At 39.8% G+C, this 57,671-nt stretch carries 49 protein-coding genes and 3 pseudogenes (1 of these 52 running past the window's edge); 27 read left to right on the top strand and 25 right to left on the bottom strand.

Annotation, left to right across the window (positions count from 1 at the left end; genetic code table 11):
- Positions 1 to 112 carry the start of a hypothetical protein gene (locus I6F44_RS07555; RefSeq protein ID WP_121954991.1) on the bottom strand. The gene continues 299 nt to the left of window position 1, outside the view, so the window shows 112 of its 411 coding nt (coding positions 1–112); it begins with the start codon at positions 110 to 112; its stop codon lies beyond the left edge, outside the window.
- 293 nt (positions 113 to 405) lie between these two features.
- Here I6F44_RS07555 and I6F44_RS07550 point away from each other — a divergent pair.
- Together I6F44_RS07550 and I6F44_RS07545 are read left to right on the top strand one after the other, a co-directional pair.
- Positions 406 to 878, top strand: a pseudogene (locus I6F44_RS07550) (hypothetical protein).
- 60 nt (positions 879 to 938) lie between these two features.
- On the top strand, positions 939 to 1,493 hold the full coding sequence (locus I6F44_RS07545) for a DUF1287 domain-containing protein (RefSeq protein ID WP_374703127.1): 555 nt from the start codon (positions 939 to 941) through the stop codon (positions 1,491 to 1,493).
- Between the two features lie 34 nt (positions 1,494 to 1,527).
- On the opposite strand, the gene yfaE is transcribed toward I6F44_RS07545, so the two are convergent.
- The 5 genes from yfaE to ubiG form a co-directional block, all read right to left on the bottom strand.
- Positions 1,528 to 1,800: a class I ribonucleotide reductase maintenance protein YfaE gene (gene yfaE / locus I6F44_RS07540; protein WP_121954987.1), complete on the bottom strand. Its 273-nt coding sequence runs from the start codon at positions 1,798 to 1,800 to the stop codon at positions 1,528 to 1,530.
- Positions 1,800 to 2,930, bottom strand: a complete 1,131-nt coding sequence (nrdB, locus tag I6F44_RS07535) for a class Ia ribonucleoside-diphosphate reductase subunit beta (protein ID WP_007583038.1) — start codon at positions 2,928 to 2,930, stop codon at positions 1,800 to 1,802. The genes yfaE and nrdB overlap by 1 nt, the downstream gene beginning before the upstream one ends.
- A gap of 65 nt (positions 2,931 to 2,995) precedes the next feature.
- A complete protein-coding gene (gene nrdA, locus I6F44_RS07530) occupies positions 2,996 to 5,278 on the bottom strand; it encodes a class 1a ribonucleoside-diphosphate reductase subunit alpha (protein ID WP_010552863.1) in 2,283 nt (760 codons plus the stop codon).
- A 408-nt stretch (positions 5,279 to 5,686) separates the two neighbouring features.
- Positions 5,687 to 6,367 carry an HAD family hydrolase gene (locus I6F44_RS07525; RefSeq protein ID WP_121954986.1) on the bottom strand — a complete coding sequence of 227 codons (681 nt, stop codon included), beginning with the start codon at positions 6,365 to 6,367 and terminating at the stop codon, positions 5,687 to 5,689.
- The gene (gene ubiG / locus I6F44_RS07520; RefSeq protein ID WP_008171708.1) at positions 6,367 to 7,077 is read right to left on the bottom strand and encodes a bifunctional 2-polyprenyl-6-hydroxyphenol methylase/3-demethylubiquinol 3-O-methyltransferase UbiG; all 711 of its coding nucleotides are present in this window, start codon (positions 7,075 to 7,077) and stop codon (positions 6,367 to 6,369) included. The genes I6F44_RS07525 and ubiG overlap by 1 nt, the downstream gene beginning before the upstream one ends.
- Before the next feature lie 176 nt (positions 7,078 to 7,253).
- On the opposite strand from ubiG, the gene gyrA reads away from it, so the two are divergent.
- The 10 genes from gyrA to I6F44_RS07470 all read left to right on the top strand — a co-directional run bounded on the left by gyrA (position 7,254) and on the right by I6F44_RS07470 (position 18,535).
- A complete protein-coding gene (gene gyrA, locus I6F44_RS07515) occupies positions 7,254 to 9,953 on the top strand; it encodes a DNA topoisomerase (ATP-hydrolyzing) subunit A (RefSeq protein ID WP_197173542.1) in 2,700 nt (899 codons plus the stop codon).
- 321 nt (positions 9,954 to 10,274) lie between these two features.
- Positions 10,275 to 11,357 (top strand): 3-phosphoserine/phosphohydroxythreonine transaminase, encoded by a 1,083-nt coding sequence (gene serC / locus I6F44_RS07510; protein WP_121954984.1) that lies wholly within the window; start codon positions 10,275 to 10,277, stop codon positions 11,355 to 11,357.
- Positions 11,357 to 12,634, top strand: coding sequence for a 3-phosphoshikimate 1-carboxyvinyltransferase (aroA, locus tag I6F44_RS07505; protein WP_121954983.1), 1,278 nt, complete (start codon positions 11,357 to 11,359; stop codon positions 12,632 to 12,634). Before serC ends, aroA begins: the two co-directional genes overlap by 1 nt.
- Positions 12,635 to 12,740: 106 nt before the next feature.
- A complete protein-coding gene (gene cmk, locus I6F44_RS07500) occupies positions 12,741 to 13,451 on the top strand; it encodes a (d)CMP kinase (RefSeq protein ID WP_007583052.1) in 711 nt (236 codons plus the stop codon).
- Positions 13,452 to 13,546: 95 nt separating this feature from the next.
- Complete coding sequence (gene rpsA / locus I6F44_RS07495) at positions 13,547 to 15,214, top strand: 30S ribosomal protein S1 (protein WP_002961176.1); 1,668 nt, start codon at positions 13,547 to 13,549, stop codon at positions 15,212 to 15,214.
- Positions 15,215 to 15,281: 67 nt separating this feature from the next.
- Positions 15,282 to 15,569, top strand: a complete 288-nt coding sequence (gene ihfB, locus I6F44_RS07490; RefSeq protein ID WP_007583054.1) for an integration host factor subunit beta — start codon at positions 15,282 to 15,284, stop codon at positions 15,567 to 15,569.
- 21 nt (positions 15,570 to 15,590) lie between these two features.
- The gene (locus I6F44_RS07485) at positions 15,591 to 15,872 is read left to right on the top strand and encodes a lipopolysaccharide assembly protein LapA domain-containing protein (RefSeq protein WP_007583056.1); all 282 of its coding nucleotides are present in this window, start codon (positions 15,591 to 15,593) and stop codon (positions 15,870 to 15,872) included.
- A 2-nt stretch (positions 15,873 to 15,874) separates the two neighbouring features.
- Positions 15,875 to 17,011, top strand: coding sequence for a lipopolysaccharide assembly protein LapB (gene lapB / locus I6F44_RS07480; protein ID WP_010552858.1), 1,137 nt, complete (start codon positions 15,875 to 15,877; stop codon positions 17,009 to 17,011).
- A 351-nt stretch (positions 17,012 to 17,362) separates the two neighbouring features.
- Positions 17,363 to 18,067 (top strand): orotidine-5'-phosphate decarboxylase, encoded by a 705-nt coding sequence (gene pyrF / locus I6F44_RS07475; protein WP_010552857.1) that lies wholly within the window; start codon positions 17,363 to 17,365, stop codon positions 18,065 to 18,067.
- Between the two features lie 93 nt (positions 18,068 to 18,160).
- Positions 18,161 to 18,535 (top strand): hypothetical protein, encoded by a 375-nt coding sequence (locus tag I6F44_RS07470; RefSeq protein WP_007583062.1) that lies wholly within the window; start codon positions 18,161 to 18,163, stop codon positions 18,533 to 18,535.
- Between the two features lie 43 nt (positions 18,536 to 18,578).
- On the opposite strand, the gene I6F44_RS07465 is transcribed toward I6F44_RS07470, so the two are convergent.
- Together I6F44_RS07465 and I6F44_RS07460 are read right to left on the bottom strand one after the other, a co-directional pair.
- Positions 18,579 to 19,412 carry a CvfB family protein gene (locus tag I6F44_RS07465; RefSeq protein WP_024590152.1) on the bottom strand — a complete coding sequence of 278 codons (834 nt, stop codon included), beginning with the start codon at positions 19,410 to 19,412 and terminating at the stop codon, positions 18,579 to 18,581.
- Positions 19,413 to 19,414: 2 nt separating this feature from the next.
- A complete protein-coding gene (locus I6F44_RS07460; protein ID WP_007583068.1) occupies positions 19,415 to 20,743 on the bottom strand; it encodes a DEAD/DEAH box helicase in 1,329 nt (442 codons plus the stop codon).
- Between the two features lie 208 nt (positions 20,744 to 20,951).
- Here I6F44_RS07460 and trhO point away from each other — a divergent pair, with 208 nt between their 5' ends.
- From trhO to I6F44_RS07445, 3 genes are all read left to right on the top strand, one after another.
- Positions 20,952 to 21,959 (top strand): oxygen-dependent tRNA uridine(34) hydroxylase TrhO, encoded by a 1,008-nt coding sequence (gene trhO / locus I6F44_RS07455; RefSeq protein ID WP_024590153.1) that lies wholly within the window; start codon positions 20,952 to 20,954, stop codon positions 21,957 to 21,959.
- 148 nt (positions 21,960 to 22,107) lie between these two features.
- Positions 22,108 to 24,003: a DUF294 nucleotidyltransferase-like domain-containing protein gene (locus I6F44_RS07450; protein WP_024590154.1), complete on the top strand. Its 1,896-nt coding sequence runs from the start codon at positions 22,108 to 22,110 to the stop codon at positions 24,001 to 24,003.
- A 3-nt stretch (positions 24,004 to 24,006) separates the two neighbouring features.
- Entirely contained in the window at positions 24,007 to 24,717 is a 711-nt protein-coding gene (locus tag I6F44_RS07445) for a 3'-5' exonuclease (RefSeq protein WP_024590155.1), read from the top strand.
- A 242-nt stretch (positions 24,718 to 24,959) separates the two neighbouring features.
- Here I6F44_RS07445 and I6F44_RS07440 read toward each other — a convergent pair whose 3' ends face one another.
- Complete coding sequence (locus I6F44_RS07440) at positions 24,960 to 26,540, bottom strand: BCCT family transporter (RefSeq protein WP_024590156.1); 1,581 nt, start codon at positions 26,538 to 26,540, stop codon at positions 24,960 to 24,962.
- Between the two features lie 629 nt (positions 26,541 to 27,169).
- Between I6F44_RS07440 and egtB the strand changes: the two genes are divergently transcribed.
- Together egtB and egtD are read left to right on the top strand one after the other, a co-directional pair.
- Positions 27,170 to 28,441, top strand: coding sequence for an ergothioneine biosynthesis protein EgtB (gene egtB / locus I6F44_RS07435; protein WP_121954414.1), 1,272 nt, complete (start codon positions 27,170 to 27,172; stop codon positions 28,439 to 28,441).
- Positions 28,438 to 29,412: an L-histidine N(alpha)-methyltransferase gene (gene egtD, locus I6F44_RS07430; protein WP_024590158.1), complete on the top strand. Its 975-nt coding sequence runs from the start codon at positions 28,438 to 28,440 to the stop codon at positions 29,410 to 29,412. Before egtB ends, egtD begins: the two co-directional genes overlap by 4 nt.
- An 18-nt stretch (positions 29,413 to 29,430) precedes the next feature.
- On the opposite strand, the gene I6F44_RS07425 is transcribed toward egtD, so the two are convergent.
- The 6 genes and pseudogenes from I6F44_RS07425 to pxpB all read right to left on the bottom strand — a co-directional run bounded on the left by I6F44_RS07425 (position 29,431) and on the right by pxpB (position 34,504).
- Positions 29,431 to 30,318 (bottom strand): PhzF family phenazine biosynthesis protein, encoded by an 888-nt coding sequence (locus I6F44_RS07425; protein ID WP_121954415.1) that lies wholly within the window; start codon positions 30,316 to 30,318, stop codon positions 29,431 to 29,433.
- Positions 30,302 to 31,975, bottom strand: a complete 1,674-nt coding sequence (gene asnB / locus I6F44_RS07420) for an asparagine synthase B (RefSeq protein ID WP_121954416.1) — start codon at positions 31,973 to 31,975, stop codon at positions 30,302 to 30,304. Before asnB ends, I6F44_RS07425 begins: the two co-directional genes overlap by 17 nt.
- A 153-nt stretch (positions 31,976 to 32,128) precedes the next feature.
- A complete protein-coding gene (gene pcp, locus I6F44_RS07415) occupies positions 32,129 to 32,797 on the bottom strand; it encodes a pyroglutamyl-peptidase I (RefSeq protein WP_121954417.1) in 669 nt (222 codons plus the stop codon).
- Positions 32,790 to 32,897 (bottom strand): annotated as a pseudogene (locus tag I6F44_RS19725) (5-oxoproline transporter, DUF979 family subunit); the annotation flags it as partial. The pseudogene I6F44_RS19725 and the gene pcp, both read right to left, overlap by 8 nt.
- Positions 32,898 to 32,919: 22 nt before the next feature.
- On the bottom strand, positions 32,920 to 33,846 hold the full coding sequence (locus I6F44_RS07405; protein ID WP_121954418.1) for a biotin-dependent carboxyltransferase family protein: 927 nt from the start codon (positions 33,844 to 33,846) through the stop codon (positions 32,920 to 32,922).
- On the bottom strand, positions 33,839 to 34,504 hold the full coding sequence (gene pxpB, locus I6F44_RS07400) for a 5-oxoprolinase subunit PxpB (protein ID WP_121954419.1): 666 nt from the start codon (positions 34,502 to 34,504) through the stop codon (positions 33,839 to 33,841). The genes I6F44_RS07405 and pxpB overlap by 8 nt, the downstream gene beginning before the upstream one ends.
- A 256-nt stretch (positions 34,505 to 34,760) precedes the next feature.
- Here pxpB and msrA point away from each other — a divergent pair, with 256 nt between their 5' ends.
- Positions 34,761 to 36,050: a peptide-methionine (S)-S-oxide reductase MsrA gene (gene msrA / locus I6F44_RS07395; RefSeq protein WP_121954420.1), complete on the top strand. Its 1,290-nt coding sequence runs from the start codon at positions 34,761 to 34,763 to the stop codon at positions 36,048 to 36,050.
- Between the two features lie 134 nt (positions 36,051 to 36,184).
- Positions 36,185 to 36,961 (top strand): amino acid ABC transporter substrate-binding protein, encoded by a 777-nt coding sequence (locus tag I6F44_RS07390; RefSeq protein WP_121954421.1) that lies wholly within the window; start codon positions 36,185 to 36,187, stop codon positions 36,959 to 36,961.
- 1,087 nt (positions 36,962 to 38,048) lie between these two features.
- Here the strand turns inward: I6F44_RS07390 and I6F44_RS07385 are convergent.
- From I6F44_RS07385 to I6F44_RS07345, 9 genes are all read right to left on the bottom strand, one after another.
- Positions 38,049 to 38,930: a LysR family transcriptional regulator gene (locus tag I6F44_RS07385; RefSeq protein WP_024590165.1), complete on the bottom strand. Its 882-nt coding sequence runs from the start codon at positions 38,928 to 38,930 to the stop codon at positions 38,049 to 38,051.
- Between the two features lie 334 nt (positions 38,931 to 39,264).
- The gene (locus I6F44_RS07380) at positions 39,265 to 39,921 is read right to left on the bottom strand and encodes a CoA transferase subunit B (RefSeq protein ID WP_007580251.1); all 657 of its coding nucleotides are present in this window, start codon (positions 39,919 to 39,921) and stop codon (positions 39,265 to 39,267) included.
- A 14-nt stretch (positions 39,922 to 39,935) separates the two neighbouring features.
- Complete coding sequence (locus tag I6F44_RS07375; RefSeq protein ID WP_121954422.1) at positions 39,936 to 40,634, bottom strand: CoA transferase subunit A; 699 nt, start codon at positions 40,632 to 40,634, stop codon at positions 39,936 to 39,938.
- A 63-nt stretch (positions 40,635 to 40,697) separates the two neighbouring features.
- Positions 40,698 to 41,594, bottom strand: coding sequence for a hydroxymethylglutaryl-CoA lyase (locus I6F44_RS07370; protein ID WP_121954423.1), 897 nt, complete (start codon positions 41,592 to 41,594; stop codon positions 40,698 to 40,700).
- A complete protein-coding gene (locus I6F44_RS07365) occupies positions 41,594 to 43,597 on the bottom strand; it encodes an acetyl/propionyl/methylcrotonyl-CoA carboxylase subunit alpha (RefSeq protein WP_197173541.1) in 2,004 nt (667 codons plus the stop codon). The genes I6F44_RS07370 and I6F44_RS07365 overlap by 1 nt, the downstream gene beginning before the upstream one ends.
- Positions 43,598 to 43,605: 8 nt before the next feature.
- Positions 43,606 to 44,376, bottom strand: coding sequence for an enoyl-CoA hydratase/isomerase family protein (locus tag I6F44_RS07360; RefSeq protein ID WP_121954425.1), 771 nt, complete (start codon positions 44,374 to 44,376; stop codon positions 43,606 to 43,608).
- Positions 44,377 to 44,388: 12 nt separating this feature from the next.
- Positions 44,389 to 45,996 (bottom strand): carboxyl transferase domain-containing protein, encoded by a 1,608-nt coding sequence (locus I6F44_RS07355; RefSeq protein ID WP_121954426.1) that lies wholly within the window; start codon positions 45,994 to 45,996, stop codon positions 44,389 to 44,391.
- A 10-nt stretch (positions 45,997 to 46,006) separates the two neighbouring features.
- Entirely contained in the window at positions 46,007 to 47,182 is a 1,176-nt protein-coding gene (locus I6F44_RS07350; RefSeq protein WP_197173540.1) for an isovaleryl-CoA dehydrogenase, read from the bottom strand.
- A 46-nt stretch (positions 47,183 to 47,228) separates the two neighbouring features.
- Positions 47,229 to 47,663: a MerR family transcriptional regulator gene (locus tag I6F44_RS07345; protein ID WP_007580242.1), complete on the bottom strand. Its 435-nt coding sequence runs from the start codon at positions 47,661 to 47,663 to the stop codon at positions 47,229 to 47,231.
- 330 nt (positions 47,664 to 47,993) lie between these two features.
- Between I6F44_RS07345 and I6F44_RS07340 the strand changes: the two genes are divergently transcribed.
- The 7 genes from I6F44_RS07340 to I6F44_RS07310 all read left to right on the top strand — a co-directional run bounded on the left by I6F44_RS07340 (position 47,994) and on the right by I6F44_RS07310 (position 55,779).
- Entirely contained in the window at positions 47,994 to 49,175 is a 1,182-nt protein-coding gene (locus tag I6F44_RS07340; RefSeq protein WP_007580239.1) for a thiolase family protein, read from the top strand.
- Positions 49,176 to 49,304: 129 nt separating this feature from the next.
- Complete coding sequence (locus I6F44_RS07335; RefSeq protein ID WP_121954428.1) at positions 49,305 to 50,795, top strand: CoA-acylating methylmalonate-semialdehyde dehydrogenase; 1,491 nt, start codon at positions 49,305 to 49,307, stop codon at positions 50,793 to 50,795.
- Positions 50,796 to 50,969: 174 nt separating this feature from the next.
- Positions 50,970 to 52,127, top strand: coding sequence for an acyl-CoA dehydrogenase family protein (locus I6F44_RS07330; RefSeq protein WP_010552837.1), 1,158 nt, complete (start codon positions 50,970 to 50,972; stop codon positions 52,125 to 52,127).
- 10 nt (positions 52,128 to 52,137) lie between these two features.
- On the top strand, positions 52,138 to 52,929 hold the full coding sequence (locus tag I6F44_RS07325; protein WP_121955658.1) for an enoyl-CoA hydratase: 792 nt from the start codon (positions 52,138 to 52,140) through the stop codon (positions 52,927 to 52,929).
- Positions 52,929 to 54,080 carry an enoyl-CoA hydratase/isomerase family protein gene (locus I6F44_RS07320; protein ID WP_197173539.1) on the top strand — a complete coding sequence of 384 codons (1,152 nt, stop codon included), beginning with the start codon at positions 52,929 to 52,931 and terminating at the stop codon, positions 54,078 to 54,080. The genes I6F44_RS07325 and I6F44_RS07320 overlap by 1 nt, the downstream gene beginning before the upstream one ends.
- A gap of 10 nt (positions 54,081 to 54,090) precedes the next feature.
- Positions 54,091 to 54,990 (top strand): 3-hydroxyisobutyrate dehydrogenase, encoded by a 900-nt coding sequence (gene mmsB, locus I6F44_RS07315; protein ID WP_121955656.1) that lies wholly within the window; start codon positions 54,091 to 54,093, stop codon positions 54,988 to 54,990.
- A gap of 9 nt (positions 54,991 to 54,999) precedes the next feature.
- On the top strand, positions 55,000 to 55,779 hold the full coding sequence (locus I6F44_RS07310) for an SDR family oxidoreductase (RefSeq protein ID WP_121955655.1): 780 nt from the start codon (positions 55,000 to 55,002) through the stop codon (positions 55,777 to 55,779).
- Positions 55,780 to 55,853: 74 nt separating this feature from the next.
- Here the strand turns inward: I6F44_RS07310 and I6F44_RS07305 are convergent.
- Positions 55,854 to 56,821 (bottom strand): annotated as a pseudogene (locus tag I6F44_RS07305) (integron integrase).
- 240 nt (positions 56,822 to 57,061) lie between these two features.
- Here I6F44_RS07305 and I6F44_RS07300 point away from each other — a divergent pair.
- Entirely contained in the window at positions 57,062 to 57,469 is a 408-nt protein-coding gene (locus tag I6F44_RS07300) for a hypothetical protein (protein WP_121955654.1), read from the top strand.
- Positions 57,470 to 57,671: the final 202 nt, after the last annotated feature.

Raw genomic sequence — 57,671 nt, 5'->3', positions numbered from 1 at the left:
TTGTCGTGCCGTCCGGAAAAGCACTACAGCCATCTGATGTGAACGGTTTTATATTTTCAGCATTTGCTGTATTACTTAATATGACAAGTAAGACAATGGGACTGAAACGCATTATTTTCATGCGAAAGAGTGTATTAGTAAAATTATATATGATTTTAAGTGTTACTGTTTTAGTTACAAATAATAACACTTTAAAAAGTATAAAAAAGGTTTTTACTGTTTATAGACTGGTTATGCTTATATGATAATTTTGATTTAGAGCTTTTTGTTTAGATACTCTATGCGTTCTATTTTCTTCGCTAGTTGCGAGGTGTTAATACTAAAAGTGCTGGTTAAAAAACTTACTACAATATTAGATTAAGGTTTACACATGGTGTGTTGCATTTGTACTTTAGGAGAGGAGCTGTGCTAGAACAAATAGAAAATTGGATTGACGCTACAAATTTAAAATACAGTAGTCAAAAAGTGAGTTGTGATAAATTCAGTAATGAATTTTATGGGTTTTATCCTACCGAGCTTTTAAAAAACGCGTATTACGTTGTTGTAGACCAAATACCAAAGCCAGACTTTGCGGGTCTGCGAGAAATGGGCCTAGGTGATTTTGTCAATATGGACGCGGCGGGTATAACGTATAAATATACTTATTATATACTTCCCCACGTCGCTACTAATTTAAGGGTCCATTTTCATGAACTTGTTCATGTTGCGCAGTGGCTTGAGCTTGGCGCTAACGCATTTATGCTTCGTTACATTAGTGAAATTCAACGAGAGGGATATCACCATGCTCCGCTCGAAAAGATGGCATACCCGCTTGATGATCAATTTGCTAGTCGTGGTAAAAAATAGATGTGCCAAAATATGTAACTCATACTCTGTAATTAGCGCAGAATTTTAAAGGAATTTATATGAACAAAACGTTAGGATGCTTTTTTACTTTAATGTGTATTGATGCACAAGCTGTAACGTTTGAAAAAGGTATAGTATCAGCCTTACTCGAGCGAACAAAACACAATATTACCTACGATGGGGCTTATCACTCAATTGCTTACCCAGGTGGTGATGTGCCTAAAAATATTGGGGTATGTACCGACGTTATAATCAGAAGTTACAGAAAGTTAGGCATCGATTTACAGAAACTCGTGCATGAAGACATGCAAAATAACTTTACACTGTATCCATCTAAACGTATTTGGGGTTTAAGTAAGCCTGATAAAAATATAGACCACCGACGTGTTCCAAATTTACAAGCTTACTTTGAGCGCCATGCAAACGTATTAAGTAAATCCAACAAAGTGAGTGATTATAAAACCGGCGATATAGTAACGTGGATGTTACCAGGTAATTTACCTCATATAGGCATGGTGATTAATGAATCATCTCAAGATACAGATAATCCGCTTATTGTGCATAATATTGGGCGTGGGCCGCAAAAAAGTGACATGCTTTTTGATTACAAAATTACAGGGCATTACCGGTTTGTTCCACAGTATTGATGCGCTTAATAAACGGTATATGTAAGTATTAATCTTATTTCAGATTAATACTTACATTGCCATTGGGTTTACAGCAGCACAACAGTATTTCGCCTTCGCGCACAAACGCAAGTGGCTCTTCGTTGTACTCAACGTTACCTGATACTAACGTTGCCCTACAAGCGCCGCAGTAGCCTTCGCGGCATTGGAATGCAACGTCTATTTTCATGGATTCTAAGCAGTGTAAAAGAGAAGGGCAGCCAGCGGTAAACTCTATACACTGGCTGTTTTCTGCAAGTGTTACACTTGCAGTAGACTTGTCACTCATTATAAATCAAAATCACCAAATTCTGATGCATCAACTTGAGAGTCTATTTGACCAACAAGGTATGAGCTAATTTCTGCTTCTTGAGGCGCTACTTGCACGTTATCAGACACTAACCATGAGTTTATCCATGGGATAGGGTTACTGTTATTTTCAAACTGTGCTGGCAAACCAATCGCAGTCATACGTGCATTGGTAATGTATTCAACGTACTGACATAAAATATGTTTATTTAAGCCAATCATTGAACCATCTTTAAATAAATACTCAGCCCACTCTTTTTCTTGCTCTGCAGCATCAACAAACATTTTAATCGCTTCGTCGCGGCACTGAGCAGCAACAATCGCCATTTCTGGGTCGTCTTTACCGTCTTGCATAATGTTTAAAATATGCTGAGTACCCGAAAGGTGAAGTGCTTCATCGCGCGCAATAAGCTTGATGATTTTAGCGTTACCTTCCATCAATTCGCGCTCAGCAAATGCAAACGAACATGCAAAACTTACGTAAAAGCGAATCGCTTCAAGAATATTTACCGACATCATTGCAAGGTAAAGTTTCTTTTTAAGCTCAAACAAATTCACGATAACGGTTTTACCATTAATCTCGTGTTTGCCTTCACCGTATAAGTTGTAAAGCGATACAGAGTTGATTAAGTCGTCGTAGTATTTAGTTACGGCATCAGCACGTTCGCTAATTTTATCGTTGCTAACAATGTCATCAAAAATAAGTTCAGGTGCTTGTGTTACGTTACGGATAATATGCGTGTATGAGCGGCTGTGAATTGTTTCACTAAATGCCCACGTTTCTATCCATGTTTCAAGCTCTGGTAGCGATACAATAGGAAGTAGGGCAACGTTTGGCGAGCGACCTTGCACACTATCAAGTAGAGTTTGGTATTTTAGGTTACTTAAAAATATATGCTTTTCGTGATCGGGTAACGCTTGAAAGTCTAAACGGTCTTTACTTACATCTACTTCCTCAGGACGCCAAAAGAAAGACAGTTGCTTCTCGATTAATTTTTCAAAAATTGGGTATTTTTGTTGGTCGTAACGAGATACGTTTACAGTTTGGCCAAAAAACATTGGCTCTTGCATTTGGTTATTATGGTTTCGGCTAAAAGTAGTATAAGACATGTTTATCACTCAAAAAACTATCAGAAAAAGCGGGCTTAATGCCCGCTTAAAATAAAAATCAGCAGTTATATTTTACACGCGCCGCCTTCACAATCATCATCTTCCACTTCTGGAGTATCTTCTTGCATATCTGAGGCACCATCACGAGTATTGTGGTAGTACAAGGTTTTAACACCTAGTTTGTACGCGCTTAATAAGTCTTTTAATAAGACTTGCATAGGTACTTTACCGCCTTCGAACTTGTTTGGATCATAATTTGTATTTGCAGAAATGGTTTGGTCTACAAATTTTTGCATTATACCAACAAGCTGCAAGTAACCATCGTTTGATGGAATGTCCCACAGTAGCTCGTATTGATCTTTTAAACGCTCATACTCAGGAACAACTTGCTTTAAAATACCGTCTTTACTTGCTTTAACGCTAATATGTCCACGTGGTGGCTCAATACCATTTGTTGCATTAGAGATTTGCGACGATGTTTCTGATGGCATTAACGCACTTAGTGTTGAGTTACGCATACCGTGCTCTTTAATATTTGCACGCAGTGTATCCCAATCAAGATGAAGTGGCTCATCACAAATTTTATCTAAATCACGTTTGTACGTATCTGTTGGCATAATGCCTTGTGAATACGTTGTTTCGTTAAACTTAGGACAGGCACCACGCTCTTTAGCAAGCTCGTTTGATGCTTTCATCAAGTAGTATTGAATCGCTTCAAATGTTTTATGAGTCAGTGCATTTGCGCTGCCATCTGAATAACGCTTACCGTTTTTAGCTAGGTAGTATGCGTAGTTAATCACGCCTATACCAAGTGTACGACGACCCATAGTTGCATTTTTAGCAGCTGGTACTGGGTAGTCTTGGAAATCAAGTAAGTTATCAAGTGCGCGTACTGCAAGTTCAGCTAGCTCTTCAAGCTCATCAAGTGATTCTATTGCACCTAAGTTAAACGCAGACAGTGTACAAAGGGCAATTTCGCCTTCTTCGTCATTTACGTTATTAAGTGGCTTAGTTGGCAATGCAATTTCTAAACATAAGTTAGATTGGCGAATAGGCGCAACTTTAGCAATGAACGGGCTATGTGTATTACAGTGATCCACATTTTGTAAATAAATACGACCTGTACTTGCACGCTCTTGCGCAAACATAGAGAAAAGCTCAATCGCTTTAATGCGTTTTTTACGAATCGATTCGTCTTGTTCGTATTTTACGTAAAGCGCGTCAAACTCAGCTTGGTCTTCAAAAAATGCATCGTAAAGACCAGGCACATCTGATGGGCTAAATAACGTAATGTAGTCGTCTTTAATTAAACGAGAGTACATTAGTTTATTAAACTGTACGCCGTAATCTAGGTGACGAACGCGGTTGTCGTCTACACCACGGTTATTTTTAAGTACAAGTAGGTTTTCTACTTCTAGGTGCCAAAGCGGGTAGAACAATGTTGCAGCGCCGCCACGTACACCACCTTGCGAACAACTTTTAACAGCTGTTTGAAAGTGCTTATAAAAAGGAATACAACCTGTGTGGTACGCTTCGCCGTTACGAATATGGCTACCTAGCGCACGAATTCGACCAGCATTAATACCAATACCTGCGCGTTGTGAAACGTATTTAACAATAGCTGACGACGTTGCATTGATTGAATCAAGGCTATCGCCACATTCAATTAATACACACGAGCTAAACTGGCGAGTAGGTGTACGTACACCCGACATAATTGGCGTTGGTAGAGATATTTTAAATAACGATACTGCGTCGTAAAAGCGCTTAATGTAAGAAACGCGTGTTTCACGTGGGTAGTCAGAGAATAAGCTCGCTGCTACTAAAATATATAAAAACTGTGCACTTTCGTAGATTTCACCCGATACACGGTTTTGAACGAGATACTTACCTTCAAGCTGTTTTACAGCCGCGTAGCTAAAGTTAAGATCGCGAGAATGATCAAGATATGCATCAAGCTCGTCTAATTCTTGCTCTGTGTAATCTACTAATAAGTGAGCATCGTAGCGTTTATCGCCAACCATTTTTGTTACGTGGTCAAATAAACGTGGTGGCTCAAATTGACCATACGCTTTTTTACGTAAATGGAATACAGCTAAACGTGCCGCTAAGTATTGATAATCAGGCGATTCTTTCGAAATCTGATCCGCTGCTGCTTTAATGATGGTTTCGTGAATGTCTTTAGTACGAATACCGTCGTAAAACTGAATGTGCGATTTTAATTCAACTTGCGAAACCGAAACGTTGCTTAAACCTTCGGCGGCCCATTCAATAACGCGATGGATCTTATCCAGATCAAGAGGCTCTTTGCGCCCGTCACGTTTGCTTACAGATAACTGTTGGTTCATTTGCCTGTATTCCTTGGGAATTATGTATTTTGACCAATGCTTTATGCCTCGCCGAAGCAAGGTACATAATCATTTATTATAGGTTTCACCGTATTGGCGAATTTAATTGAATAACATTTGGCCACAATATCTGGTGTTGTTCAATTTAGAGATCACAAGATAGTGTGGTCTGAGTTGTTTTGCAAGGGACATAATTGCCCCTGTTTGTGGATAACTTTGGGATAACGCATTTGTGTTAGTAGACACTCACCTTCGAACAATCATTTAAGTTGAAATATGCAAAAATCAACTAATGATCTGCTAAATTTACTCATTTTAAAAATAAATTTTGACTGCTTTTTTTATCAGCAAGCTTTGTGTGAAAACTAACACAATCACAATATATAGTGTTTAATAATTAACATAGCACTATATATGGTTAAAACCATCAATTGGGCTTTGCCAGTTAAAATTGGCTTCCCAACCTATCGCTTCATCTTTACTTGGGATGTAACCCCAAAGTGCCGTTGCGGTATGCATACCTGCCGCTTTGCCTGCTTGTATGTCACGTTGTGCATCACCAATGTATAAACAACGGCTTGGTTCTACCTGCATAAGCTTTGCACAATGTAGCAGTGGTAAAGGTGATGGCTTAGCTTCAGCTAATGTGTCGCCACTTATTACTACACTGGCATTTTTTAATGCGGGAATAGCTGCCACTAAAGGATCGGTTAAAAACCCTGGTTTATTAGTCATGATCCCCCATTTGATCTTTTTCTGATCAAGGGCGATAAGTAACGATTCAACTCCGCTGAAGCAACGTGTGTGATTTGCTATGTTTGTGGCGTACTCGTCAACTAATTGCTTTATAAGCTCGCTTTGGGGTTGTTTAGCCCATAATTCTTTAAAACCAGCCTCTAATAATGCGCCTGCGCCGTTAGATGCCGCAGGACGGTATATATTACTACTAACAGGTTCTATTTTATTGCTAATAAGGACTGCGTTTAAAGCGGCACCTAAATCATCAGCTGTGTCGAGTAGGGTGCCGTCTAAATCAAATAAAAATGCATCGTACTCAATAAGGGGTAGGGGGGCTTGAGAGTTAGCCATTAAGCTAACTTCTCAAAATAAAGTATGTAATTTACGCTAACGTCACTATTGAGCGTATATTGCTTTGATAGTGGGTTATAAGAAAGCCCTGTACTTGCACGAACTTTTAAACCGGCTTGCTCTGCCCATGCAATAAGCTGTGCAGGCTTTATAAACTTTTTATGGTCGTGTGTACCTTCAGGCACCATTTTTAAGAGTTTTTCAGCGCCAACAATCGCGTATAAATATGCTTTAGGTGTTTTGTTCAGGGTTGAAAAAAACACGTCCGCGCCTGGTTTGGCAAGTGCAGCTACAGCATGAATGATAGATGCTGGGTCGGGAACGTGCTCAAGCATTTCCATACACGTTATTACATCAAAGCGCTCAGGGTACTGTGTTGCAAACTCTTCTGCAGGCACTTTTATATAATCTACATTTACGCCAGTTTCTAAACTGTGCAACTTAGCAACGGTTAGAGGCTCTTGGCCCATATCGATGCCAGTTACTTTTGCACCCATACGCGCCATGCTTTGGCTTAAAATACCGCCGCCACAGCCAACGTCGAGTGTTTCTTTATCGAATAAGCCTTGCGTTTTGTTTGCTATAAAGTCTAAACGTAACGGGTTAATTTCGTGAAGAGGTTTGAATTCTCCGTCTAGGTCCCACCAACGCTCAGCGATGGCTTCAAATTTTGCTATTTCTGCGTGATCTACATTTTGATGTTCGGTCATAAAATACTTCCTCGTCAATCTGAGGCCATTATATAGGGCTAAATTGATAAATCGCAAAGTTTTGCGCCTGTAAATTAAAATTAATTGTGATAGCATGGCTGTTAGAAATAATAACAATACTCTTAATACCCAATACCGGGTTGTTGAGAGCTGATACTGAAGGAATGTGATATCAAATGACTGATCTCGCCAATGAAATTCTGCCAGTCAATATTGAAGACGAGTTAAAAAACTCCTACTTAGATTACGCAATGAGCGTAATAGTAGGACGTGCATTACCAGACGTACGTGACGGCTTAAAACCTGTTCATCGCCGCGTTTTGTTTGCAATGAACGAGCTTAGTAATGACTGGAACAAGCCTTACAAAAAATCGGCCCGTGTGGTCGGTGACGTAATCGGTAAATACCATCCACACGGCGACAGTGCAGTTTATGACACGATAGTTCGTATGGCTCAGCCATTCTCACTACGTTATATGCTTGTAGATGGCCAAGGTAACTTCGGTTCGGTTGATGGTGATTCAGCAGCGGCAATGCGTTATACAGAAGTACGTATGGCAAAAATGTCGCATGAGTTATTAGCCGATCTTGAAAAAGAAACGGTTGATTTCGTTCCTAACTACGACGGCACTGAGTTCATCCCTGACGTGTTACCTACGAAAGTCCCTAATTTATTAGTGAATGGTTCGTCGGGTATTGCAGTAGGTATGGCTACAAATATACCACCACATAACTTAACTGAAGTTGTGAACGGTTGTTTGGCACTTATTCAAAATCCTGATTTAACTATTTTAGAGTTAATGGATTATATTCCTGGTCCTGATTTCCCAACGGCTGCAATTATCAACGGTAAAAAAGGCATTGAACAAGCCTATTTAACTGGCCGTGGTAAAGTGTACATGCGTGCACGCGCCGACGTCGAAACCGATGAAAAAACAGGCCGTGAAACAATCATCGTTCACGAAATTCCTTATCAAGTTAATAAAGCCCGTTTAATTGAAAAAATTGCAGAGCTTGTTAAAGATAAGAAAATTGAAGGTATTAGTGCACTACGTGATGAATCAGATAAAGACGGTATGCGTATCGTTATTGAAATTAAACGTGGTGACGTAGGCGAAGTTATTTTAAATAACTTGTATTCACAAACTCAGTTACAAACTGTGTTTGGTATGAATATGGTTGCATTAATTAACAACCAACCTAAGTGTTTTAATCTAAAAGAAATGCTTGAAGAGTTTATTATTCACCGCCGTGAAGTAGTAACTCGTCGTACCGTGTTTGATTTACGCAAAGCGCGTGACCGTGCTCATACGCTTGAAGGTTTAGCAATTGCGCTTGCAAACATTGACCCAATTATCGAGCTTATTCGTAAATCACCTACACCTGCTGAAGCTAAAGTTGCTTTAACTGCACGTCCGTGGGAATTAGGTCATGTACAAGGTATGCTTGAAAAAGCAGGCGAAGATAATGTAGCCCGTCCAGATTGGCTTGCTGATGATTTAGGTATTCGCGACGGTCAATACTATATTTCTGAGCAACAAGCTCAAGCAATTCTAGATTTGCGTTTACACAAGCTTACTGGTCTTGAACACGAAAAAATCTTAACTGAATATCAAGCGTTATTAGAGTTAATTGCTGAGCTACTTTATATTTTGGCAACACCTGAGCGTTTAATGGAAGTTATTCGTGACGAACTAGTTGAAATTAAAGCGCAGTATGGCGACGAACGTCGTACTGAGATTAATGCAGCGGCTCACGATATCAGCCTTGAAGACTTAATTACTGAAGAAAACGTTGTTGTAACGCTTTCTCACGAAGGGTATGTGAAGTATCAGGCATTGTCTGATTACGAAGCACAACGTCGTGGTGGTAAAGGTAAGTCAGCAACGAAGATGAAAGATGAAGATTTCATTGAACGTCTGTTAGTTGCAAATACACACGATACTATTTTATGTTTCTCTACGGCCGGTCGTTTATATTGGCTTAAAGTGTATCAGTTACCACTAGCAAGTCGTGCAGCGCGCGGTAAGCCAATTGTTAACTTGTTACCACTTGAAGCTGATGAACGTATAACTGCTATATTGCCGGTACGCGAGTACGCAGAAGATAAATATATCTTTATGGCAACTGCATTCGGTACAGTTAAGAAAACACCATTAACGGCTTACAGTCGTCAACGTGCAAGCGGTATTATTGCTGTTAACTTAAATGATGGCGATAGCTTGATTGGTGTTGATATTACCGATGGTAGCAACGAAATTATGTTGTTCACTGATGCAGGTAAAGTTGTACGCTTCAAAGAAGCTGAAGAAACAACAGTTGTTGATGAAAACGGCAACCCAGTATTAGACGAAGAAGGTAACCCTGAGATTCGCTTCAAAGGTGTTCGCCCAATGGGTCGTACTGCTACAGGTGTTCGTGGTATTAAAATGCCAGACGAGCAACGCGTAGTATCGTTAATTGTACCAAAAACTGACGGTGCCATTCTAACGGTAACTGAAAATGGTTACGGTAAGCGTACACAACTTGAAGATTACCCATCTAAGAGCCGCGCAACACAAGGTGTTGTATCAATTAAGGTGAGTGAACGTAACGGTGCTGTTGTTGGTGCTGTGCAAGTTGATGACAACGATGAAATAATGATTATTTCGAATCGTGGTACCTTAGTACGAACTCGCGTTAATGAAGTTTCAACGGTTGGACGTAACACACAAGGTGTTATTTTGATCAGAACTATTGACGGAGAGCAAGTAGTTGGTTTACAACGTATAGAAGAGATTGAAGTTACAGAAAGTGACTTAATTGGTATTGAAGACGTTGAAACAGTAGATACGGTTATTGATGAAGTAGCGGATGATAATCCTCCTTCAGAATAATTGATATTGAAAAAGCGGCCTTGGCCGCTTTTTTTAATGTTGTTGAAAAAAATTAATAGGGTGTGAAATTATACTCATACCAATTCGCTTAATTAAGAGATCTATTTTGAGGGTGGAAAAACGTGTTGATAGCTAGGCAAAAAATTCACTATTTAGTTGTTCTAAATGAGAATTTTTTAACGCAAGTAGCGACACGTTTAGCCCCGCAAAATGATTAAGTATTATTGCGGATTGGTATTATTCATTAAATTTTAAAGGTTTAGCGGATTGGTATTAAATGTTCATGCTTAGTAGTTAAATTACTGGAATGAGGCAAAGGTAATGAGTAAATATAATTTTTGTGCGGGGCCAGCTATGCTTCCGCAAGCGGTTATGAAAAAAGCGCAAAAAGAGTTTCTAGATTGGCAAGACCTAGGTGTGTCTGTGATGGAGATTAGCCATCGCAGTAAAGAGTTTTTAGCGCTTACAGCTAAATGTGAAGCTAGCCTTCGTCGCCTAATGAATATTAGTGATGAATTTGAAGTGCTGTTTATGCATGGTGGTGGTCGTGGCCAGTTTAGTGCTGTGCCATTAAACTTACACCAAGAAGGCAAAACAGCGTTTTATTGTGAGAATGGCGTTTGGTCGAAAAGCGCCAGAGATGAAGCGAATAAGTTTACTCAAACGTCTTTTACGGATGTCCGTAATGATGCTGATGGTGAGTTTTCAATTAAAGACGTTGCTGACTGGGAATTACCAGAAGACGCTGCGTACATACACTATTGCCCTAATGAAACTGTCGATGGCTTAGAGATTTTTGATGTACCAAGCCACCCAACAGCTCCGATTATTGCTGATATGTCTTCAACTATTTTATCGCGTGAGATAGACGTTAATAAATTTGATTTGATTTACGCTGGTGCGCAAAAAAATATCGGTCCATCGGGCATATCAATTGTTATTGTTCGTAAAACATTACTTGAGCGCGAAGGTTTGCCAAAGCCCGGTATTTTAGATTACGCACTTGAAGCAAAGCAGGGCAGTATGTTTAATACCCCACCTACCTTTGCTTGGTATTTAGCGGCTGAAGTATTTGAATGGCTTGAAAGCAATGGTGGGGTAAAAGCCATGGAAGCACAAAATATTGCTAAAGCAAATTTACTGTATGATTTTATCGATAACTCAGATTTTTATTCCAATATAGTCGCTAAACATTGCCGCTCACGCATGAATGTTCCATTTTGGTTAAACGATGAAAGCTTAAATAGCAAATTTGTTGCTCAATCAAGCGAGGCCGGTTTACTTGCACTTGAAGGTCACCGAATTGTGGGCGGTATGCGCGCAAGTATTTATAACGCTATGCCTCTTGAAGGTGTTCAAGCACTTGTAGATTTTATGGCTGCATTTGCAAAGGAGCACAGCTAATGGAGCAGCTCCGTTTAGAACCTATTTCTAAAGTAAATGGCACGGTAACCCTACCAGGTTCAAAGAGTCTATCGAACAGAATTTTATTATTAGCAGCACTGGCAAACGGTACCACCGTTGTAGAGAACTTACTTGATAGTGACGATATACGCCATATGCTGGGTGCTTTAAAGTTATTGGGTGTAAATGTAACTTTAAATGATGAACACACTGTAGCGACCGTAGAGGGAGTTGGTGGTGTGTTTAAAACCCCGAACGAACCATTGTTTTTAGGTAATGCGGGTACTGCTTACAGACCTTTAACGGCTGTACTTGCTGCCGTTGCTGGTGAGTATGAGCTAATAGGCGAGCCACGTATGGAAGAGCGTCCGATAGGGCACTTAGTTGATGCTCTACAAGCGCTTGGTGGTGATGTTACTTATACAAAACACAAAGACTATCCACCACTTAAAATTGTAGGTGGTCAAATAAAAGGTGGTGAGGTTGAAATTGACGGTAGTATTTCAAGTCAATTTTTAACGGCTCTATTAATGGCAGCGCCATTATTTAGCGGTGATACAACGATAACGATTAAAGGTACTTTAGTATCTAAACCTTATATTGATATTACGCTTGATGTAATGGCACGTTTTGGTGTTAATGTTGAACACAGTGATTATGCAACTTTTAAAGTTAAAGGTGGTCAACAGTATCAATCACTCGAACGAATTATGGTTGAAGGCGATGCATCTTCTGCTTCTTACTTTGTTGCTGCGGCTGCAATTGCTGGCGGCGAGATTGAAATTAAAGGCGTGGGTGCTAAATCAGTTCAAGGTGATATAGGCTTTGCTAAAGTAATGGAGCAAGTAGGCGCGAAAATCGATTGGTATGATGAGCGTTTAGTTGTTCGCAAAGGCGAATTAAAAGGCGTAGATATTGACGCTAATGCAATTCCTGATGCTGCTATGACCCTTGCAACTGTTGCTCTTTTCGCTAAAGGCCCAACTGCCATTCGTAACATTTATAACTGGCGAGTAAAAGAAACAGACCGTTTATATGCGATGGCAACTGAGCTTAGAAAAGTAGGTGCAGAAGTGGTAGAAGGGCCTGACTTTATAGAAATTACACCGCCTAAACACTTCAACGATGTAGCAATAGACACTTACGACGATCACCGTATAGCCATGTGTTTTGCAATGGTTGCCGTTGGTGGAAAGCCAATAACGATTAATGATCCAAAGTGTACCTATAAAACATTTCCTACATTTTTCAATGTTTTAGCGTCAGTCAGTGAATAAGCTAATTAGAAGTAATTACAAAAGTTACACACTAATAGCAGATATATTTTAATAACTGACGTATAATGTCGCGGTTTATTTAGGTGTGCATTGCAGGAGGTTTTAAATGCAGGCGTTATTAATGCCCGTGATCACCGTTGATGGCCCAAGTGGTTCAGGTAAAGGAACTGTTTGTCGCTTGTTAGCCGACAAGTTAGGGTGGGATGTATTAGATAGCGGTGCGATTTATCGCGTTTTATCTTTAGCTGCACTTCATCACCAAATTGCATTAGACAATGAAGAAGGGCTTGTCCCTCTTGCTGCAAATTTAGATGTGCAGTTTTTGGTAGATAGCCAAACTAATGCAGGAAAAGTTATTTTAGAAGGCGAAGATGTAACTACTACTATTCGTAATGAAGAAGTAGGCGCTGCAGCATCAAAAGTTGCAGCATTACCTCGCGTTCGTGAAGCGTTATTACGTCGCCAGCGTGCATTTCGCACTGAAAACGGCTTAATTGCCGATGGCCGTGATATGGGCACTGTGGTTTTTCAAGATGCGCCGTTAAAAATATATTTAACAGCAAGTGCAGAAGAGCGTGCTCGTAGACGCTTTGTTGAGTTGAATACGCGCGGTCTTGATGTTACACTAAGTGGTCTATTACAGGACATTCAAGCTCGTGACGAGCGCGATATGAATCGTGCCGTTGCTCCGCTTGTACCTGCAGATGATGCTATTGAGCTTGATACTAGCGAGCTCAATGCACAGCAAGTGTTTGATAAGGTAATAACTTTATTGGATATTGCAATCTCTGAAGGTAAGCTTCCTAAACGAAGCTAAACACATTTTATGCGCCAGCAGGATGCCAGTGCTATTTTAACAACCCCATGCAGCATGGTTGCTTATTGGTATTAATATATGAGACGTATATTCGTATGTCAGAAAATTTTGCGCAGTTATTTGAAGAAAGCTTAAAGGGTTTTGAAGCAGAGCAAGGCTCTATCGTTAAAGGTACAGTAATCTCTATCGAGAATAACATTGTACTTGTAGATGCTGGTCTTAAATCAGAAAGTGCTATCCCTGCAGAGCAGTTCAAAAATGCTGCTGGTGAACTTGAAGTTGCTGTAGGCGACGAAGTAGATGTTGCACTAGATGCAATTGAAGACGGTTTCGGTGAAACTATTCTTTCTCGTGAGAAAGCTAAGCGTCACGAAGCATGGATCCGTCTTGAGAAAGCATGTGAAGAGCAAGAGACTGTTACTGGTGTTATCAACGGTAAAGTTAAAGGCGGTTTCACAGTTGAAGTTGATTCAATCCGTGCTTTCCTACCTGGTTCACTTGTTGATGTTCGTCCAGTACGTGACACAACTCACCTTGAAGGCAAAGAGCTTGAATTTAAAGTAATCAAGCTTGACCAAAAACGTAACAACGTTGTTGTTTCACGTCGTGCAGTTATCGAATCTGAAAACTCACAAGAACGTGAAGAGCTTCTTGCTAACCTTGTTGAAGGCCAAGAAGTTAAAGGTATCGTTAAGAACCTTACTGACTACGGTGCATTCGTTGACCTTGGTGGTGTTGATGGTCTACTACACATTACTGATATGGCTTGGAAGCGTGTTAAGCACCCTTCAGAAATCGTTAATGTTGGCGACGAAATCGCAGTTAAAGTTCTAAAATTCGACAAAGATAAAACTCGTGTATCTCTAGGCCTTAAACAGCTTGGTGAAGATCCATGGGCAGCTATCGCTGGTCGTTACCCAGAAGGTTCTAAACTTTCTGGTCGTGTTACTAACCTTACAGATTACGGCTGTTTCGTGGAAATCGAAGAAGGCGTTGAAGGTTTAGTACACGTTTCTGAAATGGATTGGACTAACAAAAACATCCATCCTTCAAAAGTTGTTAGCTTAGGCGACACTGTTGAAGTTATGGTTTTAGAAATTGACGAAGAACGTCGTCGTATTTCTCTTGGTCTTAAGCAATGTATTGCTAATCCTTGGCAGGAATTTGCTCGTCTACAAAACAAAGGCGATCAAGTTACTGGTAAGATCAAATCAATCACTGACTTCGGTATCTTTATCGGTCTTGACGGTGGTATTGACGGTCTTGTACACCTTTCAGACATTTCTTGGAATACACCTGGCGAAGAAGCTGTACGTGAATTCAAGAAAGGCGACGAAATCACTGCTATCGTATTGCAAGTTGACCCAGAGCGTGAACGTATCTCTCTAGGTGTTAAGCAAATCGAAGCTGACCCATTCAATAACTACCTTGATGCAAACAAAAAAGGTGCTATTGTTAAAGGTAAAGTGACTGAAGTTGATGCGAAAGGCGCAACTGTTGAACTTATCGAAGGCGTTGAAGGTTACATCCGTGTAGCTGATATCGCTCAAGAACGCGTTGAAGATGCAACTACTGTTGTTTCTGTAGGCGACGAGATTGAAGTTAAATACGTTGGTGTTGATCGTAAGAACCGCACTTTAAGCTTATCTGTAAAAGCTCTTTTCGAAGCAGAAGAGAAAGAAGTACTAGAGAAGCTTAAGAAAGAAGAGCCAGTGTTTGAAAACGCAATGGCAGCTGCTTTCGCAAATGCACAAAAAGACTAATATATAATTAGTTTTTAGTTGGAAGGGCATTTTTTGCCCTTCCTATATCTCTTTTTAAGGAAACGCTATGACTAAGTCAGAACTGATAGAAACACTTGCGGAACAACACGCACACGTTCCAGTGAAAGATGTTGAGAATGCTGTAAAAGAAATTCTTGAACAAATGGCCGGCTCATTATCTACTTCAGATCGTATTGAGATCAGAGGTTTTGGTAGTTTCTCTTTGCATTTCCGCGCTCCTCGCACAGGTCGTAATCCTAAGACTGGCGATACAGTTGAGCTTGAAGGAAAGCATGTACCTCATTTTAAACCAGGCAAAGAATTGCGCGACCGCGTAAATGAAAGCATTGCCTAGTTAACTTAGTGGAGTAGTTACTTGTTCAAGGTATTAAAAATTATTCTGGTTGCGCTATGCCTCATCAGTGCATTTGTATTAGGGTCACAAAACCCACAGTTAGTACAAATAAATTATATTATAGCCAGTAATACACTACCTTTAGCTGTAATAATAAGTATTTGCTTTTTATTAGGTGTTTTAGTGGGTTGTTTTATTAGCTTTAAATTGTTTTCACAATTAAAGTGGCAAAACTACCGCTTAAAAAAGCAATTAGCGCCTGAAAAAGATAAAAAAAAGCTTGCCGCGAATAAAGACACCTAACTATGATTGAGCTTTTGTTTTTACTATTACCTGTTGCCGCCGGTTACGGCTGGATTATGGGTAAAAACAGTGCTAAAAACCAAGCTCATCAACTAAATCGTCAGATCACTTCTGAATACAGCAAAGGCTTAAAGTTTCTACTCGACAGAGAAGAAGACCAAGGCTTAGAGCACTTGATTAATTTGCTTGAAGTTTCAGCTGACTCTGTTGAACACTATTCTACACTTGCCACCATGTTTCGCCGTAGAGGTGAATTAGACCGCGCAATTAAAATTCATGAACTTCTATTAAAACACCCAGGCTTAAATGAACAACAAGCTGCAACTAGCCGTTTAGAACTTGCCGAAGATTATATAATGGCTGGTCTACTAGATAGTGCAGAAGAGCACTTAGTTTGGTTAGTTAAGGCTGGCCATGTAGAAGCGCTAGACCCTATTATTACTTTATATTCGCAAACCCGTGAATGGGAAAAAGGCATCAACATGTTTGAAGCCCACAGCGAACTATTTTCAAAAGAACAACAATTTAAAGCGATTGCTAATTTTTATTGTGAATCAGCTTTAAGTGATAACACACCCCAACTAATGAGAAAAGCGATTAGCTTAAATTATAAAGCCGTACGTCCGCTTTACGAGTTAGGATTAGTTGCTTACGCGAAAGAAGATTACGTTAAAGCTATTTATTACTGGCGTGAGCTTGTATCACAATTCACTTTGTTTGCGCCGTTGTTTATTGATGAGCTAGCTCACAGCTATAAACAATTAAATTTAACGCATCAATTTCATGAATTAGTCAGTGACTTGTTAGAAAAGGGCGGTGTATTAATTAAAATAAAACATTGCCAAGCATTGCTTGAGCAAGGACACACTAAACAAGCCTTTGAATTTCTAACTGATAGCTTAAAACGTCAACCTACTATTCGTGGTTTCAGTTTTTTACTGCAATTAATGGGTGACCAAAATAAAAATACTAAAGAAGTACTTAATGAAATTGATAAGCTTGTAACCTCTTATATTGCTACAAAACCTGATTTCCAATGTCAGCATTGCGGTTTTACAAGCTACACAATATATTGGAATTGCCCTTCTTGTAAGCATTGGGAAACCATTGTTCCAAGTCGAGGCTTAGACGGATTTTAATAACCCCTTAAATAATATCGGATTTAACTATGATAATTTTAGCAAATTAAACTGAGAGTTTACTGGGTTGGAATTTTTTGATGTTGTGTCTATATAAATTTCTCTACACCTTCTCTCAAATTACCAGCTAGCACTATTGCATTAAATCTACTTATACAATTACTTTATATCAATTCGCTTAATTAAGTGGTCTGTTTTGAGGTAAGAAAATCGTGTCGATAACAAGGCAAAAAATTTCGTAATATTATTGTTCTATATAAGAAATTTTTAACGCAGTTAGCGTCAGATTTGGTCCTCAAATTGATTAAGTATTATTGCGGATTGGTATTATAGCCATACATTAGGATAGTCATGTCTTTCGAACACTCAAAAAAAATTCTTATAGCATTAGATTACGATGATCAAGAGGTTGCTTTAAACTTTGTTAAACAACTTTCTCCTGATACATGTCGCCTTAAAGTAGGCAAAGAGATGTTTACTTATTTTGGACCTGCATTTGTTAAAGAGTTAATTGATTTAGGTTTTGATGTTTTTCTAGATTTAAAATTTCATGACATCCCTAATACAGTAGCTAAAGCTGTTACTGCAGCTGCGAAAATGGGTGTGTGGATGGTAAACGTTCATGCTTCTGGTGGTTTTGAAATGATGAGCAAAGCTAAATCGGCTCTAGAACAATTTGGCGATAAAGCGCCATTACTTATCGCGGTTACTGTATTAACAAGCATGGATGAAACAGAACTAAAGCGTTTAGGCGTTGATAAATCTGCTCAAGAGCAAGTTATATATTTAGCTAAGCTTGCAAAGGAAGCAGGGCTTGATGGCGTTGTGTGTTCTGCACAAGAAGCAAAAGCTTTAAAAGCAGAGTTAGGTGAGAACTTTAAACTTGTAACACCAGGTATACGTCCTGAAGGCAGTGATGCTGGCGATCAAAAGCGTATTATGACTCCTAAGCAAGCAATAGATGCAGGAAGTGATTATTTAGTTATAGGCCGACCTATTACTCAGGCGGATGATCCCGTAAAAGTGCTTAGTGATGTTAATAGATCTATAGCATAATTTAACAAAAAGCAGCAATATAGTGCTAAAAGCCCTTACCTCATGTGTATTTTATGTTACATTATTAGGATTGAAATGTAGTAGGGGTTTGTTTTGAAGTTATTATTAGGTTTTATAATTATTATTGTTGCGGGTTTTTCAGTAAATAAAAATCTTTTTTCTAATAAAGCATATGATGATGTTACATCAGTAACAGATATAATCACGAATTACCCTGTCAATATGTTCGATTTTAAACAAACAATGCAAGATTATGCACACCACCTATGTTACAAAAATGAGGATACACTTACATCTCAGCATATAACAGTAACTGATTGCATATCTAAGCTTGATGATAAAAAAATAGAATGCGAAAAGAAGGTTTTTCGTTTGGCACCGCTTAACCTAGAGTCAAAAGGTGAAGTGCTTGATTATTCAAGGCAATATACGCAATGTACATTGCCTTATAAGTATATTTTAGGTTAATTACAAACAGATAATATTAGTAATTACAGCCTATTATTTATAATTAAGATCTTAAGCGAATGGATTTCGCTTCAATATCTATCAACTCTTGTTTGAATAATCCACCAATTGCTTTTTTATAGTTAGCTTTACTAGTAGAAAACATCTTTTTTATAGCTTCAGGTTCAGATTTATCACCTAATGGGATAACACCACCTTCATTTTTTAGTTTTTGCATAATAGTTTCACCAAGGTCACTTACTTTTCCCATACCTGGTTTTTCTAATACAACATCAATTTTTCCGTCTTCACGTACTTTCTGAATGAAGCCTTTAAGCTTTTGACCCACAAATAAGCTTTTAAATACCATATTGTAAAAAACAACACCGAAATGCGATTCTTCAATTAATACCTTGTAGCCAATATCTGTTTTGCCAGCAACAATTAAATCCACTTCTTGTAAGTGAGTATATTGTGGCTCATCTTTAGATAGGAAGCGATTAAAGTTATTTGATGCACAAATACGTTGGCTTGCATTATCAAGGTACAAACGAACTAAATATGAGTGACCTTCTTGCATGCGTGGTTTTTGTTCGTTAAACGGGGTTAGTACATCTTTTTCAAGACCCCAATCTAAAAATGCGCCAATACTATTAATTTCTTTAACGCGAAGCAGGGCATATTCACCTACTTGTGCGTGTGGCTTTTTAGTTGTGGCAGTTGCTAAGTTAGCGTTGTCTAAAAAGATAAATACACTAATGCTATCGCCCGCTTCAAGCTCATGTTTAATTTCTTGTTTTGGTAAAAACACTTCACCTAAATCATGACCGTCTAAGTAAGCACCTTCGTTACTCACTTCTTTTACAAATAATGTTTGTGTGGTTCCTAGGTAACTCATAATTATTCCTGCTCAGTCTTTTTTTTACGGCGCATTGGTGTATCGCCATCAATGTTCATTGGTGCTTTAATTGGTGCTGTTGGCTTTTTAGGTTTGGCTTTGCGTTTAAATACAGGCTTTTTAACAGCGGCGGATTTTTCTTTAGATTTATCCCACGTTGCCTCAGGCTTTTTCTCTTTTAAACCTTTAAACTTAGCTTTTAAGCCCTCTACGCTCGCAAATTTTAACTCATCATTTAAAAATGCTTTAATAGCTAAATAACTTGCCCAATCTTTTGGGCCAACTAATGAAATTGCGTTACCTTTAAAGCCTGCTCGTCCTGTACGACCTATGCGGTGTACATATTCTTCAGCGTGTTTTGGCAAATCAAAGTTAATAACATGCGTTACACTTAGTAAATCTAAACCACGAGATGCAACATCGGTTGTGATTAATATTTTAAAGTTTTCGCGACTAAACGAATCCATTATATCTAAACGTTTATTTTGTGTTAAATCACCAGCAAGCGCTACAGACTTGAAGCCTTTAGCATTAAGCGCTTCACTCAAGCGACTCGTGTCAGAACGTGTTGCTGTGAAGATAATGCATTGACCAACATCATCTTGATTCAAAAAGTGCTCTAATAGCGCTTCTTTATGGTCAAGGTGATCGGCTAGATATAAAGTTTGTTTAATATCGCTATGTTGCTCGTTCGCTGCACTTAGCGTAATTTGCTTTGGTTTTTTTAATAGGTTACGTGATAGAGCATCTACTTGTGCATGGTCAAGTGTTGCAGAAAACAATAACGTTTGACGTAAGCGGTGATTAGCTTGCTCGTTAATCATTTTTAACTGCTCGGTAAAGCCTAAATCTAAAATACGATCGGCTTCATCAAAAATAAGCAGTTCTAGTCCACTCAATTGTAATGAGCGTTTTGTAATGTGATCAGCTAAACGCCCAGGTGTAGCAACTACGAATTGTGGGTCGTTTCTAAGTGCTTTTATTTGGTCATTAAAGTTTTCGCCACCAAGTATTTTTACGGCCTTAATGGCTGTGCCTGCAATTAATAAACGCAGCTGGGTAAATACTTGCGTAGCAAGCTCACGAGTAGGAGCAACAATAAGTACACGAGGATCGCGTTTACTGAGTGCTTTTTGTTTCATAACCCTTTGTACAGCAGGTAATAAAAACGCCAAGGTTTTGCCCGACCCAGTTTTAGACTGAGCGAAAATGTCATGCCCTGCAAGTGCGGTAGGCACTGCATGCGCTTGAATATCGGTGGGCTGGGTGATCCCTTGATGTGCTAGTTGTGTTTCAAGGCGTGTATCAATCCCAAGATCAGTAAACTGCAATGTGTGTTTCTCCAAAATGAGCAAATTAAGTCTATAAATTTATCAGCGCATTATAGCTTACACAGATAGGTCGCTAACAGTAAAAACCAATCTATAGCGCTATTTTTTGCAATTAAACTAAAAAAGCGTAAAATACGCGCCCCATATGCGCCGGATTTACGATTCGGTAAACGCCAATACTGGCTAACAAGGCAAAATAGGAAATATAATGACTGTTGTTCATAAAGATAATGTAACGGGCGATCACTTTGTAGTATGTGCGCTGTATAAATTTGTTGGTTTACCTGGATTTGAAGCTATCCGTAAGCCTTTGCTTGAAGTGATGGAAGCAAATGAAGTACGCGGTACTTTACTACTCGCTGCCGAAGGTATAAACGGCACTGTTTCTGCAAAACGTGAAGGGATAGACAACTTATTAGCCTGGCTTGATGAGCAACCAAATTTAAAAAACATCGTAACAAAAGAATCTTACGATGATGAATGCCCGTTTTACCGCACTAAAGTAAAACTAAAAAAAGAAATTGTAACGATGGGCGTTGAAGGCGTAGATCCGCTTAAAGTTGTGGGTAGCTATGTAAAGCCAAATGAGTGGAACGCACTTATATCTGATCCAGAAGTAATTTTAATTGATACACGTAATGATTACGAAATTGAAATTGGTACATTTCAAAATGCAGTCGATCCAAATACTAAAACCTTTCGCGAATTTCCACAGTGGGCTAAAGAAAACTTAGACCCTGAAAAACATAAAAAAGTAGCGATGTTTTGTACAGGTGGTATCCGCTGCGAAAAATCGACGGCCTACATGAAAGAGCAAGGTTTTGACGAAGTTTATCATCTTGAAGGCGGCATTTTAAAATATCTAGAAGAAGTGCCAAAAGAAGAAACCATGTGGGAAGGCGAATGTTTTGTATTTGATAATCGCGTTGCGGTTGATCACGACTTACAAAAAGGCTCTTATGATCAATGCCACGCGTGCCGTATGCCAATTACAGAAGACGAAAAGTTAAAGCCTGAATACATGGAAGGTGTATCTTGTCATCATTGTATTGAAGAAGTGACAGACGAGCAACGGACACGTTTTGCGGAGCGCCAAAAGCAAATAGAATTAGCGCAAGCCCGTGGTGAAGGCCATATTGGTAATGAGGCACAGGCTGTTTTACAGCAACGTAAAGAAGCCAAAAAAGCCCAAAAAGACGCTCAGCGCGGTAAATAAATTTTTACAATAAGTATTACATTTAAAGGGTCTATTTAGACTCTTTTTTTGTGCCCAAAATTGTGCAGTAATTGTTTTCACACTCCGATGATAGTGTTAATCTGCAAAACATATTTAGTCATTTTAATGCGCATACAGGAAGGGATTTATGCAAGCCGAACAAGTTGAAATCGCACAATTTTTAGCACAACATCCTCCTTTTGATGACTTACCTCAAAAAGCGCTTAATGAGCTAGCTCAACAAGTAGAAGTTGCTTATTTTAGAGCAAAAACAGACATTTTAAGTTTTGGACAAGACATATCTGATTTGTATGTGATTAGAAGTGGTTCTGTAGAAATGTATCGCCGAAATGGTGAGCTATACAATCGTTTGGCCATCGCAGGAATATTTGGTCAAATGGGTTTATTGATGAACCGTAAGGTGCGTTTTCCTGCAACTGCTCTTGAAGATACGTTAGTTTATTGTATAAATGTTGAGCTATTTAATCGTTACTGTGATGAGTTTGATGCGTTTGCTGATTACTTTGAAACAGATGGTAACGTGCGTTTACATCAAGCTATTGTTGAACAAGCCGATGGCAATGACCTTACAACCGCTAAAGTAAAATCATTAATTCACAGAGATGTAGTCACCGTAGATGCAACCTCTACAATACAAGATATCGCTAAATTAATGACCGAAGAGGCGGTATCGTCAGTTTTGGTAACCGATGTAAATAAACCAATAAACGACGATCCTGAGGAAGATGATGGACAAGTCGTTGGCATTATAACCGATAGGGATTTACGATCAAAAGTAGTGGCTAAAGGGCTTAGCTTTAATACACAAGCAAAAGATATTATGTCTACTAACTTAGTGCTTTTAGACGCTAATGACTATATTTTTGAAGCAGTACTTGCCATGCTCAGAGATAATCTCCATCATTTGCCCGTAGTACAAAAAAGACGTCCTATAGGAGTTATCTCCCTCTCTGATATTTTACGTTACGAATCGCAAAGCAGCTTATTACTTGTACGCGGCATACTTGCTCAACAAACAATTGAGGATTTAGCGCATTATGCACGCCAATTGCCCAATGTATTTGTCCGTATGGTTAATGAAGATGCAAATTCACACATGATTGGTACTGCCATGGCCGTTATAGGACGTACATTTAAACAAAGATTACTTGTATTAGCTGAAGAAAATTTTGGTCCACCTCCCGTTCCTTATTGTTTTATTGCACTGGGCTCAATGGCTCGCGACGAGCAACTTATTGTAACTGATCAAGATAACGCACTAATTTTAGATGACAGTTACGATGACGAAAAACATAACGCGTATTTTCAAAGTATTGCCGATTTTGTGTGTGATGGCTTAGCGCAGTGTGGTTACACCTACTGTGATGGAGAAATAATGGCGTCGTTTAAAAAATGGCGTAAAACTCGCTCAGAGTGGTTTGATCAATTTGCTGATTGGATAGCCCAGCCAAAACCACAAGCACTGCTTAATAGCTCTATATTTTTTGATTTAGATGGTGTATGGGGCAAAACCAAGTGGGCCGACGAGCTTAAAATATTTATAGCGAAACAAAGTAAAGTGAATCGTATATTTCTAGCAAATATGGCGGCAAATGCTCGAAATAGGACACCACCTCTTGGCTTTTTTAAAGGCTTTGTTATGGAGCATAACGGCCAACATAAGCGTTCAATGAACTTAAAACGAAGAGGTACTGCACCACTTTCTGATGTTATACGTGTACACGCATTAGCTATTGGTTCGCGTAAACAAAACTCGTTTGAGCGATTAGAAGACATTATTGAAGCTAAGCTATTACCGCAGGGTAAAGCGCAAGATTTACGTGATTCACTTGAGTATATTGCCATGATGCGAATTCGCCATCAAGCGTGGCAAATAGAGAAGGGCGAAGAGCCTGATAACGACTTAGACCCACATTTACTGTCTCCTTTTGAACAGCGAAACTTGAAAGAGGCATTCGCTATTTTAGAAAAAGCACAAAGCTATTTGAAATTTAGCTACACAGCAAACTCAGGTGTGAAGTAGCCTATGAACCCGCGTAATTACAAAGCAGTTGATTGGCAAGCTAGATATAACGAGCTTGCCAACAGCACCGAAAATAAACTTCTAAAACACTTTTATGCAGGTGCTTATAATCAAGATAAAGCCGCTGTAGAAGATGTGCCTTTCGTAGCAATGGACTTTGAAACAACAGGTTTAAATAGCCAAAACGACGATATTGTGAGTGTTGGCTTAGTGCCGTTTAATTTAAAGCGTATTTATTGTAAACACAGCCGGCATTGGGTTGTTCAACCAAGACGTAACCTGCATGAAGAGTCTATTTTAATCCATAGAATAACGCACTCTGAGGTCGATGACGCCCCAGACTTTAATCGAATTATTGAGCCTTTACTTGAAGCGCTAAGTGGTAAAGTTGTCGTGGTACATTACGCCGCAATAGAACGCCATTTTTTAAATAATGCGTTATTACTAAGGCTTAAAGAAGGTATTGAGTTTGCTCTTGTTGACACAATGGAGCTAGAAAAAAGAGCACTAAAAGAGAGGCAAGGTTTATTAGGCCGATTATTTAATACAAAACTAGGCTCGCTCAGATTAACAGATTGCCGTGCGCGTTATTCCCTACCTGCGTACCAAAATCATAATGCGTTAACGGATGCACTTGCCACAGCTGAGCTTTTACAAGCGCAACTGAGTCATCATTACCGTGTAGATACTCCAATCTCAGAGTTGTGGGTATAATACTAATACGCAATAATACTTTAATCATATTGAGGGTTAAACCTGACGCTAGCTGCGTTAAAAATTTCTCATTTAGAGCAACTAAATAAAGAAATTTTGCCTTACTATCGAGAAGTTTTTCCTGCCACAAAATAGATCACTTTATTAAGCGAATGGGTATAACCTTAAATAGTTAAATAAAAATGCGCCGCAAAAATTGCGGCGCTTTCGTTACTAATTAAAAGTATTGCTTACTAAAAGTATTATTTAACTGGGCGAGGCTCAGTTCGTAAACCTAAAACTAAGCTTAAACACATAAACAACAATACAATAGTAAATGGCAAGCCTGTAGAAACAGCACCTGCTTGTAGTGCTTCGATTGCTTGTGTACCACCAATCCAAAGTAAGGCCGCTGCAATTGCGCCCTCTACCGTTGCCCAAAATATACGTTGTGGCACCGGTGCGTCAATTTTACCGCCAGCTGTAATTGAATCAATGACTAATGAGCCTGAGTCAGATGACGTAATAAAAAATACTAACACTAATATAATCGCAATAAATGATAAGATATTAGATAGAGGTAATGCATCAAACATCTGGAACATAGCTAAAGGGACATCAGTTAAACCATTAGTGCCTAGTGCACCAACACCATTAACTACTTGATCAATAGCAATACCGCCGTATATAGACATCCATAAAATGGTAACAGCAGTAGGGACGAGTAATACCGCAATTAAGAACTCACGAATTGTACGACCACGTGATACACGCGCGATAAACATACCTACGAACGGTGACCAAGAAATCCACCAAGCCCAGTAAAATACAGTCCAGCCATGCATCCATGTTTCGTCTTCACGGCCGTGAGGATTACTCAATGGAATAATGTTTTCTACATAGCCCATCACGGTAGTCGGTACATTACCCATTGCTACAGCAAAGCCCACTAAACAAACAAACAATAATAATGAGAAAGCAATTAACATGTTTACATTACTTAGCAGTTTCACACCACCGTCAATACCGCGAACCACAGAAACAATGGCTAAAAGTGTTACACCCGCAATAACTAGAATTTGAGAGCCAATGCCACCTTCTGTACCAAATACATGGTTAATACCTGCAGAGGCTTGTTGAGCACCTAAACCTAAAGATGTTGCAAGGCCAAATAACGTAGCAAGTACAGCTAAGATATCAATGATATGACCAGGCCAACCCCATGCTCTATCACCTAATATAGGATAAAAAATAGAACGAATAGAAAGCGGTAAACCTTTGTTATACGTAAAAAATGCAAGAGATAAACCAACAACAGCGTAAATAGCCCAAGGATGAAGACCCCAATGGAACATAGTTGCGCCCATTGCTAATTTTGCAGCTTCTGGTGTATTAGCGGCTACATTAAGTGGTGTTTCGTACCAACCAGTAAAGTAAGCAACCGGTTCAGCAACGCCCCAAAACATAAGGCCGATACCCATACCTGCAGCAAATAACATAGCAAGCCATGAAACTCGAGAGTGAGAAGGTTTAGCATCATCACCACCAAGGCGAATATTCCCGTAAGGAGAAACAATAAGTGCTAAACAAAAGAGTACAAAGAAGTTAGCAGCCCACATAAATAGGGCATCAAAATTATTAATAATATCGGTCTTGATACTATCAAGCGCTGTTTTTGCAGTTTGTGGGTCGGTAACAAGTATGGCGATTAAAAAGATGACAATCAGGCCCGCACTAGTTCCAAAAACAGGGTTGTGTATATCAAAACCCCACTTTTGTACGTTGTCCTGACCTACGGTGTAGTCCGTATTGTCAATACTATATTTGTCATGATTTTCCTTCATGCAATACCTCTTTAGTTGTCCTAACAAGCCAAAATAAATTCGGCGTCATATCGAATTACATTAGCCTTTAAATATTAAGTAAAAAGTAATACTGTAATTATTTGAAGACTAACTAATTTGAAGAGTGATCATACAGCTAGTAGTGTATGAGTTAAATATTAAATGTAAATGAATTTGTATTTAAAACGCTGTTTATATAGCCAAATTAATGATTCTTTTATTTAAAAAGCCCTAAAATTATAAATTCAGTGAACGTTAAAATTTAGTTTGCTATTAAAAGTATTAATTTACTTAGTTAAGTAAAAAAAGATCACTTTTAAGCAACTTAATTAATGCTTAAATACTAGGGCTTGTTGATCTTTTAGGATTAAAATTTGTTCAATTTAGGAGCTGTTTAATCGATCCTAGGTTTGTAACCTAACGGTTCGATAACTGCTCCTGCGTTATTCTGCATGCTTACATGCACGTAAGAATAATTAAAAAACGAGCTGCAAAGAGCAAATTTCCCTTTAGGGCTAGTATAAATTTATAAGCTGATAAGCATCTTTAATCAAGTTGTAATATGAATATGATTTAACACAACACTAAGCTATATTTTATAAATAGATAGGCAAAGGATTAATACTATTATGCGTGAATGCGCTTTAAACAATACCAATCAAAACGAACTTGTTAAACGCTTTTGCAGCGTTAGAGGCGAAAGCCTGGCTATTATTGAACCACTCACTGTAGAAGATTGCCAATTACAAGCTATGGCAGATGCCAGCCCAGGCAAATGGCATTTAGCGCACACCACGTGGTTTTTTGAAACGTTTTTACTTAGTGTTTACTGTAAACAGTACACTGTGTTTAACTCTCACTACCGAATGCTTTTTAATTCTTACTACAATGGGATTGGAGAGCAATTTAAACGGGCAAACCGAGGTAGTTTATCTAGACCTAGTTTGGATGAAGTTTTAGCTTATAGAGAGCATGTAGATAGCTGTGTGGTTGAATTACTTAAAACTGAAGTTAGTCCACAAATTAAAGATATTATTGAACTTGGGTTACACCACGAGCAACAGCATCAAGAACTAATGCTTATGGACATCAAATATAACTTTTCAGTAAATCCATTATTTCCGCAATATAAAACATCGCCTTTAAACAGCCAAAACAAATCAGCAGATATTAAGCCTCTCAATTTTATAAATTTTGAGCAAAGCATTATTAATATAGGTACAAATGCCGACGATGAATTTGCATATGATAACGAGCGCCCCAAACACCAAGTATTAATTCATTCATTTAACTTTGCTAATAGGTTGGTCACCAATGGTGAATATTTAGACTTTATAAATGCAGGTGGATACAGAAATCCACAGTATTGGTTAAGTGACGGTTGGGCAAATATACAAAACAACGCTCTAACGCAACCATTATATTGGCATTGTATAGATAACGAGTGGTTTGAGTTTACACACTATGGATTAGAGCCTCTCAATTTAAATACCCCGATCTGTCATGTTAGTTATTTTGAGGCCAGTGCCTATGCTAATTTTGTAAAGGCTCGCTTGCCTACAGAGTTCGAATGGGAATATGCAGCCAAAAATACACCTTCAACAGAGATTAATAATCACTACCTAACACCTCAGCAAGCAAAGAGTGATACTGAAATAAATCAGTTAACTGATTCGTGTTGGCAATGGACGAACAGTGCATATTTACCATACCCCGGTTTTAAGCCTATTGAAGGAGTAGCAGGGGAATACAATGGTAAGTTTATGAATAACCAAATGGTGTTACGTGGTGGGTGTGTGTTTACCCCTCAAAACCATTTACGACAAACATACCGAAATTTTTATTACCCGCATCAAGCGTGGATGTGCAGCGGGATAAGACTAGCTAAGGATATAGTATGAGCCAAGTAACAGCGATTAAGCAAAGCAACATAACCGACACTGAATTTCTAAACGACGTGATAAGCGGATTAACTCAACAACAAAAAACGCTTCCGTGTAAATATTTTTATGATGATAAAGGTGCTGCATTATTTGAGCAAATAACAACCTTACAAGAGTATTATGTTACACGTACTGAGCTTTCTATATTAGAGCAACACTCAAAGTCGATTGCTCAAATGCTACCTGAAAACCTCTCTATTATAGAGCCCGGCTGTGGCTCGGGTAAAAAGGTAGCCTATTTATTAGCGCATATGGCAAACGTTAAAACCTTTGTACCGTTTGAAATATCTGAGGAGATGCTCAGTTATTCACTTGCACATTTGTCACCATTATTTCCAGATTTGGCAATTTCTCCATTATTAGGAGACTTTACACATAGCCAAATGGTCAAACAGCTAACCAAAGACACCGCTTTAGACAGTCAAACTAATTTGGTGTACTTTCCGGGGTCTACTCTTGGTAATTTTGCACCTGTAAAAGCAATTGAAATTATGAATAATTTCCATCGCTTATGTGGTTTAAATGGCTATGTGCTAATTGGCATTGATTTAGTAAAAGAGCGCCAAGTGTTACTTGATGCATATAACGATAAGTTAGGTATAACCGCCGCGTTTAATAAAAACTTACTACAACGTATTAATAACGAGTTAAATGGCACATTTAACTTAGACAATTTCAGCCACGAGTCACGCTTTAACGAGCAACATAGCCGTATCGAAATGCATTTAGTAAGTAATTGTACTCAAAGCGTGATTATAAATGATCAGCAAATAGACTTTATAGAAGGTGAAAGCATTCATACGGAAAACTCTCACAAGTACACGCTTGAGTCGTTTAAGCAGCTTGCAGCGCAAGCTAATTTAAAGTTAGAGCAAACATGGCAAGACGATAGTAACTATTTTGCCCTGTGCTTATTAAGACCGCTTTAAACGTTACTTAAGTCATGTTTAGTAAATGACAACTTTAGCATTGTTAAACTCATAGTTTAGCAATGCACCATTATTTGATTGTTGTATAAGCTTGGCTTTATTTAAACTGTACAGTCTAAATAGAAGGGGGGCAATAACAGATATCGCAGAGCCTGTAGCACTGTCTTCATTAACACCAAACTGGGGTGCAAAGTATCTAAAATGCGCTATGGCATTTTTCTTGTCTTTATTTTTTATACTAAGGGCAATTATTGCATTTTTGTGGAGTGCACACAAAGCTTTAAAATCAACGTGTACGCTTTTTAAATCGTCTTTTTTAACTGATTTATCGAATTCTTTACTAAATTCCTTATTAAATTCTTTATTAAATAACACAACCGTATAACCGTTTTTATCAGCGGTAGTGTAGGCTGCTTTTATTGCTACTGAAAACACACTTTGTAACTCACCTTCAGCTAACTCGCTTTTTTTAGGCTCTATGCTTTTTAGTAACAGCTGAGCGCGTTGTTTTTTTACTCTTATAGTAAAGCGCTCATTACTCATTGAAGTAAATACTTCAGGGCAATAACCCAAATAACCTATTAAAAAATTAGCGGCCGCTAAAGTGCCATGTCCGCAGCGTTTAATTTCACTTGTTTGGTTAAACCAGCGAATATTGCAATGGCGTTTAGTTATCTCATTTTGATTTAAAAATACGGTAGCTGGGTGAATTGATTGTGATGCAATATATTGCATTGTTTTTGATGTTAACCCATTTTTATAAATAACAATTAAAGCGCTTGAGCCTTTTAAGTTATTTGCAGAGCTATAAAAAACAGATTCGGTGGAAGTGAACTCTATAAAGCGAAGCGTAAGCCATTTAGGCTTACGCTTTGCTAAACAAAGAGTATTAACCTTTGCTTGCATATGCGTCGTTATGAACGCCTGCAGCACGACCTGATGGATCAGCATTGTTTTGGAACGATGCGTCCCATGCAAGTGCTTCAGGAGTCGAACACGCTACCGATTTACCATGCGGTACACATTTAGCTGATGCATCACCAGGGAAATGCGATTCAAAAATAGTACGGTAGTAGTAAGCTTCTTTTGAATCTGGTGTATTAATAGGGTATTTAAATTTTGCATTTGTAAGCTCTTGATCGCTCACTTGCTCATTTACAAACTCTTTTAAGGTATCAATCCAGCTGTAGCCTACACCGTCTGAAAATTGCTCTTTTTGACGCCATAGCACTTCATCAGGTAAGTAACCTTCAAAGCCTTCACGTAAAATGTGTTTTTCAATTTTTCCATCTTTACACATTTTAGCTTCAGGGTTGATACGCATAGCAACATCAACAAATTCTTTATCAAGAAACGGTACACGTGCTTCTACGCCCCATGCCGCCATTGATTTATTAGCACGTAAACAGTCAAACATATGCAGTTTTGATACTTTACGGTTTAGCTCTTCATGAAACTCTTGTGCGTTAGGGGCTTTATGGAAGTATAAGTAACCACCAAATAGCTCATCAGCACCTTCGCCAGATAACACCATTTTAATGCCCATCGCTTTAATTTGGCGAGCCATTAGGTACATAGGTGTAGAGGCACGAATTGTTGTTACGTCGTAGGTTTCTATGTGGTAAATCACTTCACGTAATGCATCAATACCTTCTTGAATGGTAAAAATGATAGGGTGGTGAATAGTACCAATCATGTCAGCTACTTTTTGTGCAGCCGCTAAATCAGGCGAGCCTTCAAGGCCTACTGAAAAAGAATGCAGCTTAGGCCACCATGCATCGCTTTCGTCGTTATCTTCAATACGTTTTGCAGCAAAGCGCTGGGTAATAGCAGAGATAACCGATGAGTCTAAACCACCAGAAAGTAATACACCGTAAGGCACGTCACACATTAATTGACGTTTAACGGCCGCTTCTAATGCATCTTTAACGTCTTGCGCTTCTGCGCTGTTATCTTTAACTGCATCAAATGTTTCCCAATCACGTTTGTAATAAGGCGTCATTTTGCCATCTTTGCTGTACAGGTAATGCCCTGGTGGAAATTCTTCAATATGCTTACAAATTGGAGAAAGTGCTTTTAGCTCAGAAGCAACGTAAAAGTTACCGTGCTCGTCGTGACCGGTGTAAAGCGGGATAATACCAATATGGTCACGGCCAATTAAGTAGGCGTCATTTTCTTCGTCGTATAAACAAAATGCAAAAATGCCATTTAGGTCATCTAAAAAGTCAGGTCCTTTTTGTTTATACAGCGCTAAAATAACTTCACAGTCTGATTGAGTTTGAAAAGTAAAATCAACATCTAGCTCTGCTGCAAGTTCTTTATGATTATAAATCTCGCCGTTAACCGCTAAAATATTTGTTTTTTCAGGATTGTATAAAGGCTGTGCACCGCTTGATACACCAACAATAGCTAAACGCTCATGCACTAAAATAGCTTTTTCAGATGCATATACACCAGACCAATCTGGGCCACGGTGTCTAAGCAGCTTTGACATTTCAATTGCTTGGGTACGCAATTGAGTGGGATCAGATTTAATATCTAATACCCCAAAAATTGAACACATAGTAACTCCTCATTCCTATTATGTGTGCAGCAGAGCCAATTTGCTGTGCTGCGAAACCTTGTTTTATCAGAAAAAATTACTCAAGTCACATAGCTTTTACAATTAATTAAGAATAATTTATGCACCAAGCTAGATGTAATTGCACCAAAGTGGTTAATGCGTAGTTCCTGCTGCTATTATTACGTCGCTATTATTGTTTAAAGCTTGTGCAATCATAACTCTCAGGGCATTAATAACGGTTTCTTCGCTCATGCTTGGTGCGCCATTGTGGTGCACAGCTTGGCTTGGTAAATAAGGAATATGCACAAAGCCACCTTTCATTACAGCGCAGTGATCATTTATGTAATGCATAAGACCATACATAACGTGATTACACACATACGTACCTGCTGTATTGGAAATGGCAGCAGGTATATTGCTGTTGTGCAATGCTTGTAACATGCGCTTTATTGGTAAGTTTGTGAAATAGGCATCAGGGCCATTTTTTTCTATTGGTGTATCGATAGGCTGCTTACCTGCATTGTCTTTAATGCGTGCATCGTCAACGTTTATTGCAATACGCTCAATTGATATTTCGCTGCGCCCACCAGCTTGGCCTATACATAAAACAACCGCCGGATTGTGCGACTCAATGGCGTTTATAAGCTGACTGATAGACGTATTAAATTCACAGGCAAGTTCTAGTGTGCATATTTTGTGTTTCATGATGATAGTTTCATCAAGTTTTTGCACTGCTTGCCAAGAAGGGTTTATAGCTTCGCCACCAAAAGGAGCAAAGCCAGTTATTAATACACACGGCATAGTAGAAGTTGATTTAGTCATTAAACACCAAGCTATACATTAAAATAATATTAACGGCGAGTAAGGAAACGGCCGTCGGAATTTGAACCTTTATTACATGGTACCTATTTTTTAAATCTAGGGCGTGTTGATTCTAGAATATTTTATAGGTTATTTTTAAGTGCAAGGCTCAATTGATGTAGGTGCCCGTCAAGTTTCTGCTTCGCCTTTGCTGCTTCTTCAAACGTTACATATTTAAATTCAACAGTATCTAAAGGTCTAAATTGTGCAAATTGATGTAAGTCGGCTTCAATTACAGTCCCTAAAAGAGGGTAACCCCCGGTTGTTTGACCATCGTTAAGTAGCACAATAGGCTCACCATTCGGTGGCAGTTGAATACTCCCAGGACTCACCCCTAGTGATGGCAAAGAGTGCGAATGTGCCAAATTATTTTTATGCTCAAGCCTTACGCCCATTCGGTTGCTGTTACTACTAACTTTAAATGCGGTAGATACAAAGTTGTTAAGTAAAGGCTCGCCTAACAAATTAGCATGAGGGCTTGGGTGCAGTCTTATAAGCTTGCGCTGGGCGGGAGCAATTGCGCCTACTTTTATAAACTCTCCATAATAAGGAGTAATAGGTATTTCATCACCAGTGGCGAGAGCTCTACCTTCAATACCACCAAAACATGCGTTTAAATCTGTAGATTTAGAGCTCATAACTTCAGTATTTTGTATACCGCCTTTCACTGCTAAATAAGCTCTTAATCCAGCTCTACCAGTAGCAAAGCTCAGTACTTGTTTATTTTTTACTGTGTATGTCCAACCAGGGTAAATTGCTTGTCCATCAAGGGTTGCTTGCAAATCTGCACCATGAAGCGCAATTACTGTGTCGCAGGTGAATTCCAGCTCGCACAGACCAACAGTTATTTCTAAAACGGCATCATTGTCGTTATTGTTAAGTAATCTATTAGCAATTATTTGTGCAAAGGGGTCTAAGCTGCCCGCTTTGCTTACACCTAGATGGCGGTAGCCATCACGGCCAAAATCTTGAATGGTAAGTAATACACCACTTTTAAGTACTTTAATCATGAGTTGCTCCTTTATTAACTAGCGGAACAAATTCAAGCGTATCGCCTGGTTGAATTAAACAAGGTTGCTCCGAGGTCGAATCAAACAAAGCAGTATCTGTATGACCTATTATGTGCCAACCACCAGGGGTATCTGCGGGGTAAATTCCGGTTTGTTCAGCACCTATCGCAACAGAGCCTTTAGGAACTTTAATGCGTGGCTCATCACGCCTTGGCGTATGTAATTGCTCTTCTAAACCATGTAGGTAAGCAAAACCGGGCTGAAAGCCTAAAAATAAAACGTGGTACTTGGTTTTACTATGAATATTAATAACCTCATCAGCGCTTAAATTATGATAACGAGCCACGTAATTAATATCCTCACCCTTGTATATGGTTTCGATTAAGTGATGTTGCCCTTTAAAAGTACTCGTTTTAATATCATTCCACAGCGAAGGTAGCACTTGTAACCACTTATTTAAGTGTTTATCTGATTTTAAATAGAGAGTGAGCGAGTTCATGGCTGGCACCAAATCGGTAAATTCATCAGTGCTTTTACAGTGGCTAGCTAAAGCCCAAATTTTCTTTTGAATAGAGAGTCTATCTGTAGCGTCTAAATGCGATGCATCAAGTAGTAAACTACTGTTTGTTAATGCATAAATATGGGGAGCTGGCTTCATTAAATAAACCTATTTGTACAACATAATTTAAACGTAACACAGTTTTATTAATTTATTTACACCATTGCGACTAAGTTGTTATGTTTAGTGTTTATTTACCCAGCTTACTTTAAGAGTGTTTTTATATTCAATTAATCGTATTTAACTTATTGAGGACTAAAACTTAATACATTTCGTACTAAATAAGTAATTAGGTTGAAATGAAAATTAAGATAAGGAGGTCTTAATTAGCACGCACTTGTTTATGAGGTACTTTATGAAACACCAGCATTTATTATATTTATCAGGCGCTGCTATTATATTTAGCGCAGGCAGCTTTGCTTTATCTATGGAAAAGGTAGAACACAGTAATGTAGAAGCCACCATGCATGTAGAAACCATTGTACTGGGGTCTGGTTGTTTTTGGGGAGCAGAAAAACGCTACGAAGCGCTTAATGGCGTTATTGATGCTGAGTCGGGTTATGCTGACGGTAATGGGTTTAAAGCAACGTACAGAAATATTACTGATCAGTCTCGTCGTTTTGACGAGAACAATTATGCTGAAGTTGTGCAAGTTATGTATAACAGCAATATAATTTCAGCAGAAGAACTCTTAAAAAACTATTTTGAAAGTCACGATCCTACGCAAAAAAATCGCCAAGGTAACGACATCGGTACGCAATATCGTTCAATTGTATTAACGACTACTGATGCACAAGCTAAAGTAGCTGAGCAAGTTAAATCGCAATATCAGCAGCTTTTAACTGATGCGAGCTACGGCAAAATCGAAACGGTTATTAAACCGCTTACAGGTTTTGTATCGGCAGAAGAATATCACCAAAATTATCTAGAAAAGAACCCTAATGGCTATTGCCCCGATCATTCTACAGGCGTAGTTTTTAATAAAACACCCGTAGAAAAAGCAGACAACAGTGCTCTACTCGCAGGTAAGCAAATAGTGGTACTTGATTCTCGTGATTACTGCCCGTACTGTGAAAAATTTAAAAAAGCAGTCGCAAATGATTACAAAGGCACAATACCTATGACATTTCGTCATGCTGACCAACTTAATGATTTAACTATTAAGTCAGCCACGTGGGCAACGCCGACTATTTTGTTTCTAGAAAATGGCGTTGAGGTATATGGCCGTCAAGGCTATGCAACACCTGAAGAGTTTTATAAAGCATTAGGCGCTTTTAAATTAGGTAACAGTGATGCTTATAAAGTTGCATTCGATGCACGAACAGATAGACCTTATTGTAAAGAGTACAAAGAGTTTAAAAATACACCTGATGGTACTTTTGTTGATAAATTAAGTGGAGAGCCGCTATTTGATACAAGCGATAGGTTTAACTCCGGTACTGGTTGGTTGTCGTTTAAGCACCCAGTAAAAAGTAGTGTAACGCAGCATGACGATAGCAGCTGGGGAATAACACGTATTGAGCTACGTTCTAAAAGTACAGGTATTCATCTTGGTCATTTATTCCCAGGAGAAGGCCCTAGAGGCACAGACCGCTACTGTATAAACGCAACAGTACTCGATTTTGTACCAAGAGATAAAAGCTAAACCTTTTACTTTGTAAAGCCTGATTTTAATCAGGCTTTTTTTTGAATAAAATAAAATAGATTTATCATATTCTTTGCAAATTTGTTAAAATTAAAGCGTTGAACTACACATCAATAATATAACTTAGGCTGTAAATGAATCAATTTATAAAAATAACAACGCAGTTAATGTATTTGCCTTTAGCTTTCTTAATTTTTATAACCGATGCTAAGTCGGCAACGCACTATGTCGTCGGTGTAGAGAATATAGAGTATCTACCTTACTTTGATGGTAGTGGAACAAATGGTGCTGACTATTATGGCTTCAGTGAAGAGTTGCTCAATTTATTTGCACAGCAGCACGATTTTGAATTTGAGTTTTACACGCTGCCAATTAATCGTCTTTATAAAGAATTCATTGATCACCATCATGTTGATTTTAAATATCCAGATAATCCACAATGGAAACCAAGTTATAAAGCTTCCTTTGGTGATTTAAATGAAATTATTTATTCGCAGCCAACCGTTGTGACTAAAACGGGTATTGCGAGTTTAAATAAAAATATCACTATTGATGAATGCGTTAGTTTTGCAACGGTGAGAGGGTTTACGTCTCAAAGCTTTAAACCTTTAATGAATAACGAAAACGTTGAGCTAATTGAAACAGCTAACGTAATGGAATTAATAGAGATGCTTTTAAAAGAGCGAGTGGAGTGTATTTACATATCTAACGATGTATTAAACTATAATATCGTTAAATATTTCAAATTAACCCGACCCGTTTATTTTCAAAACGAATTGCCGACAGATTTACAAGCCTTTTTATTATCGTCGATTGACTATCCTGAGGTAGTTAAGCAATTTGATACATTTTTGCTTTCACATAAAGTGCAAATAAGTAAATTAAAAAGAGAGTATCAAATAAAAAATTAACTAAAAAAGCCCCGTAAGTTATAACTTACGGGGCTTTTTAAAAGGTATTAACCTGTATATAACTATATTATGTATGTGCTTAATAATAAAAACAGTTCAAGCCAAGTCACCACCTAACTTGAACTGCTTTTCACACTGACAACATCTTCACACACAATATAAAGATTCTGTTTACTACGCTTACGTAGCCTTGTAATGCATATCATGTGGTTGAGCCAAGAATAAAAACAGTTCAAGCCAAGTCACCACCTAACTTGAACCGCTTTTCACACTGACAACATCTTCACACACAATATAAAGATTCTGTTTACTACGCTTGCGTAGCCTTGTAATGCATATCATGTGGTTTGAGCCAAGAATAAAAACAGTTCAAGCCAAGTCACCACCTAACTTGAACCGCTTTTTCACACTGACAACATCTTCACACACAATATAAAGATTCTGTTTACTACGCTTACGTAGCCTGGTAATGCATATCATGTGGTTGAGCCAAGAATAAAAACAGTTCAAGCCAAGTCACCACCTAACTTGAACCGCTTTTTCACACTGACAACATCTTACACACACAATATAAGATTCTTTTAACTGCTAAGTTTGAGTTACTAAAACTCAAAAGGTTGCATTTATTGCTCTTAAAAAACAAATTAACTAAGTTGTTTTGAGCTGATGAAGTAACTTTAATATTTAACTTTATTTTCGACAAACGATAAAAATGAAACCAATGAGTGAAAAAAATTAAACTATAGACTTTAGTCTAATGCTCGGCGTTAAGTTTATGTATTTAAATAAAAAATATTATTCAAATTTGCAGGGGGTTATACCAATCTTCTTATATATGGGGTCTATTTAACGTTAAGAAAATTACGCTAGAACTAGGCAAAAATTTTTGTATCTAGTTGTTCTCGGCAATTGCTCCCTGCATTGCTCTACCTCCTGCATCCATGCAGTCGTAAATAAAAAATTTTTAACGACGTAATAGTGCAATTTAATTCGTTAAATTGATCAAAGATTTATGCAGGTTGGTATTAGACGAGTTCAGTAATAAAACACAGAGTGGGTTCTATTAATGAACTCGTCTAATAGGGGATTATTCTTGGATTTTTCTAAACGTATTTACAACCCACTTCGCAAATAAATCAAGCGGGTGATTAGGCGTGCTTGATTCGTGCTGCACTAAATAGTATTTATCTTTAGTTGTTAAAGGCTGCTCGAATAATTTGTACAGCCATTGCTCATCTAACCAGCTTTGACTAATAGGCAGTGGAATAAGCGCAATACCCATGCCTTGCTGCGCTGCACGCGCTACACCAAACATGCTATCTATTTGAATAATCTGCGAAGGAGAAAAGTCATCAATACCCGCTTTTTCGGCCCACTGGTGCCATGCCCAAGGGCGAGCTTTGTGGAGGATCAGCGGAACTTGGTTAAGCGCTTGACGATGATCGTCCCTCCATTGATCGAGCAATTTTTTATTACATGCAGGAATATATTCAAGGTTAAACAACTCTGTTGCTAATCCTTCAGTAGGTTTACCTGAGGACAATACAATAGATAAATCGCTATGACGCGTTAACTCTTTGCGTGTTTTAAGCGTGTCCATTTGCAGGTTTATATTAGGGTGCTCTGACGTCCACTCACTTAATTTAGGCATGAGTAGCTCGCTGGCAAAAAACTCAGGCAACGTAATTGTCAAATTTGTATTTTGCTGCATCTGACTAAACTCGTTAATGGTGCCCTCTAACATTGTGATGATAGGAGACACAGCATCAAAAAAGTTTTTACCCGCTGTGGTTAAGCTAATTGAACGCGTTTTACGTTGAAAAAGTTCAATACCAAGTTGTTCTTCAAGTTGTTTTATTTGATGGCTTACCGCAGACGGCGTTAAGTACAGCTCATTAGCTGCATGCTTAAAACTTAGGCTTCTTGCGGCAAAGCAAAAAGAGCGAAGGCCACGAATAGGAGTTTGCATGTTTTCCAGAATTATTTAATTTATTGAGACGCCTTACTTAGGCAAAATTTGAACCAACTATTTAATATATAAATATCAGTAGGTTAAAAATAAATTTAACGCTAGTTCACAAAAAGGGTGCAGACTATCCACAAAATAGTGCAAAGAATCTAAGCGCTTACATTTAATTTATATTTGTATTATAGATAAAATTTACTACAGATGTATGAATGACGGTAAAAATAATGGCAAAAGATAAAAAAAATCCCTCGTGAGAGGGATTTTGGGTAACTCAGCGCCATTGGCACTGGGAATGAGGTCGGTACAGGGTAAAGCGTTATTTTTAAGCTAAAGCCTAAAAAACCATTTCTGGTACTTCACCGTCAACAAGTAATTTACCTGCTGTTTTACTAATGATTTCATCAACAGTTACGCCCGGAGCGCGTTCTAATAAATGAAATGCGCCGTCTTTAACTTCTAGTACGGCTAAGTCTGTTACTATTTTTTTAACGCAATTAACGCCAGTAAGCGGTAAAGAGCAGGCTTCTAATAGTTTAGAGTCACCATGCTTACTTGCATGGGTCATAGTAACAATAATATTTTTCGCGCCAGCGACTAAATCCATCGCGCCACCCATGCCTTTAATCAGCTTTTTAGGGATCATCCACGATGCGATGTTGCCGTTCTGGTCAACTTCAAATGCACCCAGAACAGTCAAGTCTACATGACCACCCCGTATCATGGCAAAACTATCTGCACTATTAAATATGGCTGCACCTTTAGCTGCTGTCACGGTTTCTTTACCCGCGTTAATCATATCGGCATCTAGCTCTGCTTTAGTAGGGTACGGGCCCATGCCTAAAAGGCCATTTTCGGACTGTAACATAACTTCAATATCATCCGGTACATAGTTTGCGACGAGTGTCGGAATTCCTATGCCCAAATTTACGTAGTAACCGTCTTGAAGTTCTTGTGCAACGCGCATTGCAACTTGTTCACGTGATAATGCCATAATTATGCTCCTGCTTAATCTCGTGTTGTTACACGTTCAATGCGTTTTTCAAAGCTGCCTTTAATAACGCGATTTACAAAAATACCTGGGGTATGAATTTGGCTTGGCTCAAGCTCACCCGGCTCTACAATCTCTTCTACTTCGGCAACGGTAATTTTGCCAGCCGTTGCCGCCATTGGATTAAAGTTCATTGCCGTGTGTCTAAACACTAAATTACCGTAACGATCGGCTTTCCATGCTTTTACTATGGCAAATTCACCCGTTATAGATTCTTCTAAAATATACGGGCGACCATTAAACTCTTTTACATCTTTACCCTCAGCCACAGGAGTACCGTAACCGGTTGCCGTGTAAAACGCAGGTATACCCGCGCCACCAGCACGCATTTTTTCAGCAAGTGTACCTTGAGGTGTAAGCTCTACATCAATTTCGCCACTCAATAACTGCTGCTCGAATAGGGCGTTTTCGCCAACGTACGAGGCAATTACTTTTTTAATTTGTTTGTCTTGTAATAAAATACCTAAACCAAAGTCATCAACACCACAGTTATTAGATACTACAGTTAAGTTTTTTGTTTGCATGTGCTTAATTTGTTTAATTAAGCCCTCAGGAATACCACATAAACCAAAACCACCGGCAATAATGGTATCGCCGTCTTTTAATCCTTCCATTGCAGCTTCGTAGCTATATACTACCTTATCAAAACCGGCCATGAGTCTCTCCTCATTGTGTGCTATTTATTGTTAACTATCTTGAATCATCATTTTATAAGATAGCTATTTAGTGTGTAGTGCCACAGATACTTTGCTCACAGGTTGCTTACCAAGTGCTTTGGTTATCTCCCAGCCAGCGTCACTTAACCTTTGTAAATCAATTCCGTGTTCAATGCCAAGCCCTTGCAGCAAGTAAACTACATCTTCGGTGGCAACATTTCCTGACGCACCCTTAGCATAAGGACAGCCACCAAGGCCTGCAACTGCCGCGTCAACCGTTGCTATACCTAGGCTTAAGGCTGCGTAAATATTTGTAAGCGCTTGACCGTAAGTATCATGAAAATGCACGGCCAGCTTGGTTTTATCAATGTGCGTTAAAAGTAACTCGATTAATTGCGTTACTTTTTTAGCGGTGCCAACACCAATGGTATCGCCAAGACTTACTTCGTAACATCCTAAATCTAACAGCTTTTGCGATACACTAAGTACTGCTTGTGGGTCAATCTCACCCTCATAGGGGCAACCTAGCACACAGCTTACATAACCACGTACGCGAATATTATTCGCTTTAGCAAACGCCATTACTTCGCTAAAACGTTCAATACTTTCATCTATTGAGCAATTTATGTTTTTTTGACAAAACGACTCACTCGCAGCGGTAAATATAGCAAACTCTTTAATGCCAACAGCATGCGCTGCTTGTGCACCTTTTAAGTTAGGTGTAAGGGCACTTAAATTTACGTCAGGTAAATCTAGCGCTGATATTACATCAGCTGAGTCTGCCATTTGTGGCACCCATTTAGGGGAGACAAACGCGCCAGCTTCAATATTTTTTAAACCTGCAGCGCTTAGGGCGTTAATAAGCGCTACTTTATCGGCTGTGCTTACTGTTTTTTCGTTTTGTAGGCCGTCTCGCGCGCCAACTTCAACAATACGTACTTTACTTGGAAAGGCACTCATTATGCACCTTCCTCAGTTGTATCTTCTACTATCGCAAGCAGAGCGCCATGCGTTACTAATTCGCCTTCACCAAAACAGTAGCTTTTTAAAATGCCGTCGTGTGGTGCGTTAAGCGTGTATTCCATTTTCATGGCTTCGATAATAACAACCGCATCGCCTTTGGTGATTGTGCTACCAATGTCGATTAAATGCTTTACTACCGTGCCATTAAGCGGCGCGGCAAGTGGCAGTGCTTCACTTTCGAGCGAACTAATGTAATGTTTATCAACTAGCTCAAACTTAGTTTGCAGTGCTTTATTCATCACTGTCACACTATTGCCAACAGTATTATTACCTACCGTAGTTACGTGCGCGCTATGTTTTTTGCCGTTAATAAATACACTACACAGATTATTATTTAATGTGCCTTGTAGATTAAAAACGTGCTCGTTATGCGTAATACTATAGCCCGCTGTGGTTTTTATAGCGCTTAGCTGTAAATCGGCAAAAGGGATTTTAATTGCTTGCGGAGCATTGAGTGTAAAACCGCTTAGTTGTTGCCAAGGGCTTGCACTGTTTGGCGCATTTTGGGTGTTAGTTAACGATTCTAAATATGCAAAAGCACCAATAAGTTGGCTTGCTTGTAATAACGATTTATCAACCGCAACTAACGAGTCGCCTTGCTCTGCAATAAAGTGTGTACTTGGCGCACCTTGTTTAAACGTAGGGTGGCTTACTAAGTTATGTAAAAAGCCAATGTTAGTGCTAAAACCCGCTAAATGAAATTGCTCAAGGGCGTGTTGTAAACGGCTCAAGGCTTGTTCGCGATTGTCGTCGTGCACAATAAGTTTTGCAATCATCGGATCGTAAAACGGGCTGATTTCGTCGCCTTGTGCAATGCCTGTATCAATGCGTACAAATTCGCTGTTAAGGGGGGTATGTAGTGCTTCAATAGTGCCCGAACACGGAATAAAGTCGTTGGCTGGATCTTCTGCGTATATACGCGCTTCAAAGCTATGGCCCTGCAATTGAATATCACTTTGTGTCAGTGGCAGTGTTTGCCCACCCGCAATATTAATTTGCCAATTGACTAAATCTACACCGGTTACCATTTCGGTCACTGGGTGTTCTACTTGAAGGCGCGTATTCATTTCCATAAAGAAAAATTCATCGCCACACAGTAAAAACTCAACCGTACCTGCGCCTCTATAATTTATAGCCAGTGCACAACGTACAGCCGCTTCGCCCATTTCTTTGCGTAGTTCGTCAGATAAACCCGGAGCAGGGGCTTCTTCAATTACTTTTTGATGACGACGTTGCAAAGAACAATCACGATCGCCTAAATAAACACAGTTACCGTAGTTATCTGCAAATACTTGCACTTCAACATGGCGAGGTTGGTTTACGTAGCGCTCAAGCAATACTAAATCGTTACCAAAACCGGCAATTGCTTCACGTTGCGCGCCCTCAAGTGCACTCACAAATTGTTTGGCGTTTTGTACAACGCGCATACCTTTACCACCGCCACCAAAGGCGGCTTTAATTAGTACAGGGTAGCCAATTTTTTCAGCTTCACTTTGTAAAAAAGCAGGATCTTGTTTATCACCGTAATAACCAGGTACTAACGGCACGTTAGCAGCTGCCATTATTTCTTTAGCGCGAGTTTTAGACCCCATTGCTTCAATGCTACTTGCTGGTGGCCCTACAAAAGCAATGTTGTTAGCTTCGCAGGCTTTAGCAAATTCGCTGTTCTCAGATAAAAAACCATAGCCCGGGTGAATACAATCAGCGCCGCAATCTTTGGCAACTTGCAAAATTTTGTCTGCTACTAAATACGAATCTTTACTTGGCGCAGCGCCAATATGGTAAGCCTCGTCAGCCATTTTTACGTGCCCGGCATGTTTGTCTACATCAGAATAAACCGCGACCGTGGTTAAGCCCATTTGTTTTGCACTGCGCATTACACGGCACGCAATTTCTCCACGATTGGCAATCAGTATTTTTTGTAATCGTTGTGTGTTCATAATTAATCCTACAGTTGCCATTGTGGTGGGCGTTTATCAAAAAAGGCACTTAGCCCTTCTTGACCTTCTTCAGATACGCGAATTTTTGCAATACGCTCAGCAGTAAGCTCAATGAGTTCATCGGTAATTTCTTTATTTGCTACATCGTTAATTAATGCTTTTGCGGCTTTTACTGCAATAGGTCCGTTATCAATCAGTGTTTGCAGCATATTATCGAGCGCACAGTCTAAATTACCGGTTACTTGATGGATTAAACCAAGTTGCTTAGCAGTATGTGCATCAAACACTTCAGCCGTTAAAAAGTACCTGCGAGCAGCGCGCTCACCGATAGCTTTAATGACGTATGGACTAATAACCGCCGGAATAAGACCCAGCTTTACTTCGCTTAAACAAAATTGTGCATCGTCTTTACTTAGGGCTATGTCGCAACAGGCTATTAAGCCCAGAGCACCACCAAAAGCAGCACCTTGCACAGCACAAATTGTAGGGTGTGGCGAGCTTGCTAATACCTGCATTAATTTAGCTAATTGCATTGAATCAGCTAGGTTATCGGCGTAGTTGTTATCAGCCATCGACTTCATCCAGGCTAAATCGGCGCCAGCTGAAAAGTGTTTACCCTCTGTTTTTAAAACCAAAGCGCGAATATCAAGCGTATTTGCATGTTCAATACACTGAATCAGCTCGTGTATTACTTCACTGTTAAATGCGTTTCTTTTTTCTGGGCGGCTTAACACAAGTACAGCCACATTAGATTTTGTTATTTGTAGTGTTACTGACATTTTGCGCTCCGGTTACATTCTAAATACGCCAAATTTCGAATCACGTTTTGGTGCGTTATTCGCAGCCGTTAACGCAAGCCCTAATACATTACGCGTATCGGCAGGGTCTATAATGCCGTCGTCCCACAAGCGTGCGCTTGCGTAATACGGATGACCTTGCTCTTCGTACTGATCAATAATTGGCTTTTTAAAGTCACTAATTTCTTGCTCGCTCATGCTTTGGCCTTTGCGTGCTAAACCATCTTGTTTAACTTGCGCCATTACACCCGCTGCTTGCTCGCCGCCCATAACCGAAATACGGGCATTAGGCCACATCCACATCATGGTTGGTTCAAATGCACGGCCACACATTCCGTAGTTACCTGCGCCGTAAGAGCCGCCAATAAGTACTGTAAATTTAGGCACATCAGCACACGAAACCGCCATCACCATTTTAGCGCCGTGCTTTGCAATGCCTTCGGCTTCGTATTTTTTACCCACCATAAAGCCGGTAATATTTTGTAAAAACACTAAAGGAATATTGCGCTGAGCACACAGCTGAATAAAGTGCGCGCCTTTTTGCGCCGACTCACTAAATAAAATACCGTTATTAGCCACTATGCCAACGGGGTTGCCATAAATGCTGGCAAAACCTGTGACTAACGTTTCACCAAAGTAGCGTTTAAATTCATCAAATGATGAGTCATCTACAGTGCGCGCTATTACTTCGCGTACATCAAATGGCTTTTTAAGGTCTGTGCCCACAATGCCGTAAAGCTCGTTAATGTCGTAACGTGGTGGCTTTACATCCTCTAGAAGAGGGGCTGTAGGGCGTGTGTAATTAATGCGCTCAATACATTGGCGCGCAATAGACAGCGCATGAGCATCGTTTTCAGCGTAGTGATCGGCAACACCCGAAATTTTACAGTGCACATCGGCGCCGCCTAGTTCTTCGGCGGTTACTTCTTCGCCTGTTGCTGCTTTTACAAGGGGCGGACCTGCTAAAAATATAGTGCCTTGCTCTTTTACAATAATGCTTTCATCGGCCATTGCAGGTACGTACGCACCACCAGCGGTACATAACCCCATTACCACGGCAATTTGTGGAATACCTTTACCCGACATACGGGCTTGATTGTAAAAAATACGACCAAAATGCAGCTTATCCGGAAATACATCATCTTGCTCTGGCAGATTTGCACCGCCCGAATCGACCAAATAAATACACGGTAAGTGGCAACGCTCTGCAATGTCTTGTGCACGTAAATGCTTTTTAACAGTTAGCGGAAAGTAAGTACCGCCTTTAACCGTGGCATCGTTTGCAATAATCATGCATTCAATGCCTTTAACACGGCCAATGCCGGCTACAACACCTGCGCACGGTATAGCTTGTTCGTACACACCAAATGCCGCAAATTGCGAAATTTCTAAAAAAGGTGAGCCTTCGTCAATTAACGTACTTATACGGTCGCGTACAAATAATTTACCACGGCCTTCGTGGCGCTCTTTTAACGCAGCGCCTCCGCCTTGGCTAATAGTGGCTACTTTACTGCGTAAATCATCCACCAGCGCCGACATATTTTTATGGTTTTGCACAAACGTTGGATCGTGAGGATTAACGCTCGATTTTAAAATCGTCATGGTTTAATCCTTAACGGCTTTCAGTGAAAAGTTCGCGGCCAATAAGCATGCGGCGTATTTCTGATGTACCTGCACCAATTTCGTATAGTTTGGCATCACGAAGCAGGCGGCCTGTGGCGTATTCGTTTATGTAGCCATTGCCACCTAAAATTTGAATCGCATCAAGCGCCATTTTAGTCGCAAGCTCTGCTGCATATAAAATGGCACCGGCAGCATCTTTACGGGTTGTTTCGCCACGGTCACAAGAGCGAGCTACCGTATACACATATGAACGGGCAGCATTCATTTGTGTATACATGTCGGCTACTTTGCCCTGAATTAACTGAAATTGACCAATAGGGGTGTCAAACTGTTTACGCTCATGAATGTACGGTGCTACTATGTCCATACACGCTTGCATTATGCCAAGCGGGCCAGCTGCAAGTACTACACGTTCGTAATCAAGGCCACTCATGAGTACTTTAACGCCTTCGTTTAAGTTACCTAAAATGTTCTCAGCAGGTACTTCACAGTTTTCAAATACTAGTTCACAGGTGTTTGAGCCGCGCATGCCCAGTTTGTCGAGCTTTTGCGCCGTTGAAAAACCAGGGAAGTTGCTCTCAACAATAAACGCGGTAATGCCTTTAGCGCCGGCGTTTAAATCTGTTTTAGCATAAATTACTAACGTGTGTGCGTCAGGACCATTGGTGATCCACATTTTGTTGCCGTTTAAAATGTACTTATTGCCTTTTTTTTCGGCTTTAAGTTTCATCGATACAACGTCAGAGCCCGCATTAGGCTCGCTCATTGCAAGGGCACCAATGTGTTCGCCACTAATAAGCTTTGGTAAGTATTTTTCTTTTTGAGCTTGTGTACCGTTACGGTTAATTTGATTAACACACAGGTTTGAATGTGCTCCATAGCTTAAACCTATAGAGGCACTGGCACGGCTAATTTCTTCCATAGCAATAACATGTTCTAAGTAACCTAACCCAGCGCCGCCAAGTTCTTCAGATACGGTCATACCCAGTACGCCCATTTCGCCCATTTGAGCCCAAAGTTGATTTGGAAAAGCGTTATCTAAGTCAGTTTTTTCAGCAAGAGGGGCAATTTCCTGACTCGCAAAACTGTTTACGTGGTCGCGGATCATATCGGCGGTTTCGCCAAGGCCAAAGTTCATTTCTTTATATAGTGAAATAGTGCTCATGATTCATTCCTGTGTGTCGTCAGTGTGTTGTTATTCTTAAAATAGGCTACTCGTCTATTTTGTTCAGTGTGTCTCTGCAGCGGCGCTCGGCAGTCACCAACTCCATAAGAACAACTTTAATGTCGTCCATTTGTTGAGATAAGTCAGACTTTTTATCGGCTATTAAATCAAGCATGGTAACCAGCTGCTTAGCACTCGACTTATCAGCGTCGTACAGTTCAAACAAACGGCCTGTTTCAGCAAGCGTAAAGCCCAATCGTTTACCACGTAATATTAGTTTTAAACGCACTTTGTCGCGTTTTGAATAAATACGTGTTTGACCATTACGCTCTGGGGTTATTAACCCTTGGTCTTCGTAAAAGCGAATAGAGCGGGTTGTAATGTCAAATTCTTTAGCGAGTTCGCTAATGCTGAATGTTTGTTCATTACTGGCCGGCATTTTGGCTGAGCTTGCAAAGTTTGTTTGATTATCTGGTTTCATAATTGTATTTACCTCATTCGAATAACCCCAATATAAGTGAAGTTTACGTAAAGGTAAAGCTTGGTGTGTTTTGAAACTATTTATAAAGGAGTGTTGGCGCGAAAAGTTGACTTATTTTATTAATTTTCAGTAGGTTAATTTTATTTCCTCAGTGTGGCCTAACAGCTGGAAAATAATGCTTACACTTATAAAACTAAAAATTAAGCTGTTTTTAGTTGACGTTGGCGTAAACGTTAGTATTGTGTGTAGGTATTAAATAATAAATGAATACTAAATTAATAGAGCAAATATACTAACAATTATTTGCATTAAATTACAACGGAGTTAGTTATGACTTTAGAATCAGTGGTAATTGTAGCAGCAAAACGCACCCCAATGGGTGGTTTTATGGGAGCGTTAAGTGATGCGCAGTCTACCGAGCTTGGCGCTACCGCTATTGCCAGTGCACTTGCACAAACTGGTTTAGCTAATAACGCTATAGATGAAGTAATTATGGGCTGTGTATTACCAGCAGGGCTTGGGCAAGCGCCCGCACGCCAAGCAATGTTAAAAGCAGGCCTGGCACTTAGCACCGGTGCTACAACAATTAACAAAGTATGTGGCTCTGGTTTAAAAGCCGCCATGCTTGCAAACGATTTAATTAAAGCAGGCTCTATCCAATCTGCCATTGCCGGTGGCATGGAAAGCATGACAAACGCACCGTACTTTATTCCAAAAGCACGTGGCGGTATGCGAATGGGTCACGGCGAAATAAAAGATCACATGATGAGCGACGGCCTTGAAGATGCTTACGATAACAAAGCAATGGGTTGTTTTGCACAAGACACCGCCGACGAGTACGGCATTGGTCGTGAGCAAATGGATGCGTTTGCATTAGGCTCATTAAGTAAAGCTAAAGCAGCAATACAAAATGGCAGTTTTGATAACGAAGTTGCCCCGCATACGATGCAAACACGCAAAGGCGATGTAACAGTTTCGATTGACGAGCAACCAGGTAACGCCCGCCCAGAAAAAATTCCAAGTCTGCGTGCAGCCTTTAAAAAAGACGGCACCATTACAGCCGCTAATTCATCGTCAATTTCAGACGGTGGCGCAGCGCTTATATTAATGAGCGAATCAAAAGCAAAAGAGCAAGGCTTAACACCGCTTTGTAAAATTGTAGCGCACAGTACTCACTCTCAAAAACCAAGTGAATTTACAGTAGCGCCAGTAGGTGCAATAAGCAGCGTGCTTGAAAAAGCAGGCTGGGCTGTAAACGACGTTGACCTTTGGGAAATTAACGAAGCATTTGCCATGGTAACCATGCTGGCTATTAACGAGTTAAAACTTGATGAAAGCAAAGTAAACGTTAACGGCGGTGCATGTGCATTGGGTCATCCAATTGGTGCAAGCGGCGCGCGTATTTTAGTAACGCTTATTCATGCACTTAAAAACCGAGGCCTTAAAAAAGGCATTGCGTCTTTATGTATTGGTGGCGGTGAAGCGGTTGCTATGGCCGTAGAAGCTTACTAATTAGGGTTACATGAATAGCTAGGCGAATACTTTAACGAATAACTATAAAGGCGCTGCACTCATAATACTAACAAAGCGGCGCTACCAATTTTAAAAGAGAACACACAACTCACACACTAGGATTTAATCATGCACCAAGTACCACTACTTATTAATGGCGAATTTATTCAATCAGCGTCAAAAGAGCTTATCGATGTTATAAACCCAGCAACTCAAGAAGTACTTGCACAAGTGCCATGTACCACCGAGTCAGAAATGGACGCGGCAATTGCCTCAGCCTCAGAGACGTTTAAAACATGGAAAGACGTACCCATTACTGAACGTGCTCGCATTATGATGAAGTACGCAGCGCTATTAAAAGAACATCACGATGAGCTTGCTACCATTATTTGCCACGAATTGGGTAAAACGTTTGAAGATGCAAAAGGCGATGTTTGGCGTGGTATTGAAGTAGTAGAACAAGCCGCTAACGCACCATCATTAATGATGGGTGAAACAATGGAAAACGTAGCGCGCAAAATCGATACGTATTCTTACATGCAGCCACTTGGCGTGTGTGCCGGCGTTACCCCGTTTAACTTCCCTGCAATGATCCCACTTTGGATGTTCCCGCTGGCTATTGTGTGTGGTAACACCTTTATTTTAAAACCGTCTGAACAAGATCCACTTACACCAATGCGCTTAGCAGAGCTATTTATTGAAGCCGGCGCACCAAAAGGCGTATTACAAGTTGTTCACGGTACAAAACCACAAGTAGACCGCTTACTAGAAGATAAAGCAGTGCGCGCTATTTCGTTTGTTGGCTCGTGTGGTGTAGGTGCTTATATTTATTCTAAAGGCACACAAAATCTTAAACGCGTGCAAGCGTGTGTTGGCGCTAAAAACCACATGGTTATTATGCCAGATGCAAGTAAATCGCATGTCGTAAACAACCTAGTAGGCGCATCGGTAGGTGCTGCTGGTCAGCGTTGTATGGGGATTTCGGTTGCTGTATTTGTAGGTCAAGCAAGTCAGTGGGTAGATGAAATTAAAGCAGGCTTTGAAAATGTACGCCCAGGCGTGTGGGATGATGCAAACGCGGCATACGGACCACAAACATCAAAAGCAGCAAAATCGCGTATTTTATCGCTTATTGCTGGTGGTAAAGAGCAAGGCGCTACCTGTTTAATTGATGGTTCTGACTTTACAGTTGAAGGGTATGAGCAAGGTAACTGGGTTGGTCCAACATTATTTACCGATGTAACCAAAGAGATGGATTTATACAAAGAAGAAATATTTGGCCCCGTGCTAGCGTGTATGTTTGTAGATACGCTTGATGAAGCAATCGCACTTATTAACGACAGCCCTTACGGTAATGGCACCTCATTATTTACGTCAAGTGGCGCAGTAGCTCGTAAATTTCAACACGAAATTGAAGTAGGGCAAGTAGGTATTAATGTGCCAATTCCGGTGCCACTTCCGTTCTTTTCGTTCACCGGTTGGAAAGGCTCGTTTTACGGCGATACACACACGTATGGTAAACAAGGTATTCGTTTTTACACAGAAACTAAAACGATTACCTCACGTTGGTTTGAAGACGACATTGCGTCGGGTCCAAACATGAGCATTAACTTAAAGTAATCATGATTAAAACGAATAACTGAATAACTAATAATAAAAAAGATGGGCGCGAAGGCTACTTCACACACAATACACACATAAGCCTTCGCCGCTCGTCACTAACTATCCCTTTAATGGGAAAGCGACACGCAACAAACACACAACAACAAACACACAACTAAAGAGGTCTCTACCATGGACTTTAACTTATCAGAAGATCAACAAGCCTTTGCGCAAACTGCACGACAATTTGCCGAGTCGGAACTTGCACCCTATGCGGCAAAATGGGATCGCGAGCATATTTTTCCTAAAGACACAATTAAAGCAGCGGGCGAACTTGGTTTTTGTGGTTTATACACGCCAGAGGAAGCAGGCGGCCTTGGCTTATCTCGTTTAGATTCGAGCATTATTTTTGAACAGCTTGCTATGGGCTGTACAGCAACTACGGCCATGTTAACCATTCATAATATGGCCACGTGGATGGTAGCAAGTTTTGGTACCGATGCCGTTAAAGACAAATACGTAGAGCAATTAGTCATGGGCGAGTTACTTGCCTCTTATTGTTTAACAGAGCCAGGGTCGGGTTCAGACGCCGCATCACTTAAAACAAAAGCCGTGCTTGAGGGCGATGAGTACGTTATTAACGGCTCAAAAATGTTTATATCGGGCGCGGGCGAAACCGAAGTATTAGTTGTAATGGCACGTACAGGCGGCGAAGGCGCTGCGGGTATTTCGGCATTTGTAGTGCCTGCCGACGCAAAAGGCGTTGAATACGGCAAAGCAGAAGAAAAAATGGGTTGGAACGCACAACCTACACGCCTAATTAGCTTTGAAGATGTACGCATTCCTGCACATAACTTATTAGGCGCAGAGGGCGAAGGCTTTAAATTTGCGATGCAAGGCCTTGATGGCGGTCGAATTAACATTGCCACATGTTCAATTGGTACAGCGCAAGCGGCGCTTAATACCGCCCGTGAATATTTAAAAGAACGTACACAATTTGGTAAACCACTCGCTGCGTTTCAAGCATTGCAATTTAAAATTGCCGATATGAACACCGAGCTTGTAGCTGCGCGCCAAATGGTTAGGCTTGCTGCATTTAAACTTGATAATAACGACGTTGAAAAAACCACTTACTGCGCCATGGCTAAACGCTTTGCTACTGATGTTGGCTTTACCGTATGTAACGACGCACTGCAAATTCATGGTGGTTACGGTTATATAAAAGAATACCCGCTTGAGCGCCATGTACGTGATGTACGCGTTCATCAAATTTTAGAAGGCACTAACGAAATTATGCGTGTGATTATAGCGCGCCGTATTTTAGCTGAGTCTGCAAGCGACGTTTTATAAGGAGCAATGTATGTCAGAATCTAAATCTAATCCGAGTATTGAACTAACAACCGAAGGTCATGTTGCTATTTTAACTATGTCTAACCCGCCAGCAAATACCTGGACAAAAGACACCCTAGTTGATTTAAAAAATACCGTTAACGCGCTTAATAATAATAAAAATATTTATGCATTAGTACTGACTGGTGAAGGCGAGAAGTTTTTTAGCGCGGGTGCCGACCTAAACGTATTTGCTGGTGGCGATAAAGGCGTAGCCGCCGATATGTCGCGTGTATTTGGTGAAGCATTTGAAGCGCTTAGTAATTTTAGAGGCGTGTCGGTTGCAGCCATAAACGGCTATGCAATGGGCGGCGGGCTAGAAGTCGCTCTTGCGTGCGATATACGTATTGCGGAAGAGCAAGCACAAATGGCGCTCCCTGAAGCTAAAGTTGGGTTATTACCGTGTGCGGGTGGCACACAAAATTTAGCATGGCTAGTTGGCGAAGGCTGGGCAAAACGCATGATTTTATGCGGCGAGCGCTTAAAAGCTGATAAAGCCCTGCAAATTGGATTAGTGGAAGAAGTAGTACCACAAGGTGAAAGCTTTGCGGCGGCATTAAAACTTGCCAACCAAGTGGCCGATCAAAGCCCTACCTCAGTTGCAGCATGTAAAACATTGATTCAAAAAGGGCGCCATCAACCAATGGCAAGTGTATTGCCTCTTGAGCGCGAGTTATTTGTTGGTTTATTTGATACCGAAGATCAACAAGAAGGTGTAAATGCCTTTTTAGAAAAACGCCGCGCTAACTGGGTAAACGGCTAATGAGTGCTTTAACATTATTAAATAGCGCTGATGAGCCCGTAGTATTTGAAACTGCAACCGCAGAAAATGGCAGTTTAATAGGGCTTATTACACTTAACGCACCAAAAGCATTAAATGCGCTTAATTTTGAGATGATCAAATTACTTGAACCGCAATTGCGAGCTTGGCAAGACGATGATGCTATTGCAATGGTGTTGTTAAAAGGCGCAGGCGATAAAGCATTTTGTGCCGGTGGCGATGTTGTGAGCCTTCATCGTGCGATGGCGCAAGGTAAACCAACAAGCCTAGTTGAGGAGTTTTTTACGCTCGAGTACAAGCTTGATTATCTTATTCATACCTTTGATAAACCAATCCTTGTTTGGGGTAACGGCATAGTGATGGGCGGCGGTTTAGGGCTAATGGCCAGTGCTAGCCACCGCGTTGTAACCGAAACATCTCGCATTGCCATGCCAGAGCAAACCATAGGTTTATACCCAGATGTAGGCGGGAGTTACTTTTTACATAAAATGCCACAAAACGTCGGGTTATTTTTAGGGCTAACGTCAGCATCAATTAACTGCGACGACGCGCGTTTTGTATTGCTTGCCGATCACTTTATCGATAGTAATAAATATGATGCCATGCTTGCGCAAATTTTAACTGCAAAGTGGGGCAAAACTGCGAGCTTAAATCATGAGCGATTAACCGATTTACTCACCGGTTTAGACAACCAGTCGGCGCCTATGCCTAAAGGCAATATAAAAGCTAATTTAAAAACGATTCAAAAATTGGGTGAGTTTAAAACCTTGCAAGAACAAGTTGATTATATTTTAGGGCTAGCTACTGACGATAAATGGCTACAACGGGCCCAAAAGTCACTAAAACACGGATGCCCACTAAGTTGCGCACTCGTTAGTGAGCAATTAAAAACAAGTAAAGGAAAAAGCTTATTAGCGTGTTTTAAAATGGAGCTAGGTATGTCGGTTCGCGCTGGCGAAGTAGGTGAGTTTCAAGAAGGTGTAAGGGCACTACTAATAGATAAAGACGGCGCACCGAATTGGCAATACAAAACACTTAGTGATGTACCACAAACAATAATAGATAGCTTTTTTGCTAACCGCTTTGGCGAAAACCACCCTCTCAATGGCTTAGACACGCCATCACACAAATAAAGGAAAGACGATGACTAAACTAAATATTGGTTTTATCGGCTTAGGTAATATGGGCGGCCCAATGGCGGCTAACTTAATTAAAGCAGGCCATACTGTTAGCGTGTTTGATTTAAACCAGTCGGTCGTAAATGAGCTTGCAAGTAAAGGCGCAAAAGCAGCAGTTGATGCAAAGCAGTGCGCAACCAATGCTGACGTACTTATTAGTATGTTACCAGCGGGCAAACATGTTAAGTCGCTTTACTTAGGTAATAATGACGACAGCGGTTTAATTAACGTGCTGAGCAACAATACATTAGTAATTGATTGCTCAACAATAGATGCAGAATCAGCACGTATTGTAGGCAGTACACTTGGCGAGCAGGGCATTAGCTTTGTAGATGCACCGGTATCGGGCGGCGTTGCAGGTGCAACAGCAGGCACACTTACTTTTATTGTTGGCGGCGAAAAAGCCGCGTTTGATAAAGCAAATACAGTGCTTAGTGATATGGGTAAAAACATATTTCATGCAGGCGATATTGGCGCAGGACAAGTAGCAAAAATATGTAATAACATGCTACTCAGTATTTTAATGGCAGGCACCAGCGAAGCACTGCAAATGGGTATTAACAACGGCCTCGATCCTAAAGTACTTAGCGACATAATGACCGCAAGTTCTGGGCGAAACTGGACGCTTGAACTTTACAACCCTTGCCCAGGTGTAATGGATACAGCCCCTGCAAGCAACGATTATAAACCAGGCTTTATGGTCGATTTAATGGCTAAAGATTTAGGCCTTGCCATGGAAGCCGCGCAGCAAAGTAATTCATCAACCCCTATGGGTTCAATGGCTAAAAATTTATACACTATGCTGCAGCACCAAGGTGCGGGTAGTGATGACTTTAGTGCCATTTTTAAACTGTTTTCTAAGTAGGAGTAACGCGTGGAAATTAAAAATAACACGGTAGTAATAACCGGTGGAGCACAAGGTTTAGGCTTTGCAATGGCGCAAAAGTTTGCACTTATGGGTGCTAACATTGCTTTAATAGATATGGCGCAAGACTTATTAAACACAGCATGCGAGCAACTTATGCAATTAATGCAGCTTGAAGGTGTAGCTAGTACTATTAAAGGTTATGCCGCAAACGTAACAAATGAGAGCGAAGTAGAAAACGTATTTAATACCATTAACAGCGATTTTGGCCACATTGGTGTGCTTATAAACAACGCCGGTATTTTACGCGACGGCATGTTTATAAAGGCAAAAGACGGCAAAGTCGTTAAAAAAATGTCTCTTGAGCAGTTTCAATCAGTGATTGATGTAAACCTAACCGGTGTGTTTTTAGCAGGGCGGGAAGCTGCAAGCCACATGATTGAGTCTGGTAAAGGCGGCGTTATAGTTAATATGTCGAGCGTAGCGCGCGCAGGTAACATAGGCCAAACAAACTACGCGGCATCAAAAGCAGGCGTAGTGGCACTTACCTCCACATGGGCTAAAGAACTTGGTCGTTTTGGTATACGTGTAGGCGCTATTGCACCAGGTGTAATAAGCACCGCCATGACCGACGCCATGAAGCCTGAAGCCAAACAACGTATGCTTGCAGTAACGCCAGTAGGGCGTTTAGGCGAAAGCGACGAAATTGCGCATACTGCACAATACATAATTGAAAACGACTTTTTTACCGGTCGCGTGGTTGAAATAGACGGCGGCATTCGTTTGTAAAGTAAGCTAGATTAAGGTTGATTCAAAAAGCATGGCGCTTGTGGGCTGTGCTTTTTTGTTTTAAATCGGGGAGATTATAATTTTGAAAAAGGGCTGATAACCCCGTTTGCACCTTGCTGCAATACATGAGTATAAATTTGTGTGGTTTTAACATCAGAATGGCCAAGCTGAGCTTGAACAGTTCTTATATCGGCGCCATTTTGCAGTAGATGAGTAGCAAAAGAGTGCCTTAATGTATGAGGTGTTATTATTTTTGTTAACCCTGATTTTTGGACGGCTTTTTTAACCTCTTTTCTAATACAAGAGTGATGAAAATGATGTCGCCTTATTTCACCACTTTGAGGATCTGAACTTAACATATGAGAAGGAAATAAATACTGCCATGCTAGTGTTTTTGCGGCTGAAGGATATTTTTTTGTTAAGGCATATGGCATCCACGCGCCGGCATATTTAGTGTTATTTAAATCAAGCTTTAGGTAGTCATCAACGTTTAAAATTTGAGTTCTCAGCATAGGGATCAGCTCTGTAGCGAGCGTTACAATACGATGTTTATTTCCTTTGCCATTCCATACTTGAATACATTTATAATCAAAATCAATATCTTTCACCCTTAATTGCACCGCTTCCATTACTCTTAAACCACTTCCATACATAAGGGCTGCAATTAAATAATAGCGCTTATTTAAATGAGCCATCAACATTTTAACTTCCTCTGGGGTCATCACGACAGGGAGCTTTGCTTGTTTTTTACTACGGGCAAAATTTAAATTTAATGAAAGTTCGTTTTTTATTATATGTTTGTATAAAAATGACAATGAATTGAGTGCAGTGGCTGCGTACGTGGTGCAACGTTTTGCTTTAACACTAAATGTTCTAAGTAGCACTCGACTTCATTGTCTCCCATTGAGGCGGGATGGCGTTTATTATGAAAATGGATATAAGATGCAATCCATCTTAGGTACGTATCTACGGTGCGTAATGAATACTGACGTACCAACATATAATCGGCTATATAATTTAAAAATGGAGAGCGTGTTTTCATATTACCACCAATAATATAACTGTATTTATATACAGTATAGTTGTACTGCTCCCATATTCAAGAAAATGAGCGACGAGCGCATTTTGTCTTTTATTGAGAGTTTGTGTGCTAGTAAAAAATTATATATAGCAATGTGTTAAGTTATTTGGTAAAAATGATTTATTGAATACATGAGCGTGACATTGGCAGATATATGCGCGATGAGCGCACTATAAAATTGTTAGCTGTACAGGGACGGATATGTTGTTACGGATAGTTGAGGAGAATATTCAAAACGAATTTCCTTCCCTTCAATACTCGATGAATGAAAGCAATGATACTTTAATCATCAAAGGACCAAATGATCGTGTTGGGAATATTGAGATCGAAGATGAGTTAGAGGAAATTATCGTAATGGTCGGTAATTTTACTCATTGGCATGCCGCATGTTACGACCAAACTATAAGTAAGGATGAAAGAGACAAACAGGTTTCGTCTGAAATTATTGATTTCTTACGAGATTTATTTTCCAATAAACTTATTCTCTGGGGTAGCCATCAAACCAGCGGTGGATTCTACAACATTGATCTTGCTCTTAATGAACAAGATTCACCTTGTGAGCCAAGTGAAGTTGAGCAGTATTTTTGGTCAGGTGAAAAGTACAGCTAACAAGTTACTCAAACGGACGCTAAACAGTTGGCTAGCTTCGTTCCTCGCAATTTTAGCCAACAATTTATCGCCGCTTAGTAAGGCGTTGAGGTTGTAGAATTACTCTTTTTAGGAACGTATTCTACTATTTCAAATTGATTGCTTTTTAACCTTGAACCCATCCGTTCGCTGTGATCTAATAGATATTATTCACCCACGGTAA

It is taken from the genome of Pseudoalteromonas sp. NZS11_1 (assembly GCF_015864275.1).
Lineage (GTDB): Bacteria > Pseudomonadota > Gammaproteobacteria > Enterobacterales > Alteromonadaceae > Pseudoalteromonas > Pseudoalteromonas arctica.
Note: the sequence above shows the minus strand (reverse complement) of the source record. Positions and strands in the feature narration are given on the sequence as shown.

What these genes read in the sequence shown, in the direction of transcription:
- gyrA (WP_197173542.1), top strand. Translation starts at nt 7,254, where the DNA reads ATGACTGATCTCGCCAATGAAATTCTGCCAGTCAATATTGAAGACGAG.
- ubiG (WP_008171708.1), bottom strand. Translation starts at nt 7,077, where the DNA reads ATGACCGAACATCAAAATGTAGATCACGCAGAAATAGCAAAATTTGAA.
- pcp (WP_121954417.1), bottom strand. Translation starts at nt 32,797, where the DNA reads ATGACTAAATCAACTTCTACTATGCCGTGTGTATTAATAACTGGCTTT.
- cmk (WP_007583052.1), top strand. Translation starts at nt 12,741, where the DNA reads ATGCAGGCGTTATTAATGCCCGTGATCACCGTTGATGGCCCAAGTGGT.
- I6F44_RS07360 (WP_121954425.1), bottom strand. Translation starts at nt 44,376, where the DNA reads ATGTCAGTAACACTACAAATAACAAAATCTAATGTGGCTGTACTTGTG.
- I6F44_RS07370 (WP_121954423.1), bottom strand. Translation starts at nt 41,594, where the DNA reads ATGAGTGCCTTTCCAAGTAAAGTACGTATTGTTGAAGTTGGCGCGCGA.
- lapB (WP_010552858.1), top strand. Translation starts at nt 15,875, where the DNA reads ATGATTGAGCTTTTGTTTTTACTATTACCTGTTGCCGCCGGTTACGGC.
- ihfB (WP_007583054.1), top strand. Translation starts at nt 15,282, where the DNA reads ATGACTAAGTCAGAACTGATAGAAACACTTGCGGAACAACACGCACAC.
- I6F44_RS07405 (WP_121954418.1), bottom strand. Translation starts at nt 33,846, where the DNA reads ATGATTAAAGTACTTAAAAGTGGTGTATTACTTACCATTCAAGATTTT.
- trhO (WP_024590153.1), top strand. Translation starts at nt 20,952, where the DNA reads ATGACTGTTGTTCATAAAGATAATGTAACGGGCGATCACTTTGTAGTA.
- I6F44_RS07320 (WP_197173539.1), top strand. Translation starts at nt 52,929, where the DNA reads ATGAGTGCTTTAACATTATTAAATAGCGCTGATGAGCCCGTAGTATTT.
- aroA (WP_121954983.1), top strand. Translation starts at nt 11,357, where the DNA reads ATGGAGCAGCTCCGTTTAGAACCTATTTCTAAAGTAAATGGCACGGTA.
- I6F44_RS07350 (WP_197173540.1), bottom strand. Translation starts at nt 47,182, where the DNA reads ATGAGCACTATTTCACTATATAAAGAAATGAACTTTGGCCTTGGCGAA.
- I6F44_RS07300 (WP_121955654.1), top strand. Translation starts at nt 57,062, where the DNA reads ATGTTGTTACGGATAGTTGAGGAGAATATTCAAAACGAATTTCCTTCC.
- I6F44_RS07380 (WP_007580251.1), bottom strand. Translation starts at nt 39,921, where the DNA reads ATGGCATTATCACGTGAACAAGTTGCAATGCGCGTTGCACAAGAACTT.
- yfaE (WP_121954987.1), bottom strand. Translation starts at nt 1,800, where the DNA reads ATGAGTGACAAGTCTACTGCAAGTGTAACACTTGCAGAAAACAGCCAG.
- nrdB (WP_007583038.1), bottom strand. Translation starts at nt 2,930, where the DNA reads ATGTCTTATACTACTTTTAGCCGAAACCATAATAACCAAATGCAAGAG.
- asnB (WP_121954416.1), bottom strand. Translation starts at nt 31,975, where the DNA reads ATGTGTTCAATTTTTGGGGTATTAGATATTAAATCTGATCCCACTCAA.
- I6F44_RS07390 (WP_121954421.1), top strand. Translation starts at nt 36,185, where the DNA reads ATGAATCAATTTATAAAAATAACAACGCAGTTAATGTATTTGCCTTTA.
- I6F44_RS07450 (WP_024590154.1), top strand. Translation starts at nt 22,108, where the DNA reads ATGCAAGCCGAACAAGTTGAAATCGCACAATTTTTAGCACAACATCCT.
- msrA (WP_121954420.1), top strand. Translation starts at nt 34,761, where the DNA reads ATGAAACACCAGCATTTATTATATTTATCAGGCGCTGCTATTATATTT.
- I6F44_RS07425 (WP_121954415.1), bottom strand. Translation starts at nt 30,318, where the DNA reads ATGCAAGCAAAGGTTAATACTCTTTGTTTAGCAAAGCGTAAGCCTAAA.
- I6F44_RS07545 (WP_374703127.1), top strand. Translation starts at nt 939, where the DNA reads ATGTGTATTGATGCACAAGCTGTAACGTTTGAAAAAGGTATAGTATCA.
- I6F44_RS07355 (WP_121954426.1), bottom strand. Translation starts at nt 45,996, where the DNA reads ATGACGATTTTAAAATCGAGCGTTAATCCTCACGATCCAACGTTTGTG.
- egtD (WP_024590158.1), top strand. Translation starts at nt 28,438, where the DNA reads ATGAGCCAAGTAACAGCGATTAAGCAAAGCAACATAACCGACACTGAA.
- I6F44_RS07465 (WP_024590152.1), bottom strand. Translation starts at nt 19,412, where the DNA reads ATGAGTTACCTAGGAACCACACAAACATTATTTGTAAAAGAAGTGAGT.
- mmsB (WP_121955656.1), top strand. Translation starts at nt 54,091, where the DNA reads ATGACTAAACTAAATATTGGTTTTATCGGCTTAGGTAATATGGGCGGC.
- I6F44_RS07330 (WP_010552837.1), top strand. Translation starts at nt 50,970, where the DNA reads ATGGACTTTAACTTATCAGAAGATCAACAAGCCTTTGCGCAAACTGCA.
- I6F44_RS07525 (WP_121954986.1), bottom strand. Translation starts at nt 6,367, where the DNA reads ATGGCTAACTCTCAAGCCCCCCTACCCCTTATTGAGTACGATGCATTT.
- I6F44_RS07335 (WP_121954428.1), top strand. Translation starts at nt 49,305, where the DNA reads ATGCACCAAGTACCACTACTTATTAATGGCGAATTTATTCAATCAGCG.
- I6F44_RS07325 (WP_121955658.1), top strand. Translation starts at nt 52,138, where the DNA reads ATGTCAGAATCTAAATCTAATCCGAGTATTGAACTAACAACCGAAGGT.
- I6F44_RS07375 (WP_121954422.1), bottom strand. Translation starts at nt 40,634, where the DNA reads ATGGCCGGTTTTGATAAGGTAGTATATAGCTACGAAGCTGCAATGGAA.
- egtB (WP_121954414.1), top strand. Translation starts at nt 27,170, where the DNA reads ATGCGTGAATGCGCTTTAAACAATACCAATCAAAACGAACTTGTTAAA.
- pyrF (WP_010552857.1), top strand. Translation starts at nt 17,363, where the DNA reads ATGTCTTTCGAACACTCAAAAAAAATTCTTATAGCATTAGATTACGAT.
- I6F44_RS07345 (WP_007580242.1), bottom strand. Translation starts at nt 47,663, where the DNA reads ATGAAACCAGATAATCAAACAAACTTTGCAAGCTCAGCCAAAATGCCG.
- pxpB (WP_121954419.1), bottom strand. Translation starts at nt 34,504, where the DNA reads ATGAAGCCAGCTCCCCATATTTATGCATTAACAAACAGTAGTTTACTA.
- serC (WP_121954984.1), top strand. Translation starts at nt 10,275, where the DNA reads ATGAGTAAATATAATTTTTGTGCGGGGCCAGCTATGCTTCCGCAAGCG.
- I6F44_RS07440 (WP_024590156.1), bottom strand. Translation starts at nt 26,540, where the DNA reads ATGAAGGAAAATCATGACAAATATAGTATTGACAATACGGACTACACC.
- I6F44_RS07385 (WP_024590165.1), bottom strand. Translation starts at nt 38,930, where the DNA reads ATGCAAACTCCTATTCGTGGCCTTCGCTCTTTTTGCTTTGCCGCAAGA.
- I6F44_RS07365 (WP_197173541.1), bottom strand. Translation starts at nt 43,597, where the DNA reads ATGAACACACAACGATTACAAAAAATACTGATTGCCAATCGTGGAGAA.
- I6F44_RS07445 (WP_024590155.1), top strand. Translation starts at nt 24,007, where the DNA reads ATGAACCCGCGTAATTACAAAGCAGTTGATTGGCAAGCTAGATATAAC.
- rpsA (WP_002961176.1), top strand. Translation starts at nt 13,547, where the DNA reads ATGTCAGAAAATTTTGCGCAGTTATTTGAAGAAAGCTTAAAGGGTTTT.
- nrdA (WP_010552863.1), bottom strand. Translation starts at nt 5,278, where the DNA reads ATGAACCAACAGTTATCTGTAAGCAAACGTGACGGGCGCAAAGAGCCT.
- I6F44_RS07340 (WP_007580239.1), top strand. Translation starts at nt 47,994, where the DNA reads ATGACTTTAGAATCAGTGGTAATTGTAGCAGCAAAACGCACCCCAATG.